Here is a 57671-nt window from a genome sequence, read left to right as displayed (position 1 = left end):
AAGGAAATATACAATTTTCTGAAATTTCGTATTGCGAAATAAAGCCCAACAAGAGTACTATAGATACAGAACATAGAGAATAGGGGAAAACGCAATGGGGAAACATAAATTATTTTTATACACAAAAGCATTATCTGACTTTGGTTCTTTTATGGACTTGATTGTATTAAATGTAGTGGTTTATGCAGCAACGGGGAGCCCTGTCTGGTTGGCTGCAACGATGGCAGCTAGAACAATGGGGGGTGTCCTGGCAAGTTTAGTGAGTGGGGTTGCGGCAGATAAATGGGATAGAAAAACCATCATGCTTATGACGGATATCCTAAGAGCGGGGCTCATTCTATTATTGATACCTTTTCCAGAACCAATCATGATTCTTGTGGTATCCGGTTTAATCGGTTTTATTAATAGCTTTTTTATGGTTAGTTTTAGTGCGGAGGTTCCGCAAATATTCGGCCAGGATAAAATCATTGAAACGAATTCGCTTATTGCGAGATTGACATCCATCAGCCTTGTCACTGGATTTATTGGGGCAGGGGTTATTACAGAAATATTAGGATATAAATATACCTTGATGATTGATGCAGGTACATACTTGTTATCTGGTTTAGTGCTTTGGAGAATGAAATGGGATACTATGGCAGCTAAGAAAAACAAAGAACTAGTCAGCGGATTTAGAAATAATATTTTGTCCGTTTTAACAGATACAAAAGAAGTTTATAGTTACCTGAAATTAGCCCCAATGCTTCTAATGATTAATGTAGTATTCCTGGTTGGTTCTTTTGCAGGCAGTTCACATAATTTAGGAATTCCTTTATTGGCTGAACAGATTGATGGGGAACGTCAAAGCTTTTATTACGGAATGATCTGGGGAGTTTGGGGGATAGGTTCCGTCCTTGCGACCTACACCATACCAAAACTTAAAATCATTAGAAGTGAAAAAATCTATTCCGTATTTTTCTTATCGGCCATGTTCATGTCACTTGGCTTTATTATCTTTTTATCAAATACTTTTGTTAGCATTGTCTTATTTTTTGCATTTTTAACAGGCATATTTGATGCTTGTTTTACCACTTTACATGCGAGCATACTTCAGAAGTCGGATAATTATATTAGAGGAAGAGTTTTTGCGGTGGGGATGTTGCTGAAATCATTAGGTTTTGCACTTGGATTTATCGTTGCCCCAATCCTGTTAAAGGCTCTTACGTTGCCACAAATGGTTTGGATATTGCATGGGACGCTTATTACCACTTCCATTGTGGTCCTTATTGTAGCAAGCATATGGAGTAGTAAAAAGAAGCAAGCAGAAGCATTGATGTAAATGGAAAAGGCACTTGCCCCGAGGGTCAAGTGCCTTTTACGTGGTTTAAGGAAGATAATCAATCTTCCCCGTCGTCTCCACTATCATCTGGTGGTGGATCTGTAGAGTTATCGTCGCCGTCATTACCTCCACCATCGTTTCCACCGCCGTCTCCATCTCCTCCACCATTGGAAGGTGGTTTAGGATCTGGCTTTGGCTTAGGTTTTGGCTTAGGTTTTGGTTCTTCTTTTTTATCCGGATCTCCAAGTTTTGCTGAGCTTGATGGAGATGATTCTTTTCCACTAGCATTAACTGCTGTTACATAGAAGAAACCGGATTTTTGAGAGATTTTGGTACTCATGTTATCACCAGCTTGCACGGATGCAATTTTTCGAGCGGAACTCGAGCTGTTGGCTTTATAGTAGACGTAATATCCGATTACGTCTCTTTCTGAGCTAGCTGACCACGATAAAGTGGAACCAGATACGTTTACACCACCAACTTGTTTTGGTGCTGCACCGTTTGCTGGAAGAGGATCCTCAGAAAGTACCGTTAATCCATCAAAGATGCTTTTATCCTTCATGTACTTAGCGAGTTCTTCCAAGCTATCAAGTTGAAGCTTTTTTAGGAAGTCAGGTTTAATCATAGGTCCTTCTTTTACAAATTCAGAAGGTGTTGAACTTAACGGTGCATAGGCAACATCACCAATTCGAACATATTTGCCTGTTGTTAAACTATCATCCACTTTTGTTGGTGCATATTTTGCATTGAAAAGATCTTCTCCAACAAGACCTGCTTTTTGACAAAGGTCGGATGGCAGCAATCCTGACAGTTTACAATAGCTGCGGCGAACAATTCCTCCTGGCATTTGGAACTGTCCAGATGGACCAATTAGTTCAGGATTTATGTCGTAGGCACCGTTTAATAATTGAGCCCAGAGTATTTGGCTTCTTTGGGTAGGTGTTCTACCACTGTTTGCCCTTAATACATGTCTCTCGTCATAACCCATCCAAAGCCCGAATGTAATGTTTGGATTTGAGCCCATCATCCAGATATCATGTGTATCCTGAGTGGTACCGGTCTTTCCAGCCCAATCAGAACTGAATTGTATATGGTCTCTGGCTACGTTTGCAGTACCTCTTCTAAAAGTATCACGCATAGTATCTATCATTAAATAAGCTGTTTGTGGAGAATAAATTTCTTTAGGTTCCACTTTATGCTCATAGATGATTTCCCCATCTTTTGTTTTGATACTTTCAATCAAGTATGGTTCAACGTAATTACCACCATTTGCGAATGTAACGTAGCCTGCAGTATTTTCTTCTACGCTAACCCCGACAGATGGTGAACCGAGAACTGCCGAAATGTTTGCGGCATCGCCTTCAGTTAATTTTGTAAAGTTTTGTTTAAAAAGGTATTCCATCGGACGTTGAGGCAGAATTTCCATATATCCGCGAATAGCGGCTAAGTTATGGGATAGTGCCACTGATTGACGAACGGTTTGAAGACCGTTGAATTGGTTATTCCAGTTGTTAGGTGACCAAGGATCTTGTCCTGGTAGGTTCACAGTTAACGGTGTATCAGCAAGTATGCTACCCGGTTGCAGAGTCCCCATTTCATATGCAGGTGCATATCCAAGTAACGGTTTCATAGTAGATCCATTATGACGCCAAGTGTTAGTAGCGAAGTTCAAGTCTTTGATCTTGAAATCTCTTCCACCTACAAAACTAATGATTGCTCCAGTTTTGTTGTTCATCAACAAGGCTCCAACTTGCTCAGCATTTTTTGCTACCAATTTTCCTGTATCAGGGTCAGTCTCTTCTTCATAAGAATATACCTTTGTTTCATTGAAATAAGGAAATTCCTGTGTAATCTGTCTCATTTTCGAATAGATATCTTTATCTATCGTTGTCTTAATAACATAGCCTTTTTGTCTGAGCGTAGTATCCGCTAGCTGTAAATATTCTCCAAGTAATTGATCGTTGTTATCCAATTCTTCTTTTTCATAACCATCATTTAGTGCCAGTTGCTCTGCGATAATTTCTTGTGCGCGTTCTTCGATTTCGAATGCAACATATGGGTATTCTTCAATGGCACTGCTAGTAGGCTCTGCTAAGTCTTTTGTGATGTCATAAGCAAGAGCTTCTTCATACTCTTTCTCATCGATATGTCCCATTTCATGCATGCGGTGAAGGACATATCGCATTCTATCAAGACCTGGTTCAAGTCCTTCAGGAGATTTCACTTCCGCTGCACGAGTAAAAGGTGTATAGGCAAAAGGACTTTGTGGAAGCCCGGCTATAAAGGCAGCTTGTGGAATAGATAATTTGCTGATATCCACTCCGAAGATTCCCTCTGCTGCAGTTTGAGCTCCGGCAATATTTCTACCGTTTGAATCTCTACCAAAAGGAGATACATTAAGGTAGGCTTCAAGTATTTCTTCTTTAGAGAAGTAGTTCTCTAATCGAAGAGCAAGGAGAATTTCCTTTGCTTTTCGGTCAAAAGAAACATCATTTGTTAAAATTTGATTCTTGATTAACTGTTGAGTTAACGTACTACCACCAGTTTGATTGGCGGAATTTGTTACTTCCTGAACAACGGCCCGGAGAATCGCTTTTGGTACGACCCCTTCATGTTCATAGAAGTATTCATCTTCTGTTGAAACAAGTGCGTTAATTAAATGCTCCGATACGTTATCTAGGGACACTTCTTCACGAAGTAGATCTGCACGATATTTTCCTAAATAGACGTCGTTTGCAAAATACATTTCTGTAGATTCTTCGTAGTTGTAAATGTTTTTTCTCAAATCTTCGTATGAACGAACTGGCTCTTCTTTGACGAGTGCTGCGAAATAACCTGCACCTGCACCGCCAGCGAATGATGCACCGATCACTCCGATAACGAGAAAAACAAGAATGAGATTCCACACTACTAAATATGTAATGTTGGCGCCTTTTTTCGTCTTATTATTTATGAAAAATTGAAAAAAGGTCTGTGTTTTTTCTTTGAACTTGTCGTAGTTTGACATATTTTATCTACCCCCCGGCAAATCATACTAATTATAGCATATTGAAGTTTTATAGCGACAAACTTTTTGTTTTCTTCCAAAATTTTCTTTATTTTTTTATTGACATGATACTCTTTTTTATGGTAAAAAGACTTTATATAAATTTTTGATTAGTTATAGAATGTGCTAAGACAGGAATAAGTAGTACAAATAGGCATGCTTAAAGAGAGCTGATGGTTGGTGAGAATCAGTACACCTATTTGAATGAATTACCTCCTCGAGCATCTTTTGGGAACGGCCGCGCTTTTGGCTTAGTAGCAGGAGACGGTGAGAACCGTTACATTTTTGAGTGGGAAAGCATTTTTTTGTGCTTTTCAATTAGGGTGGTACCGCGTATAAACTCGTCCCTTCTTTTACAGGAGGGATGGGTTTTTTTGTGTTTAGGTACTTCTTAACACCGCTGATGCTCTCCGCAAACGGCTTCGTTTTCCGCGGGGCAACCTTGAGCCTCCTCGGCAAGCCTGCGGGGTCTCAACATTGTCGCTACTCTCCCGCTGGAGTCTACGCCTTTTGCTCCGAGCATCAGCTGCGAAATCCAATTAATTATATTTACTTAAGAACCATAAAAGGAGTGTCTGACATGAGTTTATTAGAGGATTTACAGTTTAGAGGGTTAGTGAATCAAGTTACAGATGAAGAGGGATTGACAAAGCTTTTATCGGAGGAGAAGGTGAAGTTGTACTCTGGTTTTGATCCAACAGGGGACAGTTTGCATATCGGACATTTGCTGCCGATTCTTACATTGAGAAGATTCCAGCAGGCAGGTCACCATCCAATTGCGTTGGTAGGTGGAGCAACTGGATTAATCGGAGATCCAAGTGGTAAAAAAGCGGAACGTACTTTGAACACATCTGACATCGTTGTCGAGTGGTCCAACCGAATCAAAGGGCAACTATCTCAATTTTTGGATTTCACAGCTACAGAAAATCCAGCAGTGATTGCCAACAACCATGACTGGATCGGGGAAATGAACGTTATTTCTTTCCTTCGTGATGTTGGGAAGAACTTTGGTCTTAATTACATGCTTGCAAAAGATTCCGTTCAGTCTCGCATTGAATCTGGTATCTCTTACACGGAATTCAGTTACATGATTCTTCAATCTTTGGACTTCTTGCATTTATACAGAGGTCAAGGTTGTAAGCTTCAAATTGGTGGAAGTGATCAGTGGGGAAATATCACTGCAGGGATGGAGTTAATCCGTAAATCGGAAGAAAATGCTAAAGCATTTGGTCTGACGATTCCTCTTGTGACAAAAGCGGACGGCACGAAATTTGGTAAAACAGAAGGCGGTGCAATCTGGTTAGACCGCGAGAAGACGTCTCCATACGAGTTCTACCAATTCTGGATCAATACAGATGATCGTGACGTTGTGAAATACTTGAAGTTCTTTACTTTCTTATCACATGAAGAAATCTTGGAGCTTGAAAAAGAACTGCAAGAAGCACCGGAAAAACGTTCTGCACATAAACGTCTTGCAGAAGAAGTTACGAAGTTGGTACACGGTGAGGCTGCTTTAGAACAGGCAATCCGGATTTCTAAAGCATTGTTCAGCGGATCTATCTCTGAACTTTCTGCTGATGAAATTAAACAAGGTTTTGCGGATGTGCCTTCTTTTACAGTGGAAAATGATGAGCAGTTAGCATTAGTGGAACTGTTGGTTGCAAGTAAAATCGCACCTTCTAAGCGTCAAGCGCGTGAGGATATTACAAATGGTGCTATCTCCATTAATGGGGAGAAGGTTCAGGATCTTGCTTACGTGTTAGGTGAAAGCGACCGCATTGAAGGGCAATTTACTGTTGTAAGAAGAGGGAAGAAAAAATACTTCCTTATTAAATACTAATCTTTTTGGAGGGCTGTCCGATTGGACAGTCTTTTTTTGTGTGATAGGAAATTAGCTTTCTTGCTAAAGACTTCAATGAAGGTAGAAAAGATGGAGAGAAGTCTTCATAGAGGGTATGAAGACATCCGCGACGCGAAAAAGGGTTGGAGACGTCTTCATAGTAGTTATGAAGACCTCCGTGACGTGAAAATGGGTTGAGAGACGTCCTCATAGAGGGTATGAAGACTTCCGCGACGCGAAAAAAGGGTTGGAGACGTCTTCATAGTAGTTATGAAGACCTCCGTGACGTGAAAATGGGTTGAGAGACGTCCTCATAGAGGGTATGAAGACATCCGCGACGCGAAAAAAGGGTTGGAGACGTCTTCATAGTAGTTATGAAGACCTCCGTGACGTGAAAATGGGTTGAGAGACGTCCTCATAGAGCGTATGAAGACATCCGCGACGCGAAAAAGGGTTGGAGACGTCTTCATAGTAGTTATGAAGACCTCCGTGACGTGAAAATGGAGTGAGAGACGTCTTCATAGAGTGTATGAAGACATCCGCGGTGTGAAAATAAAGTAAGAGAAATCTTCATAGAGAAGATATCAGTAGTCGCTAACGTGAAAAAGCAACCATTTTTTCCACCCTCTAGCTTAATAGGTGGTAGACTTATTTGTATGTATATGAACTTTTAGGAGGGATGGGGAGTGTACCGAAAAGAGGTTTATGCGTTTGATCAAGACAAGCCGGTAAAAGCTGTGATCCGAAACTACCAGGAAAAGGACTTTGCGCAACTAATCCGCGTACAACAGGAATGTTTTCCGCCGCCGTTTCCGTCAGAGTTGTGGTGGAAGGAGGAACAGCTAAAAAATCATGTTGGTTTGTTTCCTGAAGGGGCGTTGTGTGTAGAAATTGCCGGGAAAATTGCTGGATCCATGACGGGCTTACGTGTGAATTATAATCCAGGTGATCATGACCATAGCTGGGAACAGATAACAGATAATGGCTACATCCGAAACCACGTGCCCGATGGCAATACATTGTATGTGGTGGACATCAGTGTCAGTCCAACCTACCGGAAGCTTGGGCTTGGAAAGTGGTTGATGCAATCTATGTATGAAGTTGTCATTCAACACGGAATGGACCGCTTATTAGGTGGGGGAAGAATGCCGCACTATCATAAGTATGAAAGTGAAATGTCAGCAGAAGGATATCTAAAAAAAGTGGTTAACGGTGACATTAAAGACCCCGTCATTTCTTTCCTTTTACACTGTGGTCGAACCCCTGTAAAAGTGGTCCATAACTACCTTGAAGACGAAGACTCACGCAACCATGCCACCTTGATGGAATGGAAAAATCCTTTTAAGCAATAAAAAAACAGGACGGAAAATTCCGTCCTGTTTTCTAGGTCATCACTATTAACGAGAGTAGAACTCAACGATTAGTGCTTCATTGATTTCAGCAGCTAATTCAGTGCGCTCAGGTAAACGAGTGAAAGTACCTTCTAAAGCGTCAGCAGTGAAAGTTAGGTATTCTGGTACGAAGTTGTTTACTTCTACAGATTCCTTAACAGAGCTTAGGTTGCGAGACTTTTCGCGAACTGCGATTACTTGACCAGGCTTAACGCGGAAAGATGGGATGTCTACGCGAGATCCATCAACCGTGATGTGACCGTGGTTAACTAATTGACGAGCTCCACGACGAGTGCGAGCAAGACCTAAACGGTAAACTAGGTTGTCTAAACGAGATTCTAAAAGAATCATGAAGTTTTCACCGTGTTTACCTTGCATTTTACCAGCAGCATCGAAAATGCTACGGAATTGACGCTCATTTACGCCGTACATGTGACGTAATTTTTGTTTTTCTTGTAATTGTAAGCCGTACTCAGAAAGCTTTTTACGTTGGTTTGGACCGTGTTGTCCTGGTGCGTAAGGACGCTTTTCTAATTCTTTACCTGTACCGCTTAATGAAATGCCTAGACGGCGAGAGAGTTTCCAACTTGGACCTGTATAACGAGCCATGAATGACTCCTCCTTCGTGTTATTATTTGTTGTAAAATAATAACAGATGTGACTCATCTACTTGACCATTTTGTTTTCATGTATCCTCGCTCTGCAGCAAAGAGTTACACGATACACCTCCGTAAAAAAGTTACGGGGAACAAAATGAATCAACATAGCATACCACATAGGCTGCAATATTTTACACAAAGGCTATTATATCGGAAAAATAGATAAGAAGTCAAGGATAGTTTAGAAAAGGTTGGGGACATGAAAAATGTGGACTATTAAATAGGATTAAATAGTAGATGTTTATGATATAATTTTTTCAGAATTATATCAAGGTGGAATGAAGATGTATAAAGAAACAGGCAAGGAAAAAATGATCCGATTTAGTATTATTTCAGCAATTGCTGCTGTAACGCTATATTTATTTGTAAGTCAATATACTCCAACCAACGAGCAAGCCGTTGTTCAACCAGAAAAGAATCAGTTGAAACAGATGGCTGTCGTTCTCCAAGAAATGAATCAACAACATCACTCTCCAGTGTTAGCCATGATAAAGGAACATGAAAATCAACCTTTGTTAATTATTTATAAGGTAGACGTGCAAAACAACTATCGCTTTGAAACTCAACACGCCGTAGATGTAGAAGGGGCGCCGACCGATATAAAACGTGATAATGTGTCGGATGGAGTTTGGTTGAAGACAGACGACAACTGGACTTATTACGATTCACAACTGCAGCAAGTACAAAGGGAAGAAAAAAATATCAGCAAGGAACAGCCAACATTTTCAGTAGATATAAATGAAGTGGATTCTAAACAGTATGAAATACAAATTCATAATGAAGATGGTACGGTACTAAAAAAGGAACTGGAGGAAGAACCATTATCTGTCGTTCGGCTATCTGAACAGAAGGATCTTTGGTTTGTTTTGTTTGAAAAAGACACGATTTTATTAGTTCCGTAAAATAATACTAGGAAATTGTTACCTGTTACCGTTATAATATAGGTAATAAGTAATATAAAAGGTGAAAAAAATGGAATCCAATAACAAAATGCTCGAAATTAAAAGCAGAATATTTGATTTTTTCCTTTCGTCTTCCAATCTTACACAAACTACCTTTCTCACTCAGTTGCAGCATTTATTGAAAGAAGAACTTCAAGCAGAGCAGGCAATTGTAACGTTGGAAGAGAACCTTCTTTCACAAAAGGAATCTCTTATTTGTGAACAGGCAGTTTCCTATACTATTTCTTCAAGCGAAGGTAGCAACATGGAAAATGTGGTCATTCCTCTTTTTGATGAGGAATATGCAATCGGCAAAATTGACCTGCATTTCCTTTCTCCTGTACCTCTTCCATTAGATAGCTTCAATCAAATGTCTAAAGAACTCTCAATTATATTTCAACATTATAATCAATACATACACAAAAGATATGAAGAAAAACAATATGAAGAACTGTATACCATCACTTCAAAATTTCACTCGGCCATGAAGGTGGACGCGATTTTATCTGAAGTGATAAAACTGTTACAAAGAATGTATGAGGACTTTTCTTATCTACTCTTGTTAACTTCAGATAATGATGATCTAAAGCATTTGCCTATAAAAAAATTAGATTTTGATGATAACAATATCTGTGCCATGAATGCCTATGTGACTGGCGAGGTTCAATATGAAAATTGCATTAAAGATAGAAGAGCAAATATCTATATTCCTATAAAAGGTGGACAAGGGGTATATGGTGTCATGCAAATTATTTCTTTAGATGCTGCCACACTTCCTGAATCAGAAATTAAGTTTATTAAACTACTTGCAGATGCCACCGGAGCGGCGCTAGAGAATACGCAACTTTATGAGCAGTCCAAGCAAGTAATAACAGACTTACAACTAATCAATGAAACATCCCATCAATTGAATACGAACTTAAGGCTGACCGAAGTGACCTCTTTTATGGTCAAAAAGATCCTTCAGTCGTTTGATGCAAAAGAAGTGGCATTCGTCTTTTATCAAGAAAAAGGCATGGAGATTTTGCCAGGTTCAACAGAATTCTTTCAGCAAAGCGATATGAAAGAGTATCTTACACATATGAAAGAGTTTTTATATTCTGACGGAGAGCCGCTCTTTATCGGAGATCTTCGAGTACATAAACGATTATCAGACCTTCCTTTCTGCTCTTGTATGGTGATTCCCATGCTTATTCCGAATGGGGGGAGAGGGGCTTGTGTAGTAACACATACCTTGCCGTATTTCTTCAGCTTTGAACAATTTAAGTTGTTGCAGTCGCTTATTCACCATTCAACTTTAGCTTTTAACAACTCCATGTTACGAGAAGAGTTGGAGAAATACGTGATAACAGATTATCTGACAAAACTTTATTCTCGAAAATATTTGGATGATAAAATTGAAAAATCGATGAAAAATGACTCCTACGGTACATTCATCCTTTTGGATATCGATGATTTTAAAATTGTGAATGATACATATGGTCATCAAATAGGCGATAAAATCCTCATTCAGGTCTCCAATATTATCAAAGCAAATATCAGAGAAACCGATATCGGAGCAAGATGGGGTGGAGAAGAGCTCGCCATATATTTACCTAAAGTAGATTTGAATTTAGGTGAGAGTATAGTCATAAGAATCATAGATAAGATCAGGGAAGAGACTGATCCGGGAGTAACGGTTTCGTGCGGTATTTCCTTTTGGAATAAGAATACACAGGATTCGCCAAGGGATCTCTTTCACAGAGCAGACTATGCCCTTTATAAAGCGAAGGACCAAGGGAAAGACCAATTATGTATTGAAGATGCTTCTGAAACAAGTAAAAAAGTCAAAAGCTAATAATTGAAATTAAATGTGCGTTAACAATGCCCTTCACCTGTCACAGATGAAGGGTTTTTTATTAAAGATAAGAAAGTAAAAAATCCTGTTGAGTTCCGTTTCAGGCGCTTCGCTTGCCTGCGGGCGGTCCGTGAGCCTCCTCACAACGCTTCAGGGGTCTCACCTGTCCCTTCCTCCCGCGGGCGTCTGCGCGCCTTCCACTCCAATCAACAAGATGACTTCATTCACCTTAAGGATTTTTGAAGTGGTATGGTATATACCTGAGTTATCTTTAAAAGCAATAACGTTTCGTTCTAGTAATCTAGAGCTGTTGATTGGAGCAAAAGGCGAAGACTCCTGAGGGAGATAGTGCTAGGTGGAGACCCCGAAGGCAAAAGCCGAGGAGGCTCCAGCAGCGCCCCTAGGAAAGCGAAGCCATTTGCGGAAATCAACAGCGGAACATAACCCAGTAACTAAAAAGGGCTTAGCGTTGCACGTTTTTTTATTTTATGACTAATTTTATTCACTGTTAAAGAAAACGCTTTCATTTTTCAGTTGTTTGCCATATGCTAGTAATGGATGGGAAATTGGAAGGGAGCATTTTTTATGGATAAGCAGAAAAAACAGCAGTTTGAGACGGAAGTTATTCATCATGGATATGATAGTTCCATTTATCAGGGAAGCTTGGCACCGCCAATCTTTCAAACTTCTACTTTTTCCTTTCAAACGGCACAACAAGGGGAAAACAGGTTTGCAGGGGAAGAAGAAGGCTACATTTATTCGAGACTTGGAAACCCGACGGTGAAAATGCTGGAAGAGAGGATAGCAGCTCTTGAAAACGGAGAGGCTGGTCTTGCATTCGGATCAGGAATGGCAGCAGTGTCCGCTGTTTTGATTGCATTAACAAAAAGCAACGACCACATCCTATGTTCACAAGGAATCTACGGGTGTACTTTTGGCTTACTACAATTATTGAAAGATAAATATAATGTGTCACACAGCTTTTGTACGATGCAGACAGAATCGGAAATTAGAGAAGCCATCCAACCGGAGACGACTTGCATCTATGTGGAAACACCGATTAATCCAACCATGGCACTGATAGATTTGGAACTTATTGTTTCTATAGCTAAAGAGAAAAATATTAAGGTAGTCGTAGATAACACATTCTGCTCTCCTTACTTGCAGAAACCACTAGATCTTGGTTGTGATATTGTCATCCACAGTGCGACTAAATACATCGGCGGTCATGGAGATGTAATTGCTGGCCTGATTGTAGGTTCTAAAGAGATGATTTCAGAGATTTCCATGACGACCTTAAAAGATATTGGTGGCGTCATGTCTCCATTTGATGCGTGGCTGCTGATTCGCGGTCTGAAAACGTTGCATGTCCGCTTGGACCGCCATTGTGATAATGCCGAATATGTATTTGAACAATTAGAGGCACACCCAATGGTCAAGAAGGTTTTTTATCCAGGTGATAAGAAGAGTGAAGCATACTCTATCATGCAAAAACAGATGAAAAAGGGCGGGGGGCTTATTTCTTTTACCATTAAAGGTGGAAAAGAAGAAGCGCAAAGGCTATTAAATGAATTGCAACTGATAAAAATTGCAGTAAGTTTAGGGGATGCGGAAACATTAATACAACATCCTGCTACCATGACGCATGCGGTTGTACCAAAAGAAAACCGAGAACTGATGGGGATAACAGACAGTCTACTTCGCCTCTCCGTCGGCCTAGAAGGCAAAGAAGACATCTGGCAAGACCTCAAACAAGCATTAGATAGATTATAAGAAACATAGAAAAAAACGTCTAACCCGAGTATTTGGGTTAGACGCTTTTTTAAAGAATAAGAAAGCATATAAGTTTGTTGATTTCCGTTCCAGGAGCTTCGCTTGCCTGCGGGCGGTCCGTGAGCCTCCTCAGGCTTCGCCTTCCGGGGTCTCACCTGTCCCTTCCTCCCGCGGGCGTCTGCGCGCCTTCCACTCCAATCAACAAGGTGACTTCATGTATTGAAGGGTTTTTGAAAAGGTATTACATAAGTATACGTTATTTTCAGCTGTGGATTGGAGCAAATGGCGTAGACTCCAGCGGGGGAGTAACGGTAGCTTGAGACCCCGCAACGAAGTGAGGAGGCTCAAGCACCGTCCCGCGGAAAGCGAAGCCATTTGCGGAAAGGAACAGCGGCTATTAACTATTCACTTATGTTCTTTTACTGGATTTTTCTCATGCACCAGCAAGCAAAATAGAAACAAACTTCTCTAAATATACTTTATCCAGCTCATCAAAACGATCTTTAATTGGGCTGTCAATATCAAGAACCCCGATAACCTTCCCATCAACTACCATAGGAACAACAATCTCTGACTGTGACGCTGCATCACAAGCGATATGACCCGGGAAAGCATGCACATCAGCTACAAGTTGTGTTTCCATGGAAGATGCAGCCGTTCCGCAGACACCACGCCCGAATGGAATTCTTACACATGCAGGTAAGCCTTGAAATGGTCCCAAAACTAACATGTTTGGTTTCGTTTCATCTGTTAAGTAGAACCCCACCCAATTCACTTCTGTTAAAAAGACATTTAACAAAGCGGACGCATTGGAAAGATTAGCAATGAAATTAGGCTCATCGGCAATGAGAGCTTGCAATTGTTTTAGTACAAGTTCGTAATTTTCTTCCCTCGTACCTTTATAGTTTTCGACTTGAAACATCATAATCCCCTCGCATTTTCGTGACTAATTGTGGAAAAACAACAACAAAAGTAGAATACCTAATGAAGTTGTCGACATTTAATAAAAGGATATACGTTCATCTTCACGAAATCAATAATTAAGAATCGAAATCACCAGAAAGGGTGAAAAAGATGGAAAAGACAAAGCAAAGAATCATTGATGCTGCAATCATTCTTTTTAATACAAAAGGGTATGATGGAACCTCTATACGGGAACTTGCCAAGAAGGCAAATGTGAACGTGGGGCACATCTCCTATTATTTTGATAATAAAGCAGGTCTGCAAGAACATCTTCTATCCAGTTTTTTTGATCAATACGTGTCTATATTAGAAAAAGTCTACAAAAAAATGTCCACTTACACTGCAAGGGAATGCCTGTTGGAATGTGTGGAAAAGTCCATGCAGTTTCATCGTGAGAATCGTCAATTGGCAAGATACGTCTATAGGGAGCTTACGTTTGACACTATTCTTGTCAGGGAAATCATGTCTACGTATTTAACGAAGGAGAAGTATTACTATAAAGCGATATTGGAGAAGGGGCATAAAAAGAAGGAGTTTCATGTTCCTTCTGTACTGATGGCTGTGATGCAATTAAAGAGCATGATTAGTACGCCTTTTTTACAGTCGCAGTATTTGGCGGAGGTTTGGCATATTATGCCGTATGAGACGTCTGCGGTGGATCAGTATGAGAAGGTGATTGTTCAGTGGTTGGAGCAGTCTGTTTTTGTGGAGCAGGAGGAGCTGGAGAAAATTGCATTATAAATCTCGTTTGACTGTTGATTTTCGTTGCAGGCGCTTCGCTTTCCGCGGGCGGTCCGGGAGCCTCCTCACAACGCTTCAGGGGTCTCCCCTGTCCCTTCCTCGCGCAGGACAAGGAAGGCTTCGGCAGCGATACATCGCACGAAGAAAATGCGCTAGCATTTTCGAGAAGTCTGCGCGCCTTCCGCTCAGATCAACATGGTTACCTACTAATTCATTTTAGTAATTCTTTATTAATCCATTTATAGCCTTGGCCCAATCCCTTTGCTGTGTGTGCGTCGGATCCGTACACGAGGGGGATTTTTCTTTTTTTTGCTTCCTTTGCAATGGATAGTGGGGGATAGGAATCTCCACACAAAGGTTTAACAAATCCTGCACCGTTGTAGTCCAGTTCGTACCCTTTTAAAGCGATGGCATCTAAGATAAGGTCGGTATATTCCTGGATGGGTCTAGTGTGTGGAAAGCGCTTTTTGAATTTTTCAACCAGCGTGATATGGCCGATTCTTTTCGGTTTATATGTGCCTAAGTCACAGTTAATCGATGTTAAGAGAGTAGAGAAATACGATTCATAAACAGCTGGAAGGCCACCGAAAACCCCGATGATTCTCTCAAACTCCTCTTCACTGAAATCCAAGCAATAATACTTCTCGTCTTTTTTCAGAAAGTGAACAGACAATATGCTGTCATCCAAAAGCGGTCCCAGTTCTCCTAAAATTTCACGTGTTTCTTTTTCATACCCATCAATATAGTCAATTTCCAGTCCGATGTTGATTTTTATGGCAGATGCGTAATAGGATTTCATTTTCTTCAATTCTTCCATATAGGCAGGAATGCATACCCAATCCATCGCACTATCCCGGTCAGGGGCTGGGTCGATAAAAGACTTCGGTAGTGGGGCATGTTCTGTAAAGGAAATTTCTTTGTATTTTAGTTGTAAAGCTTGTTTAATATACTTTTCAATTGTATCTGTGCTACCATGCGGACAATAAGGGGTATGGACATGTTTGTCGATAATCAAGAAAAACCCTCCGATACTAGAAGAAATATGTAAAAAAATTAAAAATATTGGTCAAAAAATGTCGTTTACATGGTATCATAAAAACATTGAAATATAAATAAAATGGGCGTGGAATATATATGGACCCATTTAGCTTTTTTATACATAGATGAATCATTGATTAAGATGAAAAATGTACATAGAAGACAGGAACCACCATCCGGGTAGAAGGGGACTAGGTATGGAATATATTATTGGGATTTTAGCACTAGTAGTTATTTTTATCAGTATTAGTTTTATAAGAAGAAAGAAAATTTATCAAGAAGTGGACCGCTTAGAAAATTGGAAAGTGTCGATTATGAACAAACCGGTATCAGAAGAACTTTCCAAAGTGAAAGATTTGAACATGACTGGTCAGACAGAGCAACTTTTTGAGAACTGGCGTTATCAATGGGACAATATTTTATCGACAGAACTAGTAAATATCGAAGAATACCTCTTTGATGCAGAGGATTTCGTTGATAAATATCGTTTTAAAAAAGCAAAAGATGTCTTGTCGTTAGCTGACAGTAAACTTCAGGATATTGAATTGAAAATAAAGGCTATTTACGACGAGTTAGATGAGCTGATCGTTAGCCAAGCAAAAAGTGCTGAGGAAAATGAAAAATTGGAAGGGAAATTTTCTGATTTTAAAAAGCAGTTGCTGAACCAGCGCCATCAGTATGGAAGCACAACCCCTCTATTGGAGAAAGAACTAGAACAGATTCAACAGCTTTTCGCAGAATTTAATCAATCTATATCCAATGGAGATTATCTAGTTGCCAGAGAGTTGATTGCGAAAATTGAAAAGGAATTAGCAGATTTTGAAATTAAACTAGAATATATTCCAGGACTTCTTATTGAATGTCAGTCTGTCATTCCTAGTCAACTTGCCGAGGTGGAAACGGGCTATAAAGAGATGCTGGAAGAAGGATACATCCTGGATCATGTAAACCTCGATAAAAGCATTGCTAGCCTTCAAGATAAACTGAAGCAGTCTACGAAGTTGCTCATGGAAACGAAAGCTGTAGAGGCAAAAGAAGGAATTGAGCTTATTAAAACTGAAATGGATGAGCTATATGATCAGATTGAAAAAGAAGTCTTGGCAAAACATTATGTCGTAAAAGAACTTCCTTCTGTTGAAGCGATCCTCATTGCTTTATCTTCTGCTAGTGAGAAGACCAAGCAAGAAACCTATGTGGTGCAGGAAAGCTACCAGCTTCAACAGGAAGATATTCAAACGCAGCAGAAAATTGAAGAATCTATGCTCGCACTCAATGACCGTTATGAGAAACTCAGTGGTCACCTTCTTGATCAGACCATTGCCTTCAGTATATTGAAAGAGGAGCTGGAGGATATCTGTGAACAAATCAACTCTCTTCAGGAAATCCATCAACAATATACAGAAAGCTTGATGGCGTTGCGTAAAGACGAAATGGCTGCAAGAGAGCAGTTGAATTCTTTAAGAAAAATGTTATTTGAAGTGAAGCGTTCTATAGAAAAAAGTAATATACCTGGGTTGCCAAAAAGCGTATATCAGGAGCTATCTTTGGCGAATGATCAGCTGAAAGCTGTAACAGGGAAATTGGAAGAAAAACCATTAAATATCGTGGAAGTAAATACGGTACTGTACGAAGCTGTGACAAGTGTTGAAAAATGCCATGAAGAAGCATTGGAAATCCTTGATCATGCCTACTTGGCTGAAAGTGTCATACAGTACGGAAACAGATATCGAAGCAAACACCCTTCGATTCATGAAAGCTTAGTAGAGGCAGAGCAGTTATTTAGAAATTATGAATATAAGCATGCACTAGAAGAAGCGGCTACTTCGCTAGAAAAGGTAGAACCAGGTGTTTTAAAGAAAATAGAAAAAGTACTTGAAAAGGAAAGTTAACAAATGAAGTATGCGCAAAGTATCCTTGTAGCTATCCTGCTCATAAGCGGGACCTTTATATGGTACAGTTTTTACGCATCCTTTCAGGAAAAAAAAGAAGAGACTGCACAACCTGAAGTCTCTTCCCCTACTCAGGAAGAAGAAACAGTCGCTCTTCCATCTGTAGATCAAGATAAGGCAGAGAAAGTTACGATCTCACACATTCAACAAGACGGGCTCACTCAACAAATGCTCAAAGAGTGGAACATACAGGATGAACGTATCGGCATCGACCAACTGCTTTCCCTATTAGAAAAAAATAAACCATAAGAAAAACCGGGCAAAAACCGCCCGGTCTTTTTTTTGCTTAAAACACTTGTTAGTGGTTAATAGCCGCTGTAACTTTCCGCAAATGGCTGCGCTTTCCGCGGGGCGACCTTGAGCCTCCTCACTTCGTTGCGGGGTCTCAATAATTTCGCTACTTCCCCTGCTGGAGGAAGGGACAGGTCAGACCCCGGAAGGCGAAGCCTGAGGTGGCTCACGGCCCCCCGCAGGCAAGCGAAGCGCTTGGAACGGAAATCAACTGTATTTTATACTTTCTTATCTAAAAACAAAAGGCTTGGATAGTCATATCCAAGCCTTTTGTTTATATAGATATTAAGCAATACTTTCATTAGATTGCTTGGCTGTTATTGCCCCAACGACCAGTCCGACAATTACTCCGATCACTGCGGGTACCAACCAACCTACTCCTTCATTATAAAAAGGAAGTATGCTGAAAACATCCTGTAAAAATGTGATATTAATCCCTGCCATAGCCAATCCATCCACGAAACTTACCATACCTGTGAATAGTAAGGCAAACCCATACACGAATGACTCATTTCTCCAACGATAGAACGAAAGAACAATCAGTACAATGGCTAATGGATAAATCATAATCAACACAGGCAACGAAATCGTAATCAATTGATCAAGGCCTACATTTGACACTACTAAACTAAAGATAGATAAGATTGCAACAAATACTTTATAAGAAACAGATGGCATAATTTTAGAAAAGAATTTACTTGTCGCAGAAACAAGTCCTACAGATGTCGTTAAGCAAGCAAACGTAATGGCAAGTCCTAAAATTACTGCTCCAATTGATCCAAACAGATAAGTAGCTGCGCCAGATAATATCTGCCCGCCATTACCTGCAGCTCCGACTGCATCAAGACTAGTTGCTCCTAGATAGGATAAACCACCGTAAACAATGGTAAGACCTATCGCAGCAATAAATCCTGCTTTTAAACAAAGAGAAGTAATCGTCTTTTTATCCGTTACACCTTTATCCTTAATTGCAGAAATTACAACAATTCCGAAAACTAAAGCTGCGATGGTATCCATTGTTAGATAGCCTTCAAGGAAGCCCTTGAAGAAAGGTGAATTTTGGTAGGCCTCTGTTGGAGCACCAATAGCACCCATCGGGGTTATGATACTTTTTACAACAAGGACACCAATAACAACCAACAAGATCGGTGTTAATATTTTCCCAATTCGATCCACAAGTTTTGCTGGATTTAATGCAAGATAATACGTAATAGCAAAGAATACTAACGTAAACAGAAAGAGTGCCCAACCTTGTGGGTTAACCGATTCAGGCAAGAAAGGTGTTGCACCTATTTCAAAGGCAACAGTACCTGTACGCGGGATACCAAAGAATGGCCCAATCGCTAAATACATAATAATAGTAAAAATAATTCCGAAAATTGGGTGTACACGATTAGCAAGAGTTTGAAGGTCGCCTCCTGTGTAAGCAATAGCCATTACTCCAAGTAGTGGCAGGCCAACTCCTGTAATCAAGAAACCTATTACAGATAGTCCAACGTTATCTCCAGCTGCTTGCCCAAGTAATGGAGGGAATATCATATTCCCGGCACCTAAAAACAAGGCAAAAAGCATAAGTCCTAATACCAATATGTCCTTATTTGTATATACGTTTTTACGCATAATAATCCTCCTGATGAGAAAATGAAATGAATACGTTTTCATCCTATCATAATTTTGATGAAATTTGTCGAATAACATAAAAGTTCAACAATTCAATATATTAGAAAAACAATTAATAGTTTAACATGTCTATACATGTTTAGAAAGGGAAAAGGTAATATTTCTAATAAATACCTGCTTCCTTTATATAAGTAGGAAGGCATTTCTTTTACACGGATATAAAATGTGCTAACATTAATATTCGCTTAGAAGAAAATATTATCTATATTAATTGATGATACAAATTCCTCATCAGACCTATGGAGGATGACCATGATCTATTTAGACAATAGCGCCACGACTAAACCATATAAAGAAGTATTGGATTCTTTTTTAAAGGTATCCACAGATTATTTTGGAAACCCATCCTCGCTCCATTCGCTTGGCGGCGAGGCCGAAATGCTGCTTAACCGGTCAAGGGAGACGATAGCAACCTTGCTGCATGTCCACCATAAGGAAGTCATTTTCACGTCAGGCGGAACAGAAAGCAACAACTTGGCCATAAAAGGATGTGCGCTAAGCAAAAGAAATATCGGTAAACATATCATTACAACTGCTATTGAGCATCCTTCCGTAACGAATGCGATAAAAGATTTGGAACAGGAAGGGTTCGAAGTGACGGTCCTACCTGTTAATAAGGAAGGAAGAATTACGAAAAAGCAGGTAGAAGAAGCGTTGAGAAAAGAGACGGTGTTGGTTTCCATTATTCATGTAAATAATGAAACCGGGGCAATCCAACCTGTAGAAGAAATCGGCGAATTTCTACTGAACTATCCAAATGTCAGCTTTCATGTTGACCATATTCAAGGAATCGGAAAGGTTCCATTAAAGATGAATGTCATTGACCTTTGCTCTCTTTCCGCTCATAAGTTTCACGGATTAAAGGGAAACGGGATACTGATTGCCAAAAATGGAGTCAAACTTCATCCAATTCTCAGCGGAGGAGACCAGGAATGGACGTTACGATCAGGAACAGAGAATGTGGCGGGGATTGTTGCCATGACGAAAGCACTGCGAATGACTTTGGAGAAGAGCGGAAATTACTTACCTAATATATCTGCATTAAAACTATATCTTCTTGATGAATTAGAGAAAATAAGTGGAGTATTTATTCATACCTCCAGAAGTTACAGTGCTCCGCATATAGTCAACTTTTCCGTTCCGGGCATAAAGGCAGAAGTTCTTGTCCATGCTTTAGGCACAAAAAATATTTATGTCTCTACAACCTCTGCCTGTTCATCCAAGCGAAAAGCACCAAGCAAGACTTTAATGGCAATGGGAGTGACGAGGGCACAGGCGGAAAGTGCTATCCGAGTAAGTATGACTTACAGTACAACAAAAGAAGAGATACGCTTATTTATACAAGAGCTTATCCAGGCCATAACCACTATAAAAGAAGTAACGAGGTAAAAAACATGAATTATGATCACATATTAATCCGATTTGGTGAACTGTCTACCAAAGGAAGAAACAGAAAACAGTTTGTCCAACGTCTTAGTTACAATATATTAGAAAAAATTAAAGACTTTCCAAAGGTTGCGATCGAAAAAAGCAGAGACAGAATGTTCATCAGATTAAATGGAGAACCTCATGAACCAATTCTGGATCGACTTCAAAGCATCTTTGGCATTCACTCTTTCAGCCTTGCAGTCAAAACGAAAACAGAATTAGAAGACATGAAAAAAGGAGCATTATTCGCTCTCGAGGCGTTACCTTACAAAGGAAAGACATTTAAAGTGACAGCCAAACGGGCTTATAAAAACTTTGAACTTGATACTAATGGTTTAAATCACGCAATCGGATCGCATTTATTGCGAAATGCCGAAGATCTGTCGGTGAATGTAAAACAGCCTGATATTAATGTAAGGGTTGAAGTTAGAGAGGAAGCGACTTACATTACATGTAAGGATATTGCAGGCGCAGGAGGTCTTCCAGTTGGTACAAGTGGTACAGGTGTGCTCATGCTATCTGGAGGGATAGACAGTCCAGTAGCAGGATACTTGGCAATGAAACGTGGAATTAGATTAGAGGTTGTTCACTTTTTCAGCCCTCCGTATACAAGTGAACGTGCAAAACAGAAAGTAGTGGAACTGACAGAAAGACTGACAGATTTTGGTCACTCCATTAATTTGCATATCGTTCCTTTTACAGATATCCAAGTAGCGATACAAAAGCAAGTGCCGGAAAACTATACGATGACATCCACCAGAAGGTTTATGTTGAAGATTGCGGACAAAATTTGTGAAAAAGAACAAGGGCTTGCAATTATTACGGGAGAAAGTTTAGGGCAGGTGGCTAGTCAGACTTTACAAAGCATGTCCACGATTAATGAGGTTACTTCCACTCCGATCATTCGTCCGCTCATAACGATGGACAAAATAGAAATTATGGATATTGCCAATCAAATAGATACGTTGGAGATTTCCAATCGACCTTATGAAGATTGTTGTACGATTTTCACCCCTTCTGCACCTAAAACGAAGCCGAAAAAGGAAAAAATCAATTTTTATGAAAGCTTCTTTGATATAGATAAGATGGTAAATGATGCAGTAGATCGTACGGAAAAGCTTATAATTACAGGGAAAAAGCAAGAAGAAGATAGTGATATCAACGATTTATTTTAACAATTTGTTACTGAGAAGAATTACCATATTTAAAACATGAATGATGCCATGTGTTTTTACACATTCTATACTCACAAGGAGGTGAAAACACATGGCAAACAACAGTTCAAACCAACTAGTTGTACCTGGTGTACAACAAGCTCTTGACCAAATGAAATACGAAATCGCTTCTGAATTCGGAGTTCAACTTGGTCCTGATGCAACTGCTCGCGCTAACGGTTCCGTTGGTGGAGAAATCACTAAACGCTTAGTTCAAATGGCTGAACAAAGCTTCAGTGGTGGTTACCAAAAATAATATATAAAATGGCTACGAGGTGGGGGAAACCCCACCTTTCTTCTATTCTAATCTTGGAGGTGCTTTTTTATGAAGGAGCAAAATCAAGTAGAAAAACAACAGAAGAAACAAGGAAGAAAACGCCGCAACGAACCAAAGCATGCGGTTAAATCGAATGAGCAATAAATAATGTTTGAGCACCTTCTTTTGGGAAGGTGTTTTTGCGTTTTATTAGTGAAATTAGTAAATGTATTAAGGCGAGGATGTATCAATAGCGTTGGATCAGTATGAGCAACCGGTGGAATGCCGCACTGGTGACAAAATTGCTGTGTTTTTTAAGAAAATGCCTTCATTTTTTTTTGTGTAAATTGGTTTGGTCAATTTTCTTCTTTGTTCGGTCAAATAATGGTAGTATTTACATGTGGTTCGGCCAATTAAAGGAGAGGTTTGGTCAACTTTTTCAGTAGGTTCGGTCATTTGAAAATTTGGTTCGGTCACTTTTCGAAAATCTTTGGTCAACTTTGCCAAAACTTCGGTCAACTTCCGTAAATCTTCGGACATCTACTCAAGCGCCAACATTTTTCCCCAAAAAGAATGAAAATTTCCACAAAATAATTCAAATTATTTAAAAAATTTTGTAATATAGAGATAGTACTATTACAAAGGGGATGACTTCATATGAAAAGAGAAGAACTTTTAGCACCGCCAAAGTACAATCTGGTTGAAGAAGTGGAAAAGTACGCACAAGACAGTGAAAGGCTCGCACTCATTTGGGAAAGTGAGCAAGGGGAGAAGGAACAAGTAACATATCAACAATTAATGAAAGCTGCAAATAAAATTGGAAACGCTTTAATTTCAGAAGGGCTGCAAAAAGGGGATGTAGTTCTTGTGATGATGCCAAGGCTTATAGAATCGTATCAAGTGTATTTAGGTGCACTCAAAGCCGGTATTGTCGTTATTCCATGTTCTGAAATGTTAAGAGAAAAAGATCTTGCATACCGAATCGAACACGGAGATGTGAAAGGGATCATTACATATCAACCATTTGTGGAACAGGCAGATAAATTAGAGGAAGTAGGCAACCTGGTAAGATTCAGTGTTGGGGGACTACCCGAAAAAGGCTGGACAAACTTGCACGAAGCGATGGAAAAACAATCAGACCGACTTGATTTTGCCACCACTTCAAGTGATGACATGGCCTTTCTATCCTATACATCAGGTACAACAGGTAATCCGAAGGGAGTTGTCCACACGCATGGATGGGCATACGCGCACCTCCGCACGACTTCTCAGAACTGGCTTGGGATTGAAGAAAATGATGTAGTATGGGCAACTGCAAGTCCTGGATGGCAAAAGTGGATATGGAGCCCATTCTTATCGACACTAGGTTCTGGGGCAACAGGATTTGTTTATCATGGCAAGTTCGATCCCAACACATATCTAAAGCTTTTGGAGAAACATGAAGTGAATGTCCTTTGCTGCACACCAACAGAATACCGTCTGATGGCGAAAGTAGATAACTTAAACGCTTATCAGCTGCCACATCTCCACAGTGCAGTATCTGCCGGGGAGCCGTTAAATCGTGAGGTAATTGACACCTTCCGAAAACATTTCCAAGTTGATGTCCGGGACGGTTATGGTCAAACGGAAAACACGTTGTTACTTGGAGTGTTAAAAGGCATGGAAATTAAATCTGGGTCCATGGGGAAACCCACACCTGGAAACCATGTAACAATTATCAATGAGGATGCTGAAGAATGTGCAGTGGGGGAAGTCGGGGACATAGCAGTACATGTAGAGACGCCGGCACTATTTAAGCACTATTACAAAGATCCTGAACGTACTTCCAGACAGTTTAGAGGGGACTACTATATTACAGGCGATAAAGCCAAAAAGGACGAAGACGGTTACTTTTGGTTTGAGGGCAGAAGTGATGACATTATCATCAGCTCAGGCTACACCATTGGACCGTTTGAAGTAGAAGATGCATTGGTAAAGCATCCGTTGGTGCGTGAATGCGCGGTAGTAGCAAGTCCTGATGAAATAAGAGGAAACATCGTTAAAGCCTTTGTAGTGTTGCAGGACGGTGTAGACCAGGAAGAAGATAAGGTAACTAAGTTGCTTCAAGAGCATGTCAAGGAACTGACGGCCCCATATAAGTACCCGCGAAAAATCGAGTACGTGGCCGAGCTTCCGAAAACTACTTCTGGAAAAATAAGAAGAATAGAACTAAGGCAGCAAGAATTGGCTCAAGCGGCTCAATCCTAAATGTAAGGAAAGGCAGGCTGGTGGGGATCAGATTCCTTGACCCACACCTAGACTGTCTTTTTTTATGCAATTTTTTTGTGCCTAGCCTTCACAAATGATAATCTAAATGTAATTTTACAAAATGAAGGAGAAAGATCACCATGGGAGAAATTTGGTACGGCGGAACCATCTATACAATGAGAGCAGAAATGGAAAAAGTAGAAGCAGTCTATACGGAAGATGGAATCATAAAAGACATAGGGACTCAAGACAATCTTCTCTCTAAATACCAACATGCACAAAAGCAAGATCTAAAAGGGGCAGTCATGTACCCTGGCTTTACTGATAGTCATATGCACCTGATTGGCCACGGAGAAAAATTACTGCGACTGGATCTATCCACTTACACATCTCCCCAAGATGTGAAACAAGCATTAATAAAAAAAGTACGAGAAACCCCTGAAGGAGAATGGATTTTCGGTGAGGGATGGAATGAGAATAATTTTGTCGACCGCAAAATTTTCCACAGAACGGAGCTTGATGAAATCACTTCATCTCACCCCATGATTCTATCAAGAGTTTGTCGCCATGCCGTACTGGTAAACAGTAAAGCTTTGGAACTTGCAGGTATTACAAAAGAAACAGAAAACCCTCCAGGAGGAGTCATTGTAAAGGATATTGATGGCGAGCCGACTGGATATTTACTTGACCAAGCACAGGAATTAGTAAAGAAGAAGATACCAAAAGCGAGTGAGAACTACTTGTATCATGCTTTGAAAACTTCTATTGAAGATTGCCTGCGCCTAGGGTTGGTAGGAAGTCATAGTGAAGACCTAAGTTATTATGGCAGTTTTACGAAAACATTTGGAGCATTTGAAAATGTGATTGAAAGAGATAAGTTAAAATATCGTGCCCATTTGCTTGTTCATCATGAAGTAGTGGATGATATGCACGAAGAAGGGCATACATTTAAGGAAACAACAGGCTTCATTACCCTTGGTGCTATGAAGATCTTTGCGGATGGAGCACTCGGAGGCAGGACCGCTCTTTTAAGTCGCCCTTATAATGATGCTCCTGAAACATCCGGGGTGGCCATTCATACACAAGAACAGCTTGCCATGCTTGTTAAAAAAGCGAGAGATTACGGGATGACGGTTGCAGTCCATACAATAGGCGATCTTGCGTTTGAATATATGTTAGATGCCATTGAAAAGTATCCTGCTCCAAAAGGAGAAAGAGACAGGCTTATTCATGCTCAGATATTAACGAAGGATCTTATTGATCGAGCAAAAAAACTGTCTCTTATTCTAGATATCCAGCCGCGCTTTGTGGCAACAGACTTTCCGTGGATTATTGAACGATTGGGAGAAGAAAGACTGAACTATTCTTATGCTTGGAAAACCCTTCTAGAGGAAGGTTTGATATGTGCAGGAGGATCGGATGCTCCGATAGAACCGGTAGATCCACTTCTAGGAATACACGCTGCTGTAACGAGGCAAACACCTGGGGATACAGACAAAACGGTTTATCAACCAGAACAACGTCTATCCATGTATGAGGCAATCGGACTCTTTACAAAAGGTAGCGCACAAGCCATATCTGAAGAACATAAACAAGGCTTAATCGAAAAAGGATACTACGCCGACTTCACCGTACTTGATACCGATCTTTTTCAAACAACAGACGATGGTATCCTAAAAGCAAACGTACTAAAGACAATCGTCGACGGTACGGTGATGTATGAAAGAGATTAAGAATAGCCACAGTAAATGATATTCTATAGCTGTTGATTGGAGCAAAAGGCGAAGACTCCTGAGGGGGATAGCGCTAGGTGGAGACCCCGCAGCGAAGCGAGGAGGCTCCAGCAGCGCCCCTAGGAAAGCGAAGCCATTTGCGGAAATCAACAGCGGAGTTATACAGAATCACTAAAAAATTACTAAAAGGACACCGCGATTAAGCCGCGGTGTCCATTGATAATTAAGGGGCTAGAATTTTATAAAAATGTCCGTTTAACCTTCTCCCAAAACGAATTATCCTTCAACTTCACAGTCTTAATCTTCTTATCTGTAAGCTGTATATCCAACCTCTCCACATGCTTAATGCTAAGTGCTTCATTATCAATCCCAATCGTCGGATAATCATTTCCATCCTGAATTACTTTTAACGTCAACTTCCTAGCGCCTGCCATAATAAACGGAGATCCAAGCGTACGATAGCTGTTATTGTTTATGGAAGCTAGTTCACTTACCTGAAAGCAAGGGAGCATCGGATCAACCACAGCACCCTGGACTGACTTATTGTAAGCCGTGCTGCCTGTAGGTGTCGACACAATCATCCCATCTCCTCGGAATGTTTCAAAGTGCAGCTCATCTATGTAAACATCTATCGCAAATGTTTTAATGATGGCGGAGCGGATGGAGCACTCATTCAAACATTGGAAGGTGGATGTGCCGTCAATGGTTACTTCAAGGGTAGGGTATTTTCTTACCTCGATTTGTTCAAAGGTCATCGCTTCGACCATTTTTTCTGTATCATCGATATGAAAGTCGCAATAAAAGCTGGAAGTTTCACCAGTATTTATACCTGCGTAAAGGCAATCATCTTTGAAACCTGTTTTCTGAACAGCTTGAAGGAAGGTGCCATCTCCTCCAACTGCTACGATAATGTTGGCATGATGATGATCATTTAATATTTCAAAATTATTTTGTACCGCTAATTGCTCCAGTTTTTCCACTTTTTCAACTAGCTCTTCTTCCCTTTTATAAAAGAAAAATATTTTACGGCGTTCTGTCATGATATTTCCTCCTTTTAATAATAAAAAATGGAACTTAAACAAAAAATATCCAAAATATTATCCTTTTGGAAAAAATTTTAGTACAATTCTATATTGTGATAAGTTTACCATTTTGATGAAACTTTTTGAAACGATTTAACGTATAGGTACTGTACGAACAACTAGGAGGTTTAGATATGAGTGGAAAGCGTTGGGCCGCGTTAGGTATCGCGGCATTATTATTGTTTGTGTCGATAATCACGAGTTTTGCAACACAACCTGCGGAAAGCTCCACATCTGGTTCTTTTTCAGATATTCTAGGTGGGGAAGATGAATTTATTGAGGAAGTAATGGAAGACGGAAGTCCAAACCGAAAAATTCTAGTTCTAGAAGTTAACGGTGTTATTCAGGACACAGGAAGCGATGTAACATCTGTATTCCAATCTCCGGGATATAATCATCGACAATTCCTAAGAATGCTAGATCAAGCAAAAGAGGATGATAGTGTAAAAGGAATTATCGTTCGCGTGAATACACCAGGTGGCGGTGTATCAGAAAGTGCCGAGATACATAAGAGACTAGTGGAAATTAAGGAAGAAACGGAAAAGCCGATTTATATTTCTATGGGCTCTATGGCAGCATCGGGTGGATACTATATTGCAGCACCGGCAAACAAAATTTTCGCCTCACCGGAGACAATCACTGGTTCTATTGGTGTTATCATGCAAGGCATTAATTACAGTGAACTTGCCGAAAAATATGGCGTGAAATTCGATACCATTAAAAGTGGGCCATATAAAGATATTATGTCACCTACGAAAGAGATGTCTGAAGAAGAACGTCAAATTCTTCAATCCATGGTCGACAATATGTATGATCAATTTGTCGAAGTTATTGTGGAAGGCCGCGGCATGAATGAATCTGAGGTCAGAAGAATTGCTGACGGAAGAATCTATGATGGCCAACAAGCCAAAGACATCAACATAGTTGACGAGCTGGGGTATTTTGAGGATGTTATTGAAGCAATGAAAAAAGATTATGATATGGGAAATGTTCAAGTTGTTCAATATACAGAAAACCTGGGCTGGGGTTCCTTATTCAGCATGAATGTTCAATCTCTATTAAAGCCAGAGTCTGAAATGCAGATGTTAGCAAAACTTATCAATCAACCTAATTCTCCAAGACTAATGTACTTGTATGCAGAGTAGGAGGGAGAAAAATGAGAGATGAGCAGAATAGCGAATATACAAACGAGAACGTAGAACATGAAGACGTGAACGTAGTGGAAGATAGAGTCAGCAATGATACGGTGTTGCCTGTGAAGGAAGTAGCGGTCACCGAATATCGCTATGCGGGGTTTTGGATGAGACTTTGGGCATTTCTATTAGATCTATTAATCATTTGGAGCATTGGAGCTATCGTGATAAATCCGATATTCAGAATAACAGGGATATCGACTAGTCAAAGCTTCATGTTCTCACCTGCAACCATTGCCACAACCATTGTGCTATATGGATACTTCATTCTGATGACGAAGTATTTTAACCAGACTTTAGGGAAGATGGTGTTTGGTTTACGAGTGGTAGATCTTAAAGCTAATGATCTTTCATGGAAAACCATCCTCTTTAGAGAAGGTGTCGGGCGTTATATTGCTTTAGTTTATGCACCTATCACCTATATCGTATTTCTTGTTGCGGCTTTTACGAGCAAAAAGCAAGGCGTGCACGACTTTATTGCAGACACAACAGTGGTTCATGAAAAATAAGTAATAAACCTGAAGTCCATCGTGACTTTAGGTTTATTTTTTTTGTGCTAGGAGATAATGGAAGGGGGGAGAAAGGGTGTGAAAGTGTGATTTGGGCCATTATAATCTTTGCCATCATAATTCTTCTCTTAATCATGGTTCTCGTCACTAAAATTACCATCCATTTTTACTACCATCATCAACAAGATAATGATCAGATGACAGTGAAACTAAGTGCATGGTACGGGTTGCTGCGGTACACCATTGATGTTCCATTGATCAGTGTAGATAAAGACACAGCATCCATTCATGTCGAGGAAAAAACCAAGGTTGGGGGCGGAGATCCTTCTCAAGGTAAACAAAAAGAGAAAGATTTTTCTCCAAAAGAGATATGGCAGAGTTTTGAAGATACATATGAACTGGTGCGTCATGTTGTCGGGATGCATGAAATAGTTAGGAGATTGCTTTCTAGAGTAGAAGTGAGTCATCTGGAGTGGCATAGCAATATAGGACTCGGGGATGCTGCCCAAACTGGAATGGTTGTTGGTGCAGGGTGGTCGATTAAAGGGGGAGTTGTTGGTTTTTTAAGCAATTATACAGACTTCCGTGCTCAACCGGAACTCTCCATCACCCCCTATTTCCAATTCGCTGTATCCCAAACCATGTTTAAGTGTATGATTCGTTTTCGAATCGGGTATGCTATGTTGGCAGGAATAAGAATCGTTAAATATTGGAAGGGCGGTAGACCTAAGTTTAAAACCCGTCCTTTATCCGTGTTGTCCAAAGAGGAAAATCACAAATCCATGTAACAGCAATAAGGAGGATTAATATGTCTGAACACCCAATTAAGAGTCTAATGACAACAGCGATGGAAAATTTAAAAGATATGATTGATGTTAATACGATCATTGGTGATCCGGTAGAAACACCGGACGGAAGTGTCATTTTGACTGTTTCCAAAGTCGGCTTCGGGTTTGCAGCAGGAGGAAGTGAGTTCCAAGGCGGGAGCGCTTCAGGACCTGAGAGGCATGATGGCGGTGGCAATAACCAAAACCAAGGGCATAAGCTTCCGTTTGGCGGAGGTAGTGGAGGTGGCGTGTCCATCACTCCAATCGCCTTTTTGATTGTCAATTCACAAGGAGTAAAAATGTTGCATCTTGATGAAAGCACCAGTATTTATGAAAGACTTCTGGACCTTGCACCTCAGGCAGTCGAGAAAGTACAGCATATGCTGAATAATAATAAAAATAATAATAGATCAAATCACTCAGATCATTCATCCTATAATGACCATAAGCAGGATTTGGACTTCTAAAATCGCCGGCTGCGCTGCAGTTGGCTTTTTTTATTGCTACGAGTGGAGGGGAGGATAGGGGAGGAAGGGCGGTTATGCCGGATATCAAGAAATTTTGCGATATATCAAGAAATTAAGGGTGGATATCAAGAAATTTCGCAATATATCAAGAAAAACAAGATGGATATCAAGAAATTCCACGATATATCAAGAAATCTACACTTTTCGACAACTTCTACTTCATGTAAGAAAACGCCACTCCCTCCTACTCACCAACAAAGTTTGATTAATTGCAAAACTTCCAAAACATAGCTATTATTACAAGTGTACATACAATTTGAGGAGGGAAATTATCATGGCAAACGTAACATTTAAAGGCAACCCAATGACACTAATCGGAAGCGAAGTGAAAGTGGGCGACCAGGCTCCAAACTTCTCCGTTCTTGCAAATGACCTATCTCCAGTAACATTGGAAAACTACAAAGGATTCAAGAAACTAATCAGCGTAGTTCCTTCCATTGATACAGGAGTATGCGATCAACAAACTCGCAAATTTAACGAAGAGGCAGCGAAGCTTGATAACGTAAAAGTTATTACAGTCAGCATGGACTTGCCTTTCGCTCAAAAACGCTGGTGTGCAGCTAGTGGACTTGACAACGTTGAGGTAGTATCTGACCACCGTGACGCTTCTTTCGGTGAAGCTTACGGCGTATTAATGCAAGAGCTACGCCTACTTGCTCGCTCCACGTTTGTTGTGGACTCCAACGACAAAGTAACATACGTAGAATACGTAGGGGAAGGTACTGACCACCCTAACTACGAAGCGGCAATCGAAGCAATTAAATCTGCAGAATAATACCCTACTCAAACCAATCGCACCAAGACGAGCAGACTGTGATAATAGCAGTCTGCTTTATTTTTGCCCCATCTCCATGTAAAATAGGAATACTGAAAATTTGGTTGCGAGTAATCCCCCTGTTGATTGGAGTGCAAGGTGTGAGACTCCTTAGGGAGTTAGCGGTAGGTTGAGACCCCACAGGCGAAGCCGAGGAGGCTCAAGCACCGCCCCTAGGAAAGCGAACACCTGGAACGCAAATCAACAGGAGTAAACTCAAGTTACCCATAAAAAGGAGTGGCACAATGTCCATTACGAAATTAGAAAACACATTTACTTTATTCGATACAACAGCACAAATCCTACAAGAAGAACTAGACTGTACATACCTAGAGGCGCTTGCAGAAACCGCAGAAAACCTCTTCCACGGAGCAGTCATCCAAGAAGAAGTATCCGAAGTTACCAAACGAAGACTTGAAAAAGAATACAGCAAACAAAACATCACTTCTCTTCAAAAAGAAGAAATCAGAAAAGGATTTCAACTTGCCATACTAAAAGGAATGAAAGATGCAGTTCAAGCCAACCATCAAATGACTCCAGATGCGATTGCCATGTTCATGGGATACCTCGTCGGAAAATACACCTCACATCTGCAACAGCTGACTATGCTTGATCCTGCTATCGGTACTGGAAACCTTCTTACAGCTGTCCTTAACCATCAGCCAAACAAAAAGCTGGAGGCGTTCGGTGTGGATGTGGACGACCTGTTAGTGAAACTTGCTTATAATAATGCCAACCTGCAAGAGCAGTCAATCAGTTTGTTCAACCAAGATGGCTTAAGCAACCTCTTTGTAGAACCAGTCGATGTAGTTGTGAGTGACCTTCCAGTAGGATATTACCCTGATGATAACAATGCTGCCAACTTCAAGCTAAAAGCGGAAGAAGGACATTCCTATGCACATTACCTGTTCATCGAACAAGGCTTGCGTTACACAAAACCAGGCGGCCACCTGTTATTCTTGGTTCCTAACTCCATGTTTGAAGAAGAGGAAGCAAAAAAGGTCAACGCTTTAATAAAAGATGAAGCGTATATTCAAGGAATGCTACAACTGCCAGAAACTATGTTCCAAAACAAAAACCATGCAAAAAGCATCCTTGTTCTGCAGAAAAAAGGAATAGGCATTGAACCTCCTAAAGAAGCACTATTAGTAAACCTGCCAAGCTTCTCTAACATGCAGGCGATGGAAAAAATCATGAGTCAAATCAACCACTGGTTTTCTGAGAAAAAGAAGAATAAGTAACAATACAAAAGCCTAATTCATCTTAGTGGAAGGAGCGGAGACTCCTCGAAATTGCTAGCGCATTTTCTTCGTTCGAGGATTCGCTGCCGAAGCCTTCCTTGTCCTGCGGGAGGAAGGGACAGGGAAGACCCCGCAGGGCGTAGCCCGAGCAGGCTTCCGGACCGCTCGCGGAAAGCGAAGCTCCTGCAACGAAGATCAACCGTAAGTGTAGAATTAACAGTCTACAATAACTATGCTATTCTTCAGAAAATAACGAATATATAAGGTAAGCGTTACCATAAAGGGAAGCCTCTTGCAAATGCAGTATGACGGTGTTTAAATGAAAAAGGTATATATAATATCGGAACTTTGCACAAGATAGGTAGAGTGTAAAAAACATTTAATCATCCACCCAAGTGTGACCATATAAAAGGAGTTGTACGTATCGTCATGTCAAAAGTTATTGCAATTAATGCAGGAAGCTCTTCTCTTAAATTCCAATTGTTCGAAATGCCTAGTGAAAATGTTATTACAAAAGGATTAGTGGAACGTATCGGATTAAACGATGCTGTTTTCACCATCTCTGTGAACGGCGAAAAAGTAACAGAAATCACAGACATTCCAGAACACGGGGTAGCTGTTAAAATCTTATTGAAAAAATTGATCGATCTTGACATCATCCAAAGCTTCGATGAAATCACAGGAATTGGCCACCGTGTTGTACATGGTGGGGAAAAGTTTAATGATTCCGTCCTAATTACCGACGAAGTTTTAAGTCAATTAGAAGAACTTTCAGAACTTGCACCACTTCATAACCCGGCTAACATCGTAGGAATTAAAGCATTCAAGGAAATCCTTCCGAATGTACCGGCAGTGGCTGTTTTTGATACAGCATTCCACCAATCCATGCCGGAAAAATCTTTCCTTTACAGCTTGCCTTACGAGTACTATGAAGACTATGGCATCCGTAAATACGGTTTCCATGGTACATCTCATAAGTACGTTTCCGAGCGTGCTGCAGAATTACTTGGCAGACCAGTTGAGCAACTTCGCCTGATTTCTTGTCACCTAGGAAACGGTGCAAGTATTGCAGCAATTGAAGGTGGAAAATCCATCGATACTTCCATGGGCTTCACACCACTTGCAGGTGTTGCAATGGGAACTCGCTCTGGTAATATTGATCCTGCTTTAATTCCATTCATCATGGAGAAAACAGGCAAGACGGCTGACGAAGTATTAGAAGTCTTAAATAAGCGCAGTGGTATCCTTGGAGTATCTGGTTTCTCAAGTGACCTTCGTGATATTGAATCTGCAGCCAATGAAGGAAACGAACGTGCCGAACTTGCTCTAGAAGTATTTGCAAGCCGTATCCATAAATACATCGGTTCTTATGCTGCAAGAATGTACGGAGTGGACGCGATCATCTTTACTGCAGGTATTGGTGAGAACAGTGATGTTATCCGTGCAAGAGTTCTTCAAGGACTTGAATTCATGGGCGTATACTGGGACCCTGCACTAAACAAAGTTCGTGGTAAAGAAGCATTCATTAACTACCCACACTCTCCAGTCAAAGTTATTATCATTCCGACGAATGAAGAAGTAATGATTGCTAGAGACGTAATGAAAATAGCATTGTAAGCTACAGTCCCCAACCTGTTTAACTTGACAACAGATTGGGGACTGTTTTTTTGTGCGGAACAGCTATGGTATAATGGAGAAAACTAGCAGATGGAAAAGTGAGGGGAAGAACTGTGTCCAATATCAGCAGGGAAGAACAATGGAAACATAAACTTTCACAGTGGGAAGAAAAACTATATACATACGAACCATCCCAATTTTCAGACACGTTGGACCATTGGGTGGACAAGGCTTTTAATTTATTGTCGGACGATAAAAAGGACCTATTTTTTGCTCAAATTGACACATGGTTATTTCATTTGCACGGTATTATTCAGCAATCCTCTTTCCAACAGCAAGCAGAAGAACGGATCGTCAATATGGCCCGAAGCTATATAGAAGATATTGAAAAAATTGAAGATATACGCGAACTACCTTTATCACAAAAAGCATTTATTGCGGAGCAACAGATTGCCAAACAAAAGCTTTATTCCGTGATCCAAGGTGGAATGACAGGGACGGCGAAGATCTCAACCCTAGCTATAGATATCCCAGCATTTGCAGCGTTAAATATCCGTACCACACAGCTTGTTGCGATGTCTTACGGTTACAGGGCAAGTACGCCTTTAGAAATGGTGAGGTCACTACAATTATTCTATGGTGCGACCATACCAAAGAAATATCAGCATGAACGTTGGGAAACATTGAAAAGTGAGCTCGGACAGGATATTGATCATTATTTTGACGTGTTACCAGACAAAGATCATCCAACAGTTTGGCTTCAACAGCCTTTAATGCACCTGATTAAGCTGCTGTTTGTCGCTATTATCGGCCGCCAAAAAGTAAACAACATCCCACTTCTCGGAATGATCACAGCTGCCGGAACAAACTACTATTGGACCAAAGAAGTCTCAGAATTCTCCCACTACTACTACATGATGAGACACTTAGTAGAAAGCGGAGAACTAGACGAATCAGAATGTGAGATGTTTTAAGGAAATACGGAAAATATAGCAGTTGCTTGGAGCAAAAGACGAAGACTCCTGCGGGGGAGTAGCGACATTATTGAGACCCCTGAAGCGTTGTGAGGAGGCTCAAGGTCGCCCTCTGGATAAGCGAAGTCTTTTGCTGAGAGCAACTGCGGCATTCAAATAAAAGGCGAATATCCAGAGCGGATATTCGCCTTTTAAGAATGTACTTTAGAAGATGATACATGCTGATTCATGCGATACCAAAGCCATAAATCATTGATAATGCTAGCATGATCTGCAATCTCCGAATTTAATTCGCAAGACCGCTCAAAATCTGCTTCATCATTCAATAAAGCCTGCTTAAAATTAATCTCTTCTTCTAACTCCTTAATACGATCGGGGATTCCCCCGCGTATCTTTTCCCACTTCAATAATATATCCTGCTGTGTTTCTTTGTCATATTGAGCCCAATCTAAATCCAACTGTGGCAAGCATATTCCAAGCCTTGGATCTTTTACAAAAGAAAACATCGCTACTTCCTTCCTTTTCTTCCCGTTTTAACCCATTGTATAATAACTGGGAAGAACATACTATCCATTTACCCTGTAATTTTTTCCACCTTTAAATGTGTGTCACTCGACGCAAACTAGGATGGATACTTAGTTGAAAGGTGGAAACCCATATGAAGAAAAAAGATCCTAAAGAAATTTTCTCTTATGATGATAATGCTGTGAATGAGGTTCACAATCAAATTACTGATGCTTACTCAAGCGGAGTAGTCGGTCAGCAATACAGCTCCAATGCATACCAACCGGTAGAAGGCGAAAGCGAACAAACATCCCACGAATAAACAAAAAAGGTGCCATCAACAGGCACCTATTTTTGTGACTTTTTTATAGAAAAGAAATAAATGGTACTTGTGATAAGGAAAGCCAAGAAACCAGGAGACAATCCTTCCGGCAATAGCAAATAAACACCTATCCCAATCCCAATACAAACAAATCCAATTCTATTATAAGAAGGTAATCCCTCACTAACTTCAATCTGCTTTCTTTTTATTAAAAGAAAATCAGTGATAATGACGGCAGATAAAGGGATGACAAATGCTCCAATCAAGGAAATATATCGTTCTGCTTCCTCCACTAGTGCAGGTGACAAGGACAATAATATTCCCGCAGCACCGAACAACATGGAACTTTTCACTCTACCAAGTAGCGGTAAAGAATTCAACAGACTGAATCCGCCGGTATAGGCATTGCTTAAGTTAATAGAAACCATCGATAAGATAGCCGCACCTAAAATAATCGCGGTCAGTATACCAGAGTTGGTCATCTCACTTGTAGCAATAAATGGGTTAAAAGCTCCTGTTAGTTGAGCTGTGTAAGCCCCAAAAAAAGCAGTAAGAATAAAGCCCAGGACATTTCCGGTAAACAAACCCCAAAACCCCTGTTTGGAAGTAACGGCATACCTTGTCACATCTGCTGAGGAGGAAACACCAGACACATATTGAACAAAAGCAAGACTTGCGAAAAAGCCCATGACGGGGAGATTCCAGGCACCTTCCATTGTTTTCTCCATTCCTATCATCCCTGTTCCTTTAGTGAGCAAAAGATATAGCATAACTAGCTGTCCAAGAATCAGCCATGGCATAAAGTACTTGGTAGCCCTTTTTACTGCATCAAATCCCACAAGAGCAAGGCCGCTCATAATCAACGCCAACAGCATAGCGATTATGTAAAATGGGATGGAAAGCTGAAAGGTCCGCTCCAGAATAAATTGTATCACCAACGTCCCACCTATGGTCTGAACTGAAAACCAGTAGAGGGATGTAACGGTTCGAATCGGGGAGGAGATATATCTGGATCCTTTTATGCCGATGATGGACCGAATGGCAAATTGAGAAGGAATTCCCCGCTCCGCACCAGGCAAGGATAAATAAGAAACAAATAAGAAGGCGAGTGTTGCACCAAATATAGTGGAGAGAAAGGCTGCATAAAAGTTGAGTCCCCCTTGAATCACAGCGAGTGCAGGGACAAGGAAGTTACCTGCATTCACCGAAAACGCAATCTGGATTATTACATATTCATACCAACGTGTTTTTCTTAATTCTTGTGGAACGGCCTCTAAACCGAACCGCTCTATCCGGCTACGTGGAGGTAATGCCACAGTTTGTGCTTTAGCCATAAGAAGGTCAGACTCCTTTCTTTCGTGTACCTAACAATCATTTTATCGTATCTTAACGGGTTATATGTTGTAAATTTAATCGATTTACAAGAAAATATAGAGGTACGCAATTCTATTAAGGGGGAATCCAGTTTGAGACATGCCGTAATTACAGCTGGTTCCAAAGGACTTGGAAAAAAAGTGACGGAACAGCTGCTGAAAAAAGGATGTTCCATTTCGATAAATTATAGAAATGACACAGAAACGATCGAGAAACTTAAACAGGAATGGAGTCACTTTGGAGAAAACAAACTACACTTTTTTCAAGGTGACGTAACAAAAAAAGAACAGATGCAGCAATTTATAGAGGAAGTGGTCGAACGCTTCGGTAGAATCGATTATTTAATCAATAACGCAGGACCCTATATTTTTGAACGAAAAAAATTGGCTGATTACTCGGATGAAGAGTGGTATGAAATGATAGAAGGCAATCTTAGTGCTGTTTTCCATCTTTTCCGTAAAGCAATTCCTGTTATGAGGGAGCAGCGATTTGGACGTATCATCACATATGGTTTTCAGGGAGCGGAAGCATCGCCAGGGTGGATTTATCGATCTGCTTTTGCTGCTGCAAAGGCTGGTCTTGTATCGCTGACCAAATCCATTGCTATTGAGGAAGCCGAACATGGCATCACAGCCAATATGGTCTGCCCGGGTAATATTGTTGGAGAAATGAAAGAAGCAACAATTGAACAGGCAAAAGGGCTGGAGGATGCCAAAGATACCCCGGTCGGCCGTTCTGGGACAGGTGAGGATATTGCCAGGGCCATCGAGTTTTTATGTGAAGAAAACTCTGATATGATCACAGGAGCAGTGCTGGAAGTAACAGGGGGAGTAGAGGTTATCAATCGATTCCGATAAGCTAAGGATTTTTGCCTCTAAATTTAGATAATATAGATAATTCTGCCTGTTTTAAAGCGCTTACAAAAATGCATAAAAAACTATTTTACATTTTCTTGTTTAATGTTATATTAGTTACGTCTTAACGCTTTGTGATTATGAAGAGGGAGGTATTTGATCCATGAGAATTGGAGTACCTAGAGAGATAAAAAACAATGAAAACCGTGTTGCGATGACGCCTGCAGGTGTTGTGAACCTTGTTGGCTTCGGACATGAAGTATACATAGAAAAAGAAGCTGGTATCGGATCTGGCTTTACTGATGAGCAATATGTACAAGCTGGTGCGAAAATGGTGGAAACAGCTGAAGAAGCATGGTCCATGGATATGGTCATGAAAGTAAAAGAGCCACTTCCTTCTGAATATAATTATTTCCGTGAAGGATTAATCCTTTTCACTTATCTGCATCTTGCTCCAGAACCAGAATTAACAAAAGCTTTAATTGATAACAAAGTGGTAGGTATTGCGTACGAAACGGTACAACTTCCAAACGGTTCCCTGCCATTATTGACTCCAATGAGTGAGGTAGCAGGACGTATGGCTACGCAAATTGGTGCTCAGTTCCTTGAAAAAATTAAAGGCGGTAAAGGGATTCTTCTTGGTGGTGTTCCTGGTGTTCGCCGCGGGAAAGTAACGATTATTGGTGGAGGTGTCGCTGGTACGAATGCTGCAAAGATGGCAATCGGACTTGGCGCAGATGTGACAATCCTTGACTTAAACCCTGATCGTCTTCGTCAGCTGGATGATATTTTCGGAAAAGACATCCAGACGCTTATGAGTAACCCATTGAACCTTGAGATCGCCGTGAAAGAATCAGACCTTGTTATTGGTGCTGTTCTTATTCCAGGTGCTAAAGCGCCGAAGCTTGTTACAGAGGAAATGATTCAATCCATGGGTGCAGGTTCTGTTGTGGTGGATATCGCAATTGACCAAGGTGGTATTTTTGAAACGACTGATCGCATCACCACACATGATGACCCAACATATGTGAAACATGAAGTGGTTCACTATGCGGTTGCAAATATGCCGGGTGCGGTTCCGCGTACATCTACTATCGCATTGACTAACGTAACAGTACCTTATGCAGTGCAAATTGCGAACAAAGGCTACAAGCAAGCTTCCTTAGATAATGAAGCGATCCTAAAGGGAATCAATACGCTGGATGGATATGTAACATATGCGGCAGTGGCAGAGTCCCACGGATTGGCGTATGAGAGTGCAAGCAATCTTTTGGTTAAAAGCTAATTTAATTAATCGAAAAAAACAGGTAACCATGGACGACATGGATACCTGTTTTTTAATTTATGGCTTAATAATCTGTAAATCTTTCGGGTAGCTTGTTAACAGCTCAATACCATTGTCCGCTACTAAAATATCATCCTCGATGCGGACGCCGCCAACTCCTGGTTTGTAGATACCAGGTTCAATCGTGAACGCCATCCCTTTTTGCAGTTTCATCGTGTTCGTTTCATTCATAGAAGGATACTCGTGCACTTCGATGCCAAGGCCGTGGCCGATACGGTGTGTAAAGAATTCTCCATAGCCACTTTCTGTTATGATAGAGCGGGCTGTCCGATCAATCTGTCCGATTTCCACGCCAGGTTTACAAATATCCACGGCAGCAAGTTGCGCTTTTAATACCGTTTCATAGACTTCCTTTTGTTGCTCGTTCACAGTTCCGAAAGCAACGGTTCTTGTGATGTCGGAACAATATCCATTCAAGACAACGCCAAGGTCAAATAACACGAAGTCGCCTTCCTTCACTTGATCCAAGCCAGGCTTTCCATGAGGAGCGGCAGTCTTTAAACCTGTCAGCGCCATTGTGGAAAAGGACATCTGGCTGATGCCTTTTTTCTTTAGCTCGTACTCAATCGTTGCAACCAGCTCTTGCTCTGTCACACCTTTTTTAAGATGATGCACCCCAACTTCCACACCAAAATCGGCAAGTTTGGCTGCTTCTCTCAAAATGGATACCTCTTCTTCATCCTTTACTAGTCGAAGCTGATACATTTTATCTTCTGCCGCGGCAAGGCTTATGCCCGGGAAGATCTCCTCTAACTTATGTAAACGAGCAACAGTCATATGTTCTTTCTCAACTGCTAGTCTTTCCATTTGAATTCCTTTTTGTTTTACATACTCCTGAACCTTTTTCCAAGGATCATCGGTGTCATTGTACCCCACTATTCCGAAGTTCCAACCAGTTTTTTTCACCTGTTCTACTTCCATATTGGGACAGACAATCGCAGGCTCGCTGTTTGGAAAAGCGAGAAGTCCCAGTAATCTTTCGTGTGGATCTGTGTAAAAACCGCTTATGTAAAAAACGTTCGGGGTAGAAGTTAAGAAACAACCGGACAAGTCCTCCTGTTTCAGCCATTCTATTAATTGTTGCAGACGATGTTCTTTCAACTCAGCCACTCCTTTATTTAGGTGAATTACTTCTAGTTACGAAGTTTATTACGTTTACATTAAGAGTATCAGGGAATCATACTTGTGTAAATTTTATTAGAAGGATTTTTCATTAAAAAAGAGAAGATTAACTGGTATGAAGAAATTTAATGTTGAGAAGGAGAGATTGGAAGAATGAAGGTTTCCTATCATGGACATTCCGTAGTAAAAGTTGAAGCGAATGGTAAAACGATTTTGTTTGATCCGTTTATCACGGGCAATGGTCTGACAGATTTAAAAGCAGACGATTTGAAGGTGGATGTGATTCTTTTAACGCACGGCCACAATGACCATGTTGGCGATACGGTGGACCTTGCTTTAAAGAATGACGCATTAGTTGTTGCGCCGTTTGAGCTTGCCGAATATTTAGGTTGGCAAGGTGTGAGGGTTCATGAGATGCATATCGGCGGAGCACATGAATTTGATTTTGGAAAAGTGAAATTGACGCAAGCGTTTCATGGCTCTAGTTATACAGATTATGAAACAAAAACAATCGTCTATACAGGTATGCCGAGTGGAATCTTGTTGACCATTGATGGGAAGACGATTTTCCATGCAGGAGATACAGCATTATTTTCTGATATGAAAATGATTGGGGAGTTAAATAATATCGATGTGGCCTTCTTGCCGATCGGGGATAATTTCACGATGGGTCCGGATGATGCGGTTCTTGCTGCTGAGTGGTTGGACGCCTCCAAGGTGGTACCAATCCACTTTAATACGTTCCCTGTCATTGAACAAAATCCACATGATTTTGTTTCCAAACTTCCTAAAGGTGTTGGGAAAGTGCTGGAAGTGGGAGAAATCATAGAATTATAGGTTGCTGCGAAGAAAAGAAGCGGATTTGCTTCTTTTTTTTGTTGTGCGGAATATACATGATACAAGCTATAAGTTTGGAAGGAGTGTCATGTGTTGAAGAATAGACTTTTATTATCGTTGTTATGTATTGGTGCCATGCTTTACGTTGCAGTACCGCGTTTACCGGTGACAGAAGATGGACTTGCAGGGGTGTTTGGCATGGCATGGCTGGTGCTAGCCTTGATGGCAGTTGGAGGAAATATTGCAGCAATCATGTACTTGCCAAAGCGAAAGCGGATGGTGCGAAAAGCGAAATTAGCAGAGGCCAAAAAGGTCCGATTGCGTCAATATCAGTAAACACATTGAATACAAGCTATAACACCCGTATAATAAAGGTACAAATAACTATGTGGACGGGTGAATAGTGTGACAAAGCATGAACAGATTCTCCATTATATTGAAGAACTTCCTATTGGAGAAAAAATATCAGTACGACAAATCGCCAAGGCGCTCACAGTCAGTGAAGGTACGGCATACAGAGCAATCAAGGATGCTGAAAATAAAGGGTATGTTAGTACCATCGAACGTGTTGGTACTATTCGTATTGAGCGGAAAAAGAAAGAGAATATCGAAAAACTTACATTTGCCGAAGTCGTCAACATTGTGGATGGACAAGTTCTTGGCGGCAGAGAAGGCCTTCATAAAACGTTGAACAAGTTTGTTATCGGTGCGATGAAACTTGAAGCGATGATGCGCTATACAGAAGCAGGTAATTTGTTAATTGTCGGTAACCGTTACAATGCACATAAGCTTGCTATAGAGGCTGGCGCTGCGGTGTTAATTACCGGTGGCTTTGATACGGACGAAGAGGTTAAAAAGTTAGCTGATGAAATGAAGCTTCCAATCATCTCGAGCAGTTATGATACGTTTACTGTTGCGACTTTGATCAATCGTGCAATCTACGATCAGTTGATCAAAAAGGAAATCGTGCTGGTGGAAGATATCTTGACTCCAATCGAAGCGACGACTTACTTAACCACAGAAGATACGATTGCGGAATGGTATAAAGTGAACGAAGAAATCAAGCATAGCCGCTTTCCGATCATCGATAAAAACTTGAAAGTGCAGGGAGTGGTTACCTCTAAGGACGTGCTTGGGAAGGATTCTTCGACACCAATTGAAAAAGTGATGACCAAAAACCCGATCACTGTTAATGGCAAAACGTCGGTCGCGTCCGCTGCCCATATCATGGTATGGGAAGGAATCGAGATGCTGCCGGTGATCGACCCGAGCCATCGCCTTCTTGGAATCATCAGCCGTCAAGACGTATTGAAGGCGCTGCAAATGATTCAAAGGCAGCCGCAAGTCGGCGAAACCCTTGATGACATCGTGACCAATCAATTTATGGATGTCACAGAATCAAAAGGCGAAGAGGCTTACCAAAGCGAAGTGACCCCGCAGATGACCAACTCGGTCGGAACAATTTCCTATGGGGTATTTACAACCATTGTGACAGAAGCGGCAAAGCGTGTGATCCGCAATGTGAAAAAGAGTGATATGGTCGTGGAGAACATTACGATTTATTTTATCAAACCGGTGCAGATTGACAGCACGATCGAGATTCGGCCAAAGGTACTCGAGGTCGGCCGCAAGTTCGGTAAAGTGGACGTGGAAGTGTACCACGAAGGAAATGTCGTCGGCAAGGCGATGATGATGGTGCAGTTGATACAGTAGTTGTTTAGTTGGTTTGGAGCAGGCGCTCTCACCCGGGTTTGAGGTGGGGGCGTTTTTTTTGGTGGTTGGGGGAAGTTTGGGGCAGGGGGAACTAAGGTCAAGGTCAAGTTCAAAGTCCAGTGCAAAGACTAAAGTGTTGAAGGGCTTTTGGTGGGGGGCTGGAGGATCAATGGATAAATTGATTTTACAATGGATATATGGATTTTATGATGGATATATTCGATTTACAATGGATATATCTGTTTTACAATGGATATTTTCATTTTACAATGGATAAGTGAAAATCCGGGTGTTATTTTGTAGAATTTGCAGGAATTTTAATGCCCTGAGTCGAAAGTACCAAGACAAAGTTAACATAGGAGTGAGTAAATGATAAAAAAGCACAGAGAAAAGTCGAATAGGATGCTGATACATGAAGCCGGCTTGAGAAGGCTGTTACCATCCCACCCTCAATACCCATTGATTGAACAGGAATATGGCAAAATGAAATACGGTTACAAAGGTGAAGAGGCATTAGACTACTATTTGACCTTTCTCCCTCATGAAAACTACCACATTCTTCACGGTCTCCGTATTAAGGACTCCAAAGGTAGATACTTTCAAATTGATACTCTCCTCATTACATCCACTCATTGCTTAATAATAGATTCAAAATACGTTTCGGGTAAATTAGAGTTTGATGAAGTGGGAAGTCAACTCATCCGATATAAGTCAGATGGGGAAATGGAAAGAATGGCAGATCCACTATCACAAGTAGCACGCCACCGTTATCAACTTTCATTATGGTTAGAACACCACGGTTTCCCAAGCCTACCTATTGCGAGTTTAGTAGCTCTAACGCACAATAAGGCCCATCTAGTCAAAACTTCTCCCTCACTTATGAAAAAGGTAACTTTTCTAACTAATCTCCCCAATAGAGTGAATGAAATAAATGCACTCCATTCAACTGAGTTCCTGAATAAAAAAGATCTTAACAAGCTTACGAAAACATTAATCAAGAAACATACCCCTGGTAACTTTAATTTTCTGCAGACCTACAACATTAAACAGGAAGAACTGATAAAAGGTGTAATTTGCATGACGTGCGGGTGCAACTTGGTGAAGAAAAAAAGAAAATACTGGACTTGTAAGAGGTGCAATACGCAATCACTGTCAGTTCATTTTTATGCGATTGAAGATTATAAACTATTAATATCTACTACCATTCAGAACAAAGAGTTGAGGGATTTCCTCCTAATTAGTTCTGCATCAGAAGCATATAATATATTGGTATCACTAGATTTGCCCTCGGTCGGCCACAAAAAAGGAAGGGTCTACATGTTAGAACATTTTAGAATTTCCTTTTCGCCATAAACAAAAAAGCCGCCCCAAAAGGAACGACTCTCACACAACTCATCTTCAATCCGTAACCGTCTTCTCTTTCATTTCCGCTTCCTTAACTGCTTCTGCTTCTTCAATGGCAAATGGCAGGTAGAAACGGTAGGCTTTGTAGCCGGCCCAGATGCTGCCTAATCCTACAACGATCAAAATAATTCCCACCACGATGGCAACTGTGGATAGTGGGTTAATAAGAGAATTGACGCCAAAAAAGAAAACGAAGCTTCCCAGGGCGATGCTGGATTTTGCGCTTAGCCATTTCTTTTCGGCTGGCAGTTGGGTGCGGAAGTATTTTACTTTATACATCAAGTAGAACATTAATGAAAAGATAATGAGAAAAACAAAAATAGCCAAAAGGACACACTCCTTTATATATTTGAAACATGATAGTTATAATTCTATCATACGCATACAAGCTATATTGTAACGTGTTCGTGAACAAAATTCTACTTTTGCACTAAAATGATATTCCTTTGAGAACCAGGGAAACTGTGATTAAATAAAAGAAAAGAATCAGGTGAAAGAGGGTTACATACGATGAGGCAGCAGATAATAGATGAAATTAAGGCGCATGATACGGTCATCATTCACCGTCATGTCAGGCCGGATCCGGATGCATATGGATCGCAATGTGGATTGGCTGAGTTGATTAAGGAAAGTTATCCGGAAAAAAAGGTGTATCGCGTGGGGGAAGCGGAGGAGTCATTGAACTTCTTGAGCAAGCTTGATGAGATACCGGACTCCAGTTACGACGGAGCTCTTGTGATTGTCTGTGATACTGCAAATACCGATCGTATCTGTGATAAGCGATACAAGCTTGCGGCTAAATGGATAAAAATCGACCATCATCCGAATGAGGACAGATATGGGGATTTGATGTGGGTGGATACGGATTCTAGTTCCACTAGCGAAATGATTTATGAGTTATACCTTGCCGGGAAAAACCAGGGTTGGGTCATGACAAAAGAGGCTGCTAGACTAATCTTTGCGGGCATTATAGGCGATACGGGCAGATTTCTTTTCCAAAGCACAAACACGAAGACATTCCAGTATGCGAGTGAACTGTTGAGCTACGGATTTTCGATGACGGAGCTTTATGATGAACTGTACCGCACCAAATTGCACATTGCCAAGCTTAGCGGATATGTTTTGGAGAATTTTTCGATGCATGAGAATGGAATTGCTTCCATGAAAATTACACCTGATATTTTGCAACGATATAATGCACTTCCTTCTGAGGCATCGCAGTTGGTGGGGATGCTTGGTAATATTGAAGGCGTTAAGGCGTGGGCATTTTTTATAGAAGAAGCAGATCAGATCAGGGTGAGGCTCCGTTCGAAGGGGACCATCGTTAATGAAATTGCCAAAAAGTATAACGGCGGAGGTCATCCGTTGGCATCCGGGGCATCTATCTATAAATGGGAAGAAGCGGACCATGTTCTTGCTGACCTGATTGAAGCAACACGTGCCCAATTGCAAGGGGAGTAGGAACAAAGAAGAGGAAGTGACGGCACTAAATGGCAGACGCTTCCTCTTCTTATTCCATTTTCACTATTAACAAGTCCATTTCAATGGTTGTGTCGATATAAAGAAAATCAACCTCGAAGTAATAGCGTTTGTCATCGAGGGTGTAGCTTTTGTTTTCAATAACTTTTATAAGCAATTGGCGATTGTCTTTAATGCTTGCGACATCTTTTGAGACCTGGTCGTTAAGATCCTCTGTAATTCTGGCAATGATAGAGGAACGGCTGAACGAGTTGAGCATGTATTTTTCGTGATTGGTAATGGATATTTTGAAGTCTTCTATTTTCAACTGATCTTTTTCCTCTTTTAATTTGTCATTGTCCTCTGTCAGTATATGAATTCTGTTTTTATAGCTTTTCACTTCTTCCTTATATTTTATAAGATCGCCAATATTTTTTTCCAAAGTGACGCCATACATAAGCATGAATATCAACCATCCTACAATTGCACCCATTACCACCCCGGAAAAAAAACGTTGCCACCCGGGATCGCGGTTATATGGAGGAACCCTCATGTTATAAGGTCTCCTGAGTAAGCCAGCTGATGATGAGTGCTCCAGTTTGGGCGCCGCCGGTTGCAGAGATGATTAGAAGCAACTGCTTTACTAAAAATTTTGTTTCGCCGTTGAACAGTCCTTTTTCCAAATTATAAAAGGTGTCAAACGTACCTCCGATGGCTGCGACGATCGCCCAGATTTTCAAACTTTTTGCCAGGCTCCACATTCTCGTCAAAGGTGGGTCCCCTACTAGAAAAGCAGCAATTCCACCGATGATAGCTCCTCCAAGTATTACCCCGACAGCAATGAAAAAACTGAATATAAGGGTAGCGACGAATGGATCTTTAACGTCCATTTTCATCATCCTTTCTGTCCTTATTCATATATATGGACAGGGTGAGGTAAGTATGTGATGTTAATGGAGAAGTTTCTTCATTGTGTTTGGAACAGAATAGCCCCTATAATGAAAGTATAAAATGGAAGCGTTAAATAAGGTGTGATGATTAATGAGTGTAGTTCATTTACATATAAAAAGCAGTTATAGCCTGCTGAACAGTTCAGTCCGTTTTTCTAAGCTTGTGGAGCGTGCCAATGAGCTTGGTTTAGGCTCCCTTGCGCTTACAGATGAAGATGTGATGTATGGGGCTGTTGATTTTTACAAAGCTTGTAAAGCGGCCAACATCAAGCCGATCATCGGTCTGACGCTATCGGTTCTATCGGACGGGGAGGAAGAGGAATCAACATATCCTATCATTCTTTTGGCAAAAAATAACGTAGGATTTACGAACCTGATGAAGTTATCTAGTGTCGTTCAAACCAAGTCGCCACTAGGAGTTCCGAAAAGATGGCTGAAGCATTATACCAAAGGATTAATTGCAATTTTATCTGGCTCTGAATCTGAACTTGCGCAAAATGAAGAGCAATCTGCGGAAGCTTATTTGGATTTGTTCGAGCAAGATAGCGTGTATCTCGGGATTGATCGGAATACAGCAGAGTCAAGGGAACAATCTGAAACGACGATGAAAAGGCATAATCAGTTGCCAATCGTGGCCTTGAGTAAGGTGCATTATCTTCTGAAAGAGGATATCTTTGTATATGAGTGTTTACGCAGCATTAAACAAGGCACCAAGCTAGAATCCTTGCCTAAAGAGGCGCCTGATTATTTAAGGGCAACAAATGAAATGACACAGTTGTTTGAAGATATTCCGGATGCATTGGAGAATACATGGAAAATTAGTAACCAATGTCATGTGGAACTGGAGTTTGGACAAGCAGCTCTACCAAGTTATCCGGTTCCTGAGGAGGAAAATGCAGACGATTATTTAGAGAAGATCTGCTGGGAAGGGCTTCATAAAAGGATCGGGGAACCTTCTCAAGAGTATAAGAATCGCCTTCAATATGAACTTCAAGTCATTAAAGGGATGAAGTTCAGTGACTACTTCTTAATTGTCTGGGACTTTATGTATTATGCACGGAATGCGGGGATCTTGACCGGTCCTGGTCGTGGTTCTGCAGCAGGTTCATTAGTCGCTTACTCCCTCTTCATTACAGATGTGGACCCAATTGAGCATGATCTGTTGTTTGAAAGATTCTTAAATCCCGAGCGTATCACGATGCCGGATATTGATATTGATTTTCAAGATAATAAACGCGATGAAGTCATCCGTTATGTGGCCGAAAAGTACGGTCAACTTCATGTTGCCCAAATCATCACATTTGGTACGTTGGCTGCAAAGGCTGCATGGCGTGATGTTGCAAAAGCCTTAAATCTTTCTGGGAAAGAGCTTGAGATGATTTCTAAGATGATTCCATCAAGACCTGGCATTACCCTTGATGCGGCATATCAAGAGAATGAAAAATTGCAAAACGCGATTAACGAGACAAAGGAAAGAAAGCGTGCCTTCCAAACAGCGCAGAAGATTGAGGGGCTGCCACGTCATTCCTCCACACATGCTGCAGGGGTGGTCATTACCCATAAGCCACTAACGGAATTAATACCGATCCAAGCGGGCCAGCAAGACATCTACCTTACTCAATACACGATGGAAACCCTTGAGGAGCTTGGTCTCCTGAAGATGGATTTCCTTGGCTTGCGAAACTTAACGATGATTCAAAGCATCCGCCATCAAGTGAAAAAAGAAACCAAACATCACATCGAAGATATACCACTTGACGACGCAGCAACCTTCCGCCTGTTAAGTGAGGGGGATACATCCGGGATATTTCAATTAGAGTCACCAGGGATGAAAAAAGTTCTGACAAAGCTTAAGCCTTCGAATCTAGAAGATATCGTGGCAGTCAATGCTCTATACCGGCCGGGTCCAATGGAACAAATTCCTTTGTTTATTGAGCGCAAGCATGGACTGAAAAAAGTGGAATATCCGCATCCAGACCTGATCCCTATTTTGGAAAAAACATTTGGGGTTATTGTGTATCAAGAGCAAATCATGCAAATTGCTGCGGTGATGGCTGGCTTCTCCCTGGGTGAAGCGGATTTGTTAAGAAGAGCGGTTGGAAAGAAAAAGAAAGAAGTGCTTGCCAAAGAACGTGCGCATTTTGTAGAAGGGTGTTTAAAGAAAGGCTATGACGAGAAGGTTGCCAACTCTGTCTATGATCTGATTGTACGATTTGCCGACTATGGTTTTAACCGAAGCCATGCAGTTGCCTACAGTATGATTTCTTATGAGCTTGCCTATCTGAAAGCAAACCACCCAAAAATTTTCATGGCGACACTTCTTTCCAGTGTGATGGGAAGTGAGCAGAAGCTTTCTCAATATATTACAGAGACGAAGCGTAAAGGTATACAAGTCCTGCCACCCTCTATCAATAAGAGTGGAATTGCATTTCAAGTGGAAGAGGCAGGAATCCGCTTTAGCTTGTTAACAATCAAAGGAGTGGGAGTGCAGGCAATAAAAGCCCTGATAGAAGAGCGCAGAAAAAAAGGGTTTAGTGACCTGTTTGATTTTTGTAACAGAGCTTCTTCTAAAATCAATCGAAAGACCATTGAAATGCTTATTTTTGGTGGGAGCATGGATGAGTTTGGGGAGGACAGGGCCACTCTTCTTGCTACTTTAGATGTAGCCATGCAGCATGCAGAGCTTGTCATGCCGTCCGATGACAATCAAATTGACTTTTTCTTGGAAGAAGAATTCAATATTAAGCCGAAGTATGTGAAGGTGGAGCCGTTACAGCTGACGGAACAATTGCAAATGGAGAAAGAGGCTCTTGGCTTTTATCTATCCAAACATCCGACAGAACCTTTCGCCGCATATTTTCAGCTGGGTGGCGCCACCTTAATTCTGGATCTTCCGTCCACAGGTCTAAGAAAGGTGAGAGTCGGAAGTTTCATATCTAATGAAAGAGTGATTCGAACAAAAAAGGGAGATCTCATGGCATTTCTTACGCTCTCCGATCAATCAGGCGACTTAGAAGCAGTAGCGTTTCCAGAACTTTATAAACGGTTTTCACATGTATTGAAGACTGGGGAAACGTTAATGGTGGAGGGAAATCTCGAAGAACGGGAAGGGAAAGTCCAGCTGATTATCAAAAATATCATCGAAATTGATACATTGATAGAACAATATGCACATCTGATTGGCGATCTTTTTCTACAGATAGACGAAGAAAAACATGAGCAAGAAGTGTTTCAACACCTTCAAAAAGTGCTGAAAACGCATCATGGTCCATCGTCGGTGTATGTGCATTATACGCAAGCGAAAAAGACGATAAAGCTGCAGCCGACCTTGTATGTAACACCTTCAGAAGAATGTTTGTTGAAGCTTAAAACGATTCTTGGAAATGAGAACGTCGTATTCAAAAAATCTTTACAATGATTAATATTATGATATAGTTAACAAGGAGGTGGTCAGACCACCTTTTCCTTGTTTTTTTTAGTATAATGAAATGGAAAATATATTAATAGGAAGTCATCATGTGTTGCTAACGAAATAAAGGCAGTGGGGATGACAAAAATAGCAGGGGGGACATGTATCATGTCTTTAAAAGAAGAAGCATTACATATGCATAAAATCCACCAAGGGAAATTGGAATCCAAATCAAAGGTACCTGTTAGAAATGCCAAAGATTTAAGTCTGGCATATTCTCCTGGAGTGGCTGAACCATGTAAAGCGATTTATGATGATAAAAACAAAGTCTATGATTATACGATGAAAGGCAATATGGTAGCTGTCGTTTCAGATGGTACAGCAGTATTGGGTCTAGGAAACATCGGTCCTGAAGCAGCATTGCCGGTTATGGAAGGAAAAGCGGTATTGTTCAAAAGCTTTGCTGGAGTGGATGCATTTCCGATTTGCTTAAACACGACAGATGTAGATAAAATCGTCGAAACGGTGAAACTTCTGGAGCCTACTTTCGGTGGGGTGAATTTGGAAGATATCGCTGCTCCAAACTGTTTTGTAGTGGAAGAGCGACTGAAGAAAGAAACGAATATCCCTATTTTCCATGACGATCAACACGGTACAGCAATTGTAACGGTTGCAGGTCTTGTAAATGCTCTGAAACTAGTGAAAAAGAATATTGGAGAAATTAAAGTGGTGGCCAATGGTGCAGGTGCAGCAGGTATTGCCATCATCAAATTACTATATCGATATGGAGTAAGGGACATTACAATGTGCGATTCAAAAGGAGCCATCTATGAAGGACGTCCATTTGGAATGAACAGTGTAAAAGCGGAAGTTGCTAGTTATACAAACCGTAACAAAGTGGAAGGAACATTAGCTGATGTAATGAAAGACGCTGATGTGTTCATCGGGGTGTCTGTTGAAGGAGCGTTAACACAAGCGATGGTAGAAAGCATGAACAAAGATTCCATCATCTTTGCCATGGCCAACCCGAATCCGGAAATCATGCCGGCAGAAGCAAAGCTTGCTGGTGCCAGTGTGGTAGGGACAGGTCGTTCCGATTTTCCAAACCAAGTAAATAACGTGTTGGCGTTTCCAGGAATTTTCCGAGGTGCGCTTGATGTGAGAGCAACCCACATTAATGAACAAATGAAAATAGCTGCGGTCGAAGCAATTGCAAGCCTGGTTTCTGCTGATGAGCTAAGTGATGATTATGTCATTCCAGCACCTTTTGATCCGCGTGTAGCTCCTGCTGTAGCAGCAGCTGTAGCAAAGGCTGCAATGGAAACCGGAGTAGCCCGTATCAAGGTCGATCCGGAAGAAGTAGCAGAAAAAACCAGACGTGCAGCTATTATTGGAAAAAGTGAATAGTCTATGACTACACCTACGAAAATGTATCTAGAGATTGTCAAAAAAATTCGGGCCATCATTGTAGCAGACGGTCTGAAAGCAGGAGACAAGATTCCTTCCGAACGTGAACTGTCCGACAGATTGAATGTCGGGCGGTCCTCTGTTCGAGAAGCACTTCGGGCGTTGGAGCTCTTGGGTCTTATCGAGACAAGGCGCGGAGAAGGAACATTCATAAAAGATTTCAAGGAACATCACCTGGTAGAACTATTGGGAACCTTCATTTTGGAGCAAGACAAGACCAAAAACGATCTCTTAGAAACCAAACTGGAGATAGAGAAATCATGCATCCAGTTATTTATGAAAAAAGCTTCTGTTAAAGATTATGAGAATCTGAGAGAAATGCTCTCCGTTCCCACTTCAAGGACAGAACTTTTCAAAGCAATAGTGACGATAGTAGATAACAGTTTGATGCTAAGAATATGGACGCTTGTCAATAGTTATGCACGTATTATCTCAGAGGATAATATGATAGAGAGTGGTGTGTTAGAAGAGTTACTAGAGGCGATGAGAGAAAAACAGGCGGAACAAGTAATAAAACTATATGAAAAACATTTTACGGAAATTGTCGATTATAAGTAGACAAGAATCTACAACATCCTTCGTGGAGTTTCCGTTACATTAACAGTATGAGTATAAAGGTAAGTAAAGGAATTTGTTTATTGAAATAATGTTAACAGCCTTGCTTACCTATATTTTGACCTGTTATTAGTACCAAATACCAAAACTAAGTAACAAGTTTCTGTAATTAAGGGAGGTTCTGTTGTTTTGTTGAAGGATTTGTTTACAAAGAAGAAGAAATACGCATCCATTCCATCGGAACAAGCAAATCAAGATGTACCAGAAGGAATTATGACCAAGTGTCCGAGCTGTAAAAAAATAATGTATACAAAAGAGTTAATGAAGAATCTAAAGGTCTGTTTGCACTGTGGCCACCATCATCCCATGAATGCAAAAGAAAGACTTCAAAGCTTGCTAGATAAAGGCAGCTTTATTGCATATGACGAGGATATGGTTTCTGAAAATCCTCTTAATTTCCCGAACTATCTGGAAAAGCTAGAGGGTGACAGAAAGAAAACCGGAATCAATGAGGCGGTTGTGACGGGTGAAGGAACAATTAATAGTTTTCCTCTTGTTGTTGCCGTTATGGATTCAACTTTTCGTATGGGAAGCATGGGATCGGTAGTCGGAGAAAAAATCACCCGTGCCATTGAAAAGGCAAAAGAAAAGAAAGTGCCATTCCTCATTTTCACAGCTTCTGGCGGTGCAAGAATGCAGGAAGGTGTTTTAAGTTTAATGCAAATGGCCAAAACTAGTAGTGCTTTGAAACTTCATAGTGAAAGTGGCGGGTTAATCATTTCGGTGATGACTCATCCGACTACTGGTGGTGTTTCTGCAAGTTTTGCATCATTAGGAGATTATAATTTTGCAGAACCGAAAGCCTTGATAGGGTTTGCCGGCAGACGTATCATCGAGCAAACCATTAGGGAAGACCTTCCTGAAGACTTTCAAACTGCCGAATTTTTATTGAAATGTGGTCAACTAGATGCGGTTATTCCTCGTCTTGAGTTAAAAGAAACCTTAACAAACCTATTAGATATACACCAGGGAGGAGGGGAGACGAGATGGTAGGAGAAATGGAATTCGAAAAACCGGTTGTAGAGCTTCGCAAAAAGATAGGTGAATTAAAAGAGTTCACGAAAAATAGTGACATGGATCTGACGAGCGAAATTGAGAAGTTAGAAGTAAGACTAGAAAAACTAGAAACAGATATCTATGGAAACTTAAGCCCGTGGGATCGCGTTCAAATTGCCAGACATCCCGAGCGCCCCACTACATTGGATTATATAGAACGAGTTTTTTCGAACTTCTTAGAATTACATGGCGACCGATATTACGGAGACGATGAAGCAATTGTTGGAGGCATTGGAAAATTTGACGGCGTACCTGTCACGATTATTGGGCATCAACGCGGGAAGGATACGAAAGAAAATATCCGCCGAAACTTCGGTATGCCGCATCCGGAAGGATATCGCAAGGCATTAAGATTGATGTATCAGGCTGAAAAATTCAATCGCCCTATCGTTTGTTTCATTGATACGAAGGGTGCATACCCTGGAAAAGCTGCGGAAGAGCGCGGCCAAAGTGAAGCCATTGCCAAAAACCTTTTTGAGATGGCAGGTTTGAAAGTGCCGGTTATTTGTATCGTTATCGGTGAAGGAGGAAGTGGGGGAGCCCTTGCACTTGGCGTAGGAAATCATGTGCACATGCTTGAGAACTCCACCTATTCTGTTATTTCACCAGAAGGGGCAGCTGCTATCCTGTGGAAGGATGCCAGTCTCGCCAAGAAAGCCGCAGAATCCATGAGGATTACTGCACCAGATCTGCATGATTTAGGAATCATTGATAAAATCATTCCGGAAGCAAAGGGCGGTGCCCATAAAAATGTGGATGTTCAAGCAAAAGGAATCAGGGAAATCTTGAAAGAGTCTCTTCAAGATCTGATGCCCCTCACTGCGGAAGAGTTAATTGAACACCGCTATGCAAAATATAAACGTATTGGTGCTTTCTCCTTTAAAGAACAACTGAAGCCGGAAAAAATTAACCAATAGAGGATTTAGCTAGTTCATATACTACAAAAAAATTTTCAACAGGAGGGAACGGGTTATTTTCCTCCTGTTTTCTTTTGGATAGTAAGGAATAAGCTGGGTATCTTAAAGGAAGAGCTACAAGTTCGAATGCTGACTGCCTTGAAGAGATATACATAATAAAAATGACCAAAATGTCAACAATGGAAAATGACAGCGTATACAAAACTTTTCATCGACAGTTTTCTATTGTTTTCGACATACCTTCATGTTAATTTTTAATAAAGAGGCTTTACATAGTACTCATATTTCTAATAAAATATATGTTTGGGTATACGTTTATAGGTAAATTAGCTCAAGAGGTGAATATAGAATGAAACGAATAGGCGTTCTGACAAGTGGTGGAGATGCACCAGGTATGAATGCTGCGGTCCGTGCAGTAGTAAGAAAGGCTATTTTTCATGACATTGAAGTATTCGGAATCTATCGTGGATATGCTGGATTGATTGATGGAGATATTAAAAAACTTGAAATAGGTTCTGTTGGTGATATCATCCATCGTGGTGGAACCATGCTATATTCTGCGAGATGTGAAGAATTTAAAACAATAGAAGGTCAGCTTAAAGGAATTGAAAATCTGAAAAAGCATGGCATTGAAGCTTTAGTTGTAATTGGTGGGGACGGTTCCTATCAAGGAGCAAAAAAACTGACTGAGCACGGTTATCCATGTATTGGTGTGCCGGGTACAATTGATAACGACATCCCAGGTACTGATTTTACAATCGGTTTTGATACTGCGCTAAATACAGTTATCGATTCCATAGATAAAATTCGTGACACTGCAACATCTCATGAGCGTACATACGTGATTGAAGTGATGGGACGCCATGCAGGAGATATCGCACTTTGGGCAGGTCTTGCAGGCGGTGCGGAAACAATTCTTATCCCAGAAGCGAAAGATGACATGCAAGAAGTGATTGCAAGACTGAAACGCGGAACGGAGCGAGGGAAAAAGCATAGTATCATCGTCGTAGCCGAAGGAGTAGGCAGCGGGGTAGAGTTCGGAAAGAAAATCGAAGACGAGACAAATTTCGAAACGCGAGTTAGTGTGCTTGGTCACATCCAGCGCGGTGGATCACCAACTGCATTCGATAGAGTCTTGGCAAGTCGATTAGGCGCACGTGCAGTGGAATTGCTAATGGATGGCAAAGGCGGCAGATGCGTAGGTATTCAAAGTAATGTGTTAGTTGACCATGATATTATTGAGGCATTATCTAGAACACATACAATTGATGAAAAAATGTACGACCTTTCAAAAGAGCTTTCCATTTAGTGATATAAGCGCATTGGAATCGTTTTCATTACCAGGTTACCTAAGGCTATTGGTGGTGTAATGCCACTCTGTTGCTTTATAATATAAAAGGACGAAGTGAAAAGAACGGTATATAACTAGGAGGAAACTTTACATGAAAAAAACCAAGATTGTTTGTACGATTGGACCAGCTAGTGAAAGTGTAGAAACACTAATTCAGCTGATGGAAGCAGGAATGAATGTTACTCGTTTGAATTTTTCACACGGTGACTACGAAGAACACGGAGCTCGTATCCGCAATATTCGTGAAGCTGTGGAACGCACAGGGAAAAATGTAGCAATTCTTTTGGATACAAAAGGACCAGAAATCAGAACGCACACGATGCAGGATGGTGCTATCGAATTAGTTCAAGGAAATGAAATCATCATCTCCATGGAAGAAGTGATTGGAACAACGGATAAGTTCTCCATTACTTATCCTGGACTTATGGAAGACGTGCATCCTGGTTCCCGAATTCTTTTAGATGACGGCCTAATTGGACTAGAAGTTCTGGAAGTAGGAAACAACGAAATCAGAACCAAAATCCTAAACTCCGGTACATTGAAAAATAAAAAAGGTGTAAACGTTCCTGGTGTAAAAGTGAATCTTCCTGGAATTACTGAAAAGGATGCAAATGACATTCGCTTTGGTATTGAACAAGGCGTAGATTTCATAGCGGCATCTTTCGTACGCCGTGCATCTGACGTTCTTGAAATTCGTGAATTATTGGAAGCACATGACGCTACTGACATACAAATCATCCCTAAAATTGAAAACCAAGAGGGTGTTGACAACATCAACGAAATCTTGGAAGTATCTGACGGCTTGATGGTTGCTCGTGGAGATCTTGGAGTAGAGATCCCTGCAGAAGAAGTACCTCTAGTTCAAAAAGAACTAATCAAAAAATGTAATCTTGCTGGAAAGCCTGTTATCACAGCAACTCAAATGCTTGATTCCATGCAACGCAACCCACGTCCAACGCGCGCAGAAGCAAGTGACGTAGCGAACGCTATCTTTGACGGAACAGACGCGATCATGCTTTCTGGTGAAACAGCTGCTGGTTCATACCCTATCGAAGCTGTTCAAACGATGCACAACATCGCTTCCCGTGCAGAACAAGCACTAGCTTACGGAGAAATCCTTACAAAGCACAGCAAGCAAGCTGCACTAACTGTAACTGATTCTATTGGACAATCTGTTGCTTACACAGCAATCAGCTTGGATGTTTCTGCAATTGTGACACCAACTGAAAGTGGACACACTGCACGCATGATTTCTAAATACCGTCCAAAAGCACCAATTGTTGCTGTTACTTCTTGTGAAGCGGTATCCCGTAAACTTGCACTAGTATGGGGTGTTTACCCTCGCATCGGTCGTCAAGCAACTTCTACAGATGAAATGCTAGAAGTAGCAGTAGAAGAATCCTTGAACACAGGCATCGTTTCTCACGGAGACCTAATTGTTATCACAGCAGGTGTTCCGGTTGGGGAAAAGGGTACTACAAACTTGATGAAAATTCACGTTGTTGGTGACGTACTTGCAAGTGGACAAGGCATCGGTAGAAAATCTGCTTACGGAAAAGTAGTTGTTGCTAAAACAGCAGAAGAAGCTGCTGAAAAAATGACACACGGAGCTATCTTCGTAACAACAGGCACCGATAAAGACATGATGCCTTCATTAGAAAAAGCATCTGCTCTTATCACTGAAGAAGGCGGCCTAACAAGTCACGCTGCTGTTGTAGGGTTAAGCCTTGGAATTCCAGTCATTGTTGGAGTAGAAGAAGCTACTTCTATTCTACAAGATGGTCAAGAAATTACGGTTGATTCTTCCCGCGGTACGATTTACACTGGTCACGCAAACGTATTAT

General features: G+C 40.9%; 51 protein-coding genes and 1 other annotated feature (1 of these 52 only partly in view). Of the genes, 38 read left to right on the top strand and 13 right to left on the bottom strand.

The features are described from left to right. The first annotated feature begins 94 nt into the window (after positions 1-94). On the top strand, positions 95-1318 hold the full coding sequence (locus tag LC091_RS04055) for an MFS transporter (RefSeq protein WP_226680440.1): 1224 nt from the start codon (positions 95-97) through the stop codon (positions 1316-1318). Positions 1319-1376: 58 nt separating this feature from the next. Here LC091_RS04055 and LC091_RS04050 read toward each other — a convergent pair whose 3' ends face one another. Beyond that, positions 1377-4325 carry a transglycosylase domain-containing protein gene (locus LC091_RS04050; protein WP_226680437.1) on the bottom strand — a complete coding sequence of 983 codons (2949 nt, stop codon included), beginning with the start codon at positions 4323-4325 and terminating at the stop codon, positions 1377-1379. A 158-nt stretch (positions 4326-4483) separates the two neighbouring features. Continuing rightward, positions 4484-4716: a binding site (T-box leader), on the top strand. Positions 4717-4944: 228 nt separating this feature from the next. On the opposite strand from LC091_RS04050, the gene tyrS reads away from it, so the two are divergent. From tyrS to LC091_RS04040, 3 genes are all read left to right on the top strand, one after another. Then, positions 4945-6204: a tyrosine--tRNA ligase gene (gene tyrS, locus LC091_RS04045; protein ID WP_226680436.1), complete on the top strand. Its 1260-nt coding sequence runs from the start codon at positions 4945-4947 to the stop codon at positions 6202-6204. A gap of 75 nt (positions 6205-6279) precedes the next feature. Next, positions 6280-6402, top strand: a complete 123-nt coding sequence (locus LC091_RS20325) for a hypothetical protein (protein WP_264179209.1) — start codon at positions 6280-6282, stop codon at positions 6400-6402. A 488-nt stretch (positions 6403-6890) separates the two neighbouring features. Beyond that, positions 6891-7556, top strand: a complete 666-nt coding sequence (locus LC091_RS04040; RefSeq protein WP_226680433.1) for a GNAT family N-acetyltransferase — start codon at positions 6891-6893, stop codon at positions 7554-7556. A gap of 45 nt (positions 7557-7601) precedes the next feature. On the opposite strand, the gene rpsD is transcribed toward LC091_RS04040, so the two are convergent. Next, the gene (gene rpsD / locus LC091_RS04035) at positions 7602-8204 is read right to left on the bottom strand and encodes a 30S ribosomal protein S4 (RefSeq protein WP_226680430.1); all 603 of its coding nucleotides are present in this window, start codon (positions 8202-8204) and stop codon (positions 7602-7604) included. Between the two features lie 334 nt (positions 8205-8538). On the opposite strand from rpsD, the gene LC091_RS04030 reads away from it, so the two are divergent. The 3 genes from LC091_RS04030 (at position 8539) to megL (ending at position 12805) form a co-directional block, all read left to right on the top strand. Next, a complete protein-coding gene (locus tag LC091_RS04030) occupies positions 8539-9156 on the top strand; it encodes a hypothetical protein (protein WP_226680428.1) in 618 nt (205 codons plus the stop codon). An 88-nt stretch (positions 9157-9244) separates the two neighbouring features. Beyond that, on the top strand, positions 9245-11032 hold the full coding sequence (locus LC091_RS04025) for a sensor domain-containing diguanylate cyclase (protein ID WP_226680426.1): 1788 nt from the start codon (positions 9245-9247) through the stop codon (positions 11030-11032). A gap of 585 nt (positions 11033-11617) precedes the next feature. Then, a complete protein-coding gene (megL, locus tag LC091_RS04020; RefSeq protein ID WP_226680425.1) occupies positions 11618-12805 on the top strand; it encodes a methionine gamma-lyase in 1188 nt (395 codons plus the stop codon). A gap of 433 nt (positions 12806-13238) precedes the next feature. Here megL and LC091_RS04015 read toward each other — a convergent pair whose 3' ends face one another. Beyond that, positions 13239-13727 carry a GAF domain-containing protein gene (locus LC091_RS04015; RefSeq protein ID WP_226680516.1) on the bottom strand — a complete coding sequence of 163 codons (489 nt, stop codon included), beginning with the start codon at positions 13725-13727 and terminating at the stop codon, positions 13239-13241. Between the two features lie 152 nt (positions 13728-13879). Between LC091_RS04015 and refZ the strand changes: the two genes are divergently transcribed. Continuing rightward, positions 13880-14509: a forespore capture DNA-binding protein RefZ gene (refZ, locus tag LC091_RS04010; protein ID WP_226680423.1), complete on the top strand. Its 630-nt coding sequence runs from the start codon at positions 13880-13882 to the stop codon at positions 14507-14509. Positions 14510-14720: 211 nt separating this feature from the next. Here the strand turns inward: refZ and hisJ are convergent, their stop codons facing one another. Further along, positions 14721-15524, bottom strand: coding sequence for a histidinol-phosphatase HisJ (hisJ, locus tag LC091_RS04005; RefSeq protein ID WP_226680420.1), 804 nt, complete (start codon positions 15522-15524; stop codon positions 14721-14723). Positions 15525-15744: 220 nt separating this feature from the next. Here hisJ and ezrA point away from each other — a divergent pair, with 220 nt between their 5' ends. Beyond that, positions 15745-17436, top strand: a complete 1692-nt coding sequence (ezrA, locus tag LC091_RS04000; RefSeq protein ID WP_226680418.1) for a septation ring formation regulator EzrA — start codon at positions 15745-15747, stop codon at positions 17434-17436. 3 nt (positions 17437-17439) lie between these two features. Further along, a complete protein-coding gene (locus tag LC091_RS03995) occupies positions 17440-17745 on the top strand; it encodes a hypothetical protein (protein ID WP_226680415.1) in 306 nt (101 codons plus the stop codon). Positions 17746-18072: 327 nt separating this feature from the next. Here the strand turns inward: LC091_RS03995 and brnQ are convergent, their stop codons facing one another. Further along, complete coding sequence (gene brnQ / locus LC091_RS03990) at positions 18073-19407, bottom strand: branched-chain amino acid transport system II carrier protein (RefSeq protein ID WP_226680412.1); 1335 nt, start codon at positions 19405-19407, stop codon at positions 18073-18075. 312 nt (positions 19408-19719) lie between these two features. On the opposite strand from brnQ, the gene LC091_RS03985 reads away from it, so the two are divergent. The 3 genes from LC091_RS03985 to LC091_RS03975 all read left to right on the top strand — a co-directional run bounded on the left by LC091_RS03985 (position 19720) and on the right by LC091_RS03975 (position 22365). Then, the gene (locus LC091_RS03985) at positions 19720-20856 is read left to right on the top strand and encodes a cysteine desulfurase family protein (protein WP_226680410.1); all 1137 of its coding nucleotides are present in this window, start codon (positions 19720-19722) and stop codon (positions 20854-20856) included. Between the two features lie 5 nt (positions 20857-20861). Then, on the top strand, positions 20862-22070 hold the full coding sequence (gene thiI / locus LC091_RS03980) for a tRNA uracil 4-sulfurtransferase ThiI (protein ID WP_226680408.1): 1209 nt from the start codon (positions 20862-20864) through the stop codon (positions 22068-22070). 91 nt (positions 22071-22161) lie between these two features. Further along, a complete protein-coding gene (locus LC091_RS03975) occupies positions 22162-22365 on the top strand; it encodes an alpha/beta-type small acid-soluble spore protein (protein ID WP_010195477.1) in 204 nt (67 codons plus the stop codon). A 261-nt stretch (positions 22366-22626) separates the two neighbouring features. Here the strand turns inward: LC091_RS03975 and LC091_RS03970 are convergent, their stop codons facing one another. Further along, a complete protein-coding gene (locus LC091_RS03970; RefSeq protein ID WP_226680406.1) occupies positions 22627-22905 on the bottom strand; it encodes a hypothetical protein in 279 nt (92 codons plus the stop codon). Positions 22906-23022: 117 nt separating this feature from the next. Between LC091_RS03970 and mbcS the strand changes: the two genes are divergently transcribed. Continuing rightward, the gene (gene mbcS / locus LC091_RS03965) at positions 23023-24612 is read left to right on the top strand and encodes an acyl-CoA synthetase MbcS (protein WP_226680404.1); all 1590 of its coding nucleotides are present in this window, start codon (positions 23023-23025) and stop codon (positions 24610-24612) included. Between the two features lie 140 nt (positions 24613-24752). Beyond that, the gene (locus LC091_RS03960) at positions 24753-26345 is read left to right on the top strand and encodes an amidohydrolase (RefSeq protein ID WP_226680401.1); all 1593 of its coding nucleotides are present in this window, start codon (positions 24753-24755) and stop codon (positions 26343-26345) included. 239 nt (positions 26346-26584) lie between these two features. Here the strand turns inward: LC091_RS03960 and LC091_RS03955 are convergent, their stop codons facing one another. After that, on the bottom strand, positions 26585-27388 hold the full coding sequence (locus LC091_RS03955; RefSeq protein ID WP_226680515.1) for an NAD kinase: 804 nt from the start codon (positions 27386-27388) through the stop codon (positions 26585-26587). A gap of 173 nt (positions 27389-27561) precedes the next feature. Here LC091_RS03955 and sppA point away from each other — a divergent pair, with 173 nt between their 5' ends. The 8 genes from sppA to LC091_RS03915 all read left to right on the top strand — a co-directional run bounded on the left by sppA (position 27562) and on the right by LC091_RS03915 (position 35129). Further along, on the top strand, positions 27562-28572 hold the full coding sequence (sppA, locus tag LC091_RS03950) for a signal peptide peptidase SppA (RefSeq protein ID WP_226680399.1): 1011 nt from the start codon (positions 27562-27564) through the stop codon (positions 28570-28572). An 11-nt stretch (positions 28573-28583) separates the two neighbouring features. Continuing rightward, positions 28584-29129: an RDD family protein gene (locus tag LC091_RS03945; protein WP_226680397.1), complete on the top strand. Its 546-nt coding sequence runs from the start codon at positions 28584-28586 to the stop codon at positions 29127-29129. 86 nt (positions 29130-29215) lie between these two features. After that, a complete protein-coding gene (locus tag LC091_RS03940; RefSeq protein ID WP_226680395.1) occupies positions 29216-29917 on the top strand; it encodes a DUF2953 domain-containing protein in 702 nt (233 codons plus the stop codon). A gap of 20 nt (positions 29918-29937) precedes the next feature. Further along, positions 29938-30423, top strand: a complete 486-nt coding sequence (gene ytfJ, locus LC091_RS03935) for a GerW family sporulation protein (protein ID WP_226680392.1) — start codon at positions 29938-29940, stop codon at positions 30421-30423. A gap of 334 nt (positions 30424-30757) precedes the next feature. After that, entirely contained in the window at positions 30758-31258 is a 501-nt protein-coding gene (tpx, locus tag LC091_RS03930) for a thiol peroxidase (protein ID WP_226680389.1), read from the top strand. A 284-nt stretch (positions 31259-31542) separates the two neighbouring features. Next, positions 31543-32538: a class I SAM-dependent methyltransferase gene (locus LC091_RS03925; RefSeq protein ID WP_226680388.1), complete on the top strand. Its 996-nt coding sequence runs from the start codon at positions 31543-31545 to the stop codon at positions 32536-32538. A 429-nt stretch (positions 32539-32967) separates the two neighbouring features. Then, the gene (locus tag LC091_RS03920; RefSeq protein WP_226680386.1) at positions 32968-34155 is read left to right on the top strand and encodes an acetate kinase; all 1188 of its coding nucleotides are present in this window, start codon (positions 32968-32970) and stop codon (positions 34153-34155) included. Between the two features lie 113 nt (positions 34156-34268). Next, positions 34269-35129, top strand: a complete 861-nt coding sequence (locus LC091_RS03915; RefSeq protein ID WP_226680384.1) for an EcsC family protein — start codon at positions 34269-34271, stop codon at positions 35127-35129. 191 nt (positions 35130-35320) lie between these two features. On the opposite strand, the gene LC091_RS03910 is transcribed toward LC091_RS03915, so the two are convergent. Next, the gene (locus LC091_RS03910; RefSeq protein WP_226680381.1) at positions 35321-35635 is read right to left on the bottom strand and encodes a hypothetical protein; all 315 of its coding nucleotides are present in this window, start codon (positions 35633-35635) and stop codon (positions 35321-35323) included. Between the two features lie 152 nt (positions 35636-35787). Here LC091_RS03910 and LC091_RS03905 point away from each other — a divergent pair, with 152 nt between their 5' ends. After that, positions 35788-35955: a hypothetical protein gene (locus LC091_RS03905; protein WP_226680379.1), complete on the top strand. Its 168-nt coding sequence runs from the start codon at positions 35788-35790 to the stop codon at positions 35953-35955. A 26-nt stretch (positions 35956-35981) separates the two neighbouring features. On the opposite strand, the gene LC091_RS03900 is transcribed toward LC091_RS03905, so the two are convergent. Further along, positions 35982-37289, bottom strand: coding sequence for a purine-cytosine permease family protein (locus LC091_RS03900; RefSeq protein ID WP_226680376.1), 1308 nt, complete (start codon positions 37287-37289; stop codon positions 35982-35984). A gap of 132 nt (positions 37290-37421) precedes the next feature. On the opposite strand from LC091_RS03900, the gene LC091_RS03895 reads away from it, so the two are divergent. Both LC091_RS03895 and ald read left to right on the top strand, forming a co-directional pair. Next, a complete protein-coding gene (locus LC091_RS03895; protein ID WP_226680374.1) occupies positions 37422-38186 on the top strand; it encodes an SDR family oxidoreductase in 765 nt (254 codons plus the stop codon). A 160-nt stretch (positions 38187-38346) separates the two neighbouring features. Beyond that, the gene (gene ald / locus LC091_RS03890) at positions 38347-39468 is read left to right on the top strand and encodes an alanine dehydrogenase (RefSeq protein ID WP_226680372.1); all 1122 of its coding nucleotides are present in this window, start codon (positions 38347-38349) and stop codon (positions 39466-39468) included. A 57-nt stretch (positions 39469-39525) separates the two neighbouring features. Here ald and LC091_RS03885 read toward each other — a convergent pair whose 3' ends face one another. Then, the gene (locus LC091_RS03885) at positions 39526-40629 is read right to left on the bottom strand and encodes a M24 family metallopeptidase (protein ID WP_226680370.1); all 1104 of its coding nucleotides are present in this window, start codon (positions 40627-40629) and stop codon (positions 39526-39528) included. A gap of 174 nt (positions 40630-40803) precedes the next feature. Here LC091_RS03885 and LC091_RS03880 point away from each other — a divergent pair, with 174 nt between their 5' ends. From LC091_RS03880 to LC091_RS03865, 4 genes are all read left to right on the top strand, one after another. Further along, complete coding sequence (locus LC091_RS03880) at positions 40804-41487, top strand: metal-dependent hydrolase (protein ID WP_226680369.1); 684 nt, start codon at positions 40804-40806, stop codon at positions 41485-41487. A gap of 93 nt (positions 41488-41580) precedes the next feature. Beyond that, entirely contained in the window at positions 41581-41823 is a 243-nt protein-coding gene (locus tag LC091_RS03875; RefSeq protein ID WP_264179207.1) for a hypothetical protein, read from the top strand. A 69-nt stretch (positions 41824-41892) separates the two neighbouring features. After that, positions 41893-43200 (top strand): DRTGG domain-containing protein, encoded by a 1308-nt coding sequence (locus LC091_RS03870; RefSeq protein WP_226680364.1) that lies wholly within the window; start codon positions 41893-41895, stop codon positions 43198-43200. A gap of 369 nt (positions 43201-43569) precedes the next feature. Further along, on the top strand, positions 43570-44553 hold the full coding sequence (locus LC091_RS03865) for a nuclease-related domain-containing protein (RefSeq protein WP_226680363.1): 984 nt from the start codon (positions 43570-43572) through the stop codon (positions 44551-44553). Positions 44554-44598: 45 nt separating this feature from the next. On the opposite strand, the gene LC091_RS03860 is transcribed toward LC091_RS03865, so the two are convergent. Then, entirely contained in the window at positions 44599-44931 is a 333-nt protein-coding gene (locus LC091_RS03860; RefSeq protein ID WP_226680361.1) for a YtpI family protein, read from the bottom strand. A gap of 183 nt (positions 44932-45114) precedes the next feature. On the opposite strand from LC091_RS03860, the gene LC091_RS03855 reads away from it, so the two are divergent. Continuing rightward, a complete protein-coding gene (locus tag LC091_RS03855) occupies positions 45115-46065 on the top strand; it encodes a DHH family phosphoesterase (RefSeq protein WP_226680359.1) in 951 nt (316 codons plus the stop codon). Positions 46066-46114: 49 nt separating this feature from the next. Here the strand turns inward: LC091_RS03855 and ytrI are convergent, their stop codons facing one another. Both ytrI and LC091_RS03845 read right to left on the bottom strand, forming a co-directional pair. Further along, positions 46115-46615, bottom strand: coding sequence for a sporulation membrane protein YtrI (gene ytrI / locus LC091_RS03850; protein WP_226680357.1), 501 nt, complete (start codon positions 46613-46615; stop codon positions 46115-46117). A 1-nt stretch (position 46616) separates the two neighbouring features. Continuing rightward, on the bottom strand, positions 46617-46952 hold the full coding sequence (locus tag LC091_RS03845; RefSeq protein WP_010195627.1) for a YtrH family sporulation protein: 336 nt from the start codon (positions 46950-46952) through the stop codon (positions 46617-46619). Positions 46953-47103: 151 nt separating this feature from the next. Here LC091_RS03845 and dnaE point away from each other — a divergent pair, with 151 nt between their 5' ends. The 7 genes from dnaE to pyk all read left to right on the top strand — a co-directional run. Then, entirely contained in the window at positions 47104-50430 is a 3327-nt protein-coding gene (gene dnaE, locus LC091_RS03840) for a DNA polymerase III subunit alpha (protein WP_226680355.1), read from the top strand. Positions 50431-50589: 159 nt separating this feature from the next. Further along, positions 50590-51828, top strand: coding sequence for an NAD(P)-dependent malic enzyme (locus LC091_RS03835; RefSeq protein ID WP_226680354.1), 1239 nt, complete (start codon positions 50590-50592; stop codon positions 51826-51828). Positions 51829-51831: 3 nt separating this feature from the next. After that, entirely contained in the window at positions 51832-52446 is a 615-nt protein-coding gene (locus LC091_RS03830) for a FadR/GntR family transcriptional regulator (RefSeq protein ID WP_319003632.1), read from the top strand. Between the two features lie 186 nt (positions 52447-52632). Next, positions 52633-53496: an acetyl-CoA carboxylase, carboxyltransferase subunit beta gene (gene accD / locus LC091_RS03825; protein WP_226680352.1), complete on the top strand. Its 864-nt coding sequence runs from the start codon at positions 52633-52635 to the stop codon at positions 53494-53496. Next, the gene (accA, locus tag LC091_RS03820) at positions 53490-54476 is read left to right on the top strand and encodes an acetyl-CoA carboxylase carboxyl transferase subunit alpha (RefSeq protein ID WP_226680350.1); all 987 of its coding nucleotides are present in this window, start codon (positions 53490-53492) and stop codon (positions 54474-54476) included. Before accD ends, accA begins: the two co-directional genes overlap by 7 nt. Positions 54477-54825: 349 nt before the next feature. After that, positions 54826-55785 (top strand): 6-phosphofructokinase, encoded by a 960-nt coding sequence (gene pfkA / locus LC091_RS03815; RefSeq protein WP_226680348.1) that lies wholly within the window; start codon positions 54826-54828, stop codon positions 55783-55785. Between the two features lie 133 nt (positions 55786-55918). Then, positions 55919-57671, top strand: partial view of a pyruvate kinase gene (gene pyk / locus LC091_RS03810; RefSeq protein ID WP_226680345.1) — the 5' portion only. 2 nt of this gene lie beyond the right edge of the window; only the first 1753 of its 1755 coding nucleotides appear in the window; the start codon lies at positions 55919-55921; the stop codon is cut by the window's right edge — 1 of its three bases falls inside, at position 57671.

Source organism: Sutcliffiella horikoshii (genome assembly GCF_020524325.1).
Classification (GTDB): Bacteria; Bacillota; Bacilli; order Bacillales; family Bacillaceae_I; genus Sutcliffiella_A; species Sutcliffiella_A horikoshii_D.
This window is presented reverse-complemented; position numbering and strand designations above follow the sequence as displayed.

Bases quoted from the DNA above. Each gene is read 5' to 3' on its own strand.
- LC091_RS04050 (WP_226680437.1), bottom strand. From the start codon at position 4,325: ATGTCAAACTACGACAAGTTCAAAGAAAAAACACAGACCTTTTTTCAA.
- LC091_RS03945 (WP_226680397.1), top strand. From the start codon at position 28,584: ATGAGAGATGAGCAGAATAGCGAATATACAAACGAGAACGTAGAACAT.
- LC091_RS03880 (WP_226680369.1), top strand. From the start codon at position 40,804: ATGAAGGTTTCCTATCATGGACATTCCGTAGTAAAAGTTGAAGCGAAT.
- LC091_RS04055 (WP_226680440.1), top strand. From the start codon at position 95: ATGGGGAAACATAAATTATTTTTATACACAAAAGCATTATCTGACTTT.
- tyrS (WP_226680436.1), top strand. From the start codon at position 4,945: ATGAGTTTATTAGAGGATTTACAGTTTAGAGGGTTAGTGAATCAAGTT.
- LC091_RS03830 (WP_319003632.1), top strand. From the start codon at position 51,832: ATGACTACACCTACGAAAATGTATCTAGAGATTGTCAAAAAAATTCGG.
- brnQ (WP_226680412.1), bottom strand. From the start codon at position 19,407: ATGCGTAAAAACGTATATACAAATAAGGACATATTGGTATTAGGACTT.
- sppA (WP_226680399.1), top strand. From the start codon at position 27,562: ATGAGTGGAAAGCGTTGGGCCGCGTTAGGTATCGCGGCATTATTATTG.
- accA (WP_226680350.1), top strand. From the start codon at position 53,490: ATGGTAGGAGAAATGGAATTCGAAAAACCGGTTGTAGAGCTTCGCAAA.
- LC091_RS03920 (WP_226680386.1), top strand. From the start codon at position 32,968: ATGTCAAAAGTTATTGCAATTAATGCAGGAAGCTCTTCTCTTAAATTC.
- mbcS (WP_226680404.1), top strand. From the start codon at position 23,023: ATGAAAAGAGAAGAACTTTTAGCACCGCCAAAGTACAATCTGGTTGAA.
- LC091_RS03960 (WP_226680401.1), top strand. From the start codon at position 24,753: ATGGGAGAAATTTGGTACGGCGGAACCATCTATACAATGAGAGCAGAA.
- LC091_RS03925 (WP_226680388.1), top strand. From the start codon at position 31,543: ATGTCCATTACGAAATTAGAAAACACATTTACTTTATTCGATACAACA.
- LC091_RS03865 (WP_226680363.1), top strand. From the start codon at position 43,570: ATGATAAAAAAGCACAGAGAAAAGTCGAATAGGATGCTGATACATGAA.
- LC091_RS20325 (WP_264179209.1), top strand. From the start codon at position 6,280: ATGAAGGTAGAAAAGATGGAGAGAAGTCTTCATAGAGGGTATGAAGAC.
- LC091_RS03905 (WP_226680379.1), top strand. From the start codon at position 35,788: ATGAAGAAAAAAGATCCTAAAGAAATTTTCTCTTATGATGATAATGCT.
- thiI (WP_226680408.1), top strand. From the start codon at position 20,862: ATGAATTATGATCACATATTAATCCGATTTGGTGAACTGTCTACCAAA.
- LC091_RS03910 (WP_226680381.1), bottom strand. From the start codon at position 35,635: ATGTTTTCTTTTGTAAAAGATCCAAGGCTTGGAATATGCTTGCCACAG.
- rpsD (WP_226680430.1), bottom strand. From the start codon at position 8,204: ATGGCTCGTTATACAGGTCCAAGTTGGAAACTCTCTCGCCGTCTAGGC.
- LC091_RS03845 (WP_010195627.1), bottom strand. From the start codon at position 46,952: ATGGACGTTAAAGATCCATTCGTCGCTACCCTTATATTCAGTTTTTTC.
- LC091_RS03835 (WP_226680354.1), top strand. From the start codon at position 50,590: ATGTCTTTAAAAGAAGAAGCATTACATATGCATAAAATCCACCAAGGG.
- ald (WP_226680372.1), top strand. From the start codon at position 38,347: ATGAGAATTGGAGTACCTAGAGAGATAAAAAACAATGAAAACCGTGTT.
- LC091_RS04030 (WP_226680428.1), top strand. From the start codon at position 8,539: ATGTATAAAGAAACAGGCAAGGAAAAAATGATCCGATTTAGTATTATT.
- refZ (WP_226680423.1), top strand. From the start codon at position 13,880: ATGGAAAAGACAAAGCAAAGAATCATTGATGCTGCAATCATTCTTTTT.
- pfkA (WP_226680348.1), top strand. From the start codon at position 54,826: ATGAAACGAATAGGCGTTCTGACAAGTGGTGGAGATGCACCAGGTATG.
- ezrA (WP_226680418.1), top strand. From the start codon at position 15,745: ATGGAATATATTATTGGGATTTTAGCACTAGTAGTTATTTTTATCAGT.
- LC091_RS03855 (WP_226680359.1), top strand. From the start codon at position 45,115: ATGAGGCAGCAGATAATAGATGAAATTAAGGCGCATGATACGGTCATC.
- LC091_RS03985 (WP_226680410.1), top strand. From the start codon at position 19,720: ATGATCTATTTAGACAATAGCGCCACGACTAAACCATATAAAGAAGTA.
- LC091_RS03995 (WP_226680415.1), top strand. From the start codon at position 17,440: ATGAAGTATGCGCAAAGTATCCTTGTAGCTATCCTGCTCATAAGCGGG.
- LC091_RS03900 (WP_226680376.1), bottom strand. From the start codon at position 37,289: ATGGCTAAAGCACAAACTGTGGCATTACCTCCACGTAGCCGGATAGAG.
- dnaE (WP_226680355.1), top strand. From the start codon at position 47,104: ATGAGTGTAGTTCATTTACATATAAAAAGCAGTTATAGCCTGCTGAAC.
- LC091_RS04025 (WP_226680426.1), top strand. From the start codon at position 9,245: ATGCTCGAAATTAAAAGCAGAATATTTGATTTTTTCCTTTCGTCTTCC.
- tpx (WP_226680389.1), top strand. From the start codon at position 30,758: ATGGCAAACGTAACATTTAAAGGCAACCCAATGACACTAATCGGAAGC.
- LC091_RS04015 (WP_226680516.1), bottom strand. From the start codon at position 13,727: ATGTTTCAAGTCGAAAACTATAAAGGTACGAGGGAAGAAAATTACGAA.
- ytrI (WP_226680357.1), bottom strand. From the start codon at position 46,615: ATGAGGGTTCCTCCATATAACCGCGATCCCGGGTGGCAACGTTTTTTT.
- LC091_RS03970 (WP_226680406.1), bottom strand. From the start codon at position 22,905: ATGTCCGAAGATTTACGGAAGTTGACCGAAGTTTTGGCAAAGTTGACC.
- ytfJ (WP_226680392.1), top strand. From the start codon at position 29,938: ATGTCTGAACACCCAATTAAGAGTCTAATGACAACAGCGATGGAAAAT.
- LC091_RS03975 (WP_010195477.1), top strand. From the start codon at position 22,162: ATGGCAAACAACAGTTCAAACCAACTAGTTGTACCTGGTGTACAACAA.
- megL (WP_226680425.1), top strand. From the start codon at position 11,618: ATGGATAAGCAGAAAAAACAGCAGTTTGAGACGGAAGTTATTCATCAT.